Annotated in this window: 53 protein-coding genes and 1 riboswitch (1 of these 54 running past the window's edge); of the genes, 28 read left to right on the top strand and 25 right to left on the bottom strand. The window is 56.7% G+C overall.

Annotation, left to right across the window (positions count from 1 at the left end; genetic code table 11):
• The first annotated feature begins 151 nt into the window (after window positions 1-151).
• From AC13E3_RS06490 to AC13E3_RS06515, 6 genes are all read left to right on the top strand, one after another.
• On the top strand, window positions 152-916 hold the full coding sequence (locus AC13E3_RS06490) for a GmrSD restriction endonuclease domain-containing protein (RefSeq protein WP_482901834.1): 765 nt from the start codon (window positions 152-154) through the stop codon (window positions 914-916).
• A 115-nt stretch (window positions 917-1,031) separates the two neighbouring features.
• The gene (locus AC13E3_RS06495; RefSeq protein ID WP_482901835.1) at window positions 1,032-1,652 is read left to right on the top strand and encodes a hypothetical protein; all 621 of its coding nucleotides are present in this window, start codon (window positions 1,032-1,034) and stop codon (window positions 1,650-1,652) included.
• Window positions 1,653-1,779: 127 nt separating this feature from the next.
• Entirely contained in the window at window positions 1,780-2,175 is a 396-nt protein-coding gene (locus AC13E3_RS06500; RefSeq protein WP_482901836.1) for an HIT family protein, read from the top strand.
• Window positions 2,172-3,479: a protein NO VEIN domain-containing protein gene (locus tag AC13E3_RS06505; protein WP_482901837.1), complete on the top strand. Its 1,308-nt coding sequence runs from the start codon at window positions 2,172-2,174 to the stop codon at window positions 3,477-3,479. The genes AC13E3_RS06500 and AC13E3_RS06505 overlap by 4 nt, the downstream gene beginning before the upstream one ends.
• 181 nt (window positions 3,480-3,660) lie before the next feature.
• Window positions 3,661-4,740 carry a flavin monoamine oxidase family protein gene (locus tag AC13E3_RS06510; RefSeq protein WP_482901838.1) on the top strand — a complete coding sequence of 360 codons (1,080 nt, stop codon included), beginning with the start codon at window positions 3,661-3,663 and terminating at the stop codon, window positions 4,738-4,740.
• A 4-nt stretch (window positions 4,741-4,744) separates the two neighbouring features.
• Complete coding sequence (locus tag AC13E3_RS06515) at window positions 4,745-6,067, top strand: NADH:flavin oxidoreductase/NADH oxidase family protein (RefSeq protein WP_482901839.1); 1,323 nt, start codon at window positions 4,745-4,747, stop codon at window positions 6,065-6,067.
• Here AC13E3_RS06515 and AC13E3_RS06520 read toward each other — a convergent pair.
• From AC13E3_RS06520 to AC13E3_RS06540, 5 genes are all read right to left on the bottom strand, one after another.
• Window positions 6,060-6,878: an SDR family NAD(P)-dependent oxidoreductase gene (locus tag AC13E3_RS06520; RefSeq protein ID WP_008171225.1), complete on the bottom strand. Its 819-nt coding sequence runs from the start codon at window positions 6,876-6,878 to the stop codon at window positions 6,060-6,062. The genes AC13E3_RS06515 and AC13E3_RS06520 overlap by 8 nt on opposite strands.
• Window positions 6,875-7,411 (bottom strand): CIA30 family protein, encoded by a 537-nt coding sequence (locus AC13E3_RS06525; RefSeq protein WP_008171223.1) that lies wholly within the window; start codon window positions 7,409-7,411, stop codon window positions 6,875-6,877. Before AC13E3_RS06525 ends, AC13E3_RS06520 begins: the two co-directional genes overlap by 4 nt.
• 79 nt (window positions 7,412-7,490) lie before the next feature.
• Complete coding sequence (locus AC13E3_RS06530; protein WP_199185513.1) at window positions 7,491-7,751, bottom strand: ZIP family metal transporter; 261 nt, start codon at window positions 7,749-7,751, stop codon at window positions 7,491-7,493.
• A gap of 85 nt (window positions 7,752-7,836) precedes the next feature.
• A complete protein-coding gene (locus AC13E3_RS06535; RefSeq protein WP_482901840.1) occupies window positions 7,837-8,127 on the bottom strand; it encodes a type II toxin-antitoxin system RelE/ParE family toxin in 291 nt (96 codons plus the stop codon).
• Complete coding sequence (locus tag AC13E3_RS06540) at window positions 8,127-8,351, bottom strand: addiction module protein (protein WP_008171217.1); 225 nt, start codon at window positions 8,349-8,351, stop codon at window positions 8,127-8,129. The genes AC13E3_RS06535 and AC13E3_RS06540 overlap by 1 nt, the downstream gene beginning before the upstream one ends.
• 112 nt (window positions 8,352-8,463) lie before the next feature.
• Here AC13E3_RS06540 and AC13E3_RS06545 point away from each other — a divergent pair, with 112 nt between their 5' ends.
• From AC13E3_RS06545 to AC13E3_RS06560, 4 genes are read left to right on the top strand one after another with little or no spacing between them, the layout of a single operon-like run.
• Entirely contained in the window at window positions 8,464-9,246 is a 783-nt protein-coding gene (locus AC13E3_RS06545) for a hypothetical protein (RefSeq protein WP_482901841.1), read from the top strand.
• A complete protein-coding gene (locus AC13E3_RS06550; RefSeq protein ID WP_482901842.1) occupies window positions 9,239-12,178 on the top strand; it encodes a hypothetical protein in 2,940 nt (979 codons plus the stop codon). The genes AC13E3_RS06545 and AC13E3_RS06550 overlap by 8 nt, the downstream gene beginning before the upstream one ends.
• A complete protein-coding gene (locus AC13E3_RS06555) occupies window positions 12,171-13,571 on the top strand; it encodes a hypothetical protein (RefSeq protein ID WP_008171211.1) in 1,401 nt (466 codons plus the stop codon). Before AC13E3_RS06550 ends, AC13E3_RS06555 begins: the two co-directional genes overlap by 8 nt.
• On the top strand, window positions 13,564-14,133 hold the full coding sequence (locus tag AC13E3_RS06560; RefSeq protein WP_273082263.1) for a condensin complex protein MksE: 570 nt from the start codon (window positions 13,564-13,566) through the stop codon (window positions 14,131-14,133). Before AC13E3_RS06555 ends, AC13E3_RS06560 begins: the two co-directional genes overlap by 8 nt.
• 11 nt (window positions 14,134-14,144) lie before the next feature.
• On the opposite strand, the gene AC13E3_RS06565 is transcribed toward AC13E3_RS06560, so the two are convergent.
• Window positions 14,145-15,851, bottom strand: a complete 1,707-nt coding sequence (locus AC13E3_RS06565) for a putative bifunctional diguanylate cyclase/phosphodiesterase (protein ID WP_482901843.1) — start codon at window positions 15,849-15,851, stop codon at window positions 14,145-14,147.
• Window positions 15,852-15,975: 124 nt separating this feature from the next.
• Window positions 15,976-17,067: a DUF3336 domain-containing protein gene (locus AC13E3_RS06570; protein WP_288367339.1), complete on the bottom strand. Its 1,092-nt coding sequence runs from the start codon at window positions 17,065-17,067 to the stop codon at window positions 15,976-15,978.
• 105 nt (window positions 17,068-17,172) lie between these two features.
• Window positions 17,173-17,265: riboswitch (glycine riboswitch) on the top strand.
• Window positions 17,266-17,428: 163 nt separating this feature from the next.
• On the opposite strand from AC13E3_RS06570, the gene AC13E3_RS06575 reads away from it, so the two are divergent.
• A complete protein-coding gene (locus AC13E3_RS06575) occupies window positions 17,429-18,649 on the top strand; it encodes a D-amino acid dehydrogenase (protein ID WP_482901844.1) in 1,221 nt (406 codons plus the stop codon).
• Here AC13E3_RS06575 and AC13E3_RS06580 read toward each other — a convergent pair.
• The 5 genes from AC13E3_RS06580 to AC13E3_RS06600 all read right to left on the bottom strand — a co-directional run bounded on the left by AC13E3_RS06580 (window position 18,630) and on the right by AC13E3_RS06600 (window position 24,853).
• Window positions 18,630-20,189, bottom strand: a complete 1,560-nt coding sequence (locus tag AC13E3_RS06580; protein WP_008171202.1) for an FGGY-family carbohydrate kinase — start codon at window positions 20,187-20,189, stop codon at window positions 18,630-18,632. The two genes, AC13E3_RS06575 and AC13E3_RS06580, sit on opposite strands and share 20 nt — an antisense overlap.
• Window positions 20,179-21,777 (bottom strand): glycerol-3-phosphate dehydrogenase/oxidase, encoded by a 1,599-nt coding sequence (locus tag AC13E3_RS06585; protein ID WP_482901845.1) that lies wholly within the window; start codon window positions 21,775-21,777, stop codon window positions 20,179-20,181. Before AC13E3_RS06585 ends, AC13E3_RS06580 begins: the two co-directional genes overlap by 11 nt.
• Before the next feature lie 26 nt (window positions 21,778-21,803).
• Complete coding sequence (locus AC13E3_RS06590; RefSeq protein WP_104271026.1) at window positions 21,804-23,408, bottom strand: FAD-binding oxidoreductase; 1,605 nt, start codon at window positions 23,406-23,408, stop codon at window positions 21,804-21,806.
• Between the two features lie 123 nt (window positions 23,409-23,531).
• Window positions 23,532-24,194, bottom strand: coding sequence for a transglutaminase-like cysteine peptidase (locus tag AC13E3_RS06595; protein WP_008171198.1), 663 nt, complete (start codon window positions 24,192-24,194; stop codon window positions 23,532-23,534).
• 8 nt (window positions 24,195-24,202) lie between these two features.
• A complete protein-coding gene (locus AC13E3_RS06600; protein WP_104271025.1) occupies window positions 24,203-24,853 on the bottom strand; it encodes a type II secretion system protein N in 651 nt (216 codons plus the stop codon).
• Window positions 24,854-25,019: 166 nt separating this feature from the next.
• Here AC13E3_RS06600 and gspE point away from each other — a divergent pair, with 166 nt between their 5' ends.
• The 11 genes from gspE (at window position 25,020) to gorA (ending at window position 34,915) form a co-directional block, all read left to right on the top strand.
• Window positions 25,020-26,528, top strand: coding sequence for a type II secretion system ATPase GspE (gene gspE, locus AC13E3_RS06605; protein ID WP_053115298.1), 1,509 nt, complete (start codon window positions 25,020-25,022; stop codon window positions 26,526-26,528).
• 3 nt (window positions 26,529-26,531) lie between these two features.
• Entirely contained in the window at window positions 26,532-27,743 is a 1,212-nt protein-coding gene (gene gspF, locus AC13E3_RS06610) for a type II secretion system inner membrane protein GspF (protein WP_008171191.1), read from the top strand.
• Window positions 27,744-27,810: 67 nt separating this feature from the next.
• Window positions 27,811-28,263, top strand: a complete 453-nt coding sequence (gene gspG, locus AC13E3_RS06615) for a type II secretion system major pseudopilin GspG (RefSeq protein ID WP_008171190.1) — start codon at window positions 27,811-27,813, stop codon at window positions 28,261-28,263.
• A 6-nt stretch (window positions 28,264-28,269) separates the two neighbouring features.
• Entirely contained in the window at window positions 28,270-28,800 is a 531-nt protein-coding gene (gene gspH / locus AC13E3_RS06620) for a type II secretion system minor pseudopilin GspH (RefSeq protein ID WP_482901846.1), read from the top strand.
• Window positions 28,797-29,171, top strand: a complete 375-nt coding sequence (gspI, locus tag AC13E3_RS06625) for a type II secretion system minor pseudopilin GspI (RefSeq protein WP_459420133.1) — start codon at window positions 28,797-28,799, stop codon at window positions 29,169-29,171. The genes gspH and gspI overlap by 4 nt, the downstream gene beginning before the upstream one ends.
• Window positions 29,168-29,947 carry a type II secretion system minor pseudopilin GspJ gene (gspJ, locus tag AC13E3_RS06630; protein WP_008171186.1) on the top strand — a complete coding sequence of 260 codons (780 nt, stop codon included), beginning with the start codon at window positions 29,168-29,170 and terminating at the stop codon, window positions 29,945-29,947. The genes gspI and gspJ overlap by 4 nt, the downstream gene beginning before the upstream one ends.
• A gap of 6 nt (window positions 29,948-29,953) precedes the next feature.
• A complete protein-coding gene (gene gspK, locus AC13E3_RS06635) occupies window positions 29,954-30,958 on the top strand; it encodes a type II secretion system minor pseudopilin GspK (protein WP_008171185.1) in 1,005 nt (334 codons plus the stop codon).
• Window positions 30,959-30,960: 2 nt separating this feature from the next.
• Entirely contained in the window at window positions 30,961-32,265 is a 1,305-nt protein-coding gene (gspL, locus tag AC13E3_RS06640) for a type II secretion system protein GspL (protein WP_008171184.1), read from the top strand.
• A gap of 3 nt (window positions 32,266-32,268) precedes the next feature.
• A complete protein-coding gene (gene gspM / locus AC13E3_RS06645) occupies window positions 32,269-32,799 on the top strand; it encodes a type II secretion system protein GspM (protein WP_008171183.1) in 531 nt (176 codons plus the stop codon).
• A 56-nt stretch (window positions 32,800-32,855) separates the two neighbouring features.
• Window positions 32,856-33,527, top strand: coding sequence for a GNAT family N-acetyltransferase (locus AC13E3_RS06650; protein WP_008171182.1), 672 nt, complete (start codon window positions 32,856-32,858; stop codon window positions 33,525-33,527).
• 26 nt (window positions 33,528-33,553) lie between these two features.
• Window positions 33,554-34,915, top strand: coding sequence for a glutathione-disulfide reductase (gorA, locus tag AC13E3_RS06655; RefSeq protein WP_008171181.1), 1,362 nt, complete (start codon window positions 33,554-33,556; stop codon window positions 34,913-34,915).
• A 38-nt stretch (window positions 34,916-34,953) separates the two neighbouring features.
• On the opposite strand, the gene AC13E3_RS06660 is transcribed toward gorA, so the two are convergent.
• The 3 genes from AC13E3_RS06660 to AC13E3_RS06670 all read right to left on the bottom strand — a co-directional run bounded on the left by AC13E3_RS06660 (window position 34,954) and on the right by AC13E3_RS06670 (window position 40,050).
• Window positions 34,954-36,897, bottom strand: coding sequence for a HAMP domain-containing hybrid sensor histidine kinase/response regulator (locus AC13E3_RS06660; RefSeq protein ID WP_008171178.1), 1,944 nt, complete (start codon window positions 36,895-36,897; stop codon window positions 34,954-34,956).
• Window positions 36,890-37,807: an ABC transporter substrate-binding protein gene (locus tag AC13E3_RS06665; protein WP_273069383.1), complete on the bottom strand. Its 918-nt coding sequence runs from the start codon at window positions 37,805-37,807 to the stop codon at window positions 36,890-36,892. The genes AC13E3_RS06660 and AC13E3_RS06665 overlap by 8 nt, the downstream gene beginning before the upstream one ends.
• Window positions 37,808-37,899: 92 nt before the next feature.
• Window positions 37,900-40,050 (bottom strand): TonB-dependent receptor plug domain-containing protein, encoded by a 2,151-nt coding sequence (locus tag AC13E3_RS06670; protein WP_039881866.1) that lies wholly within the window; start codon window positions 40,048-40,050, stop codon window positions 37,900-37,902.
• A 131-nt stretch (window positions 40,051-40,181) separates the two neighbouring features.
• Between AC13E3_RS06670 and AC13E3_RS06675 the strand changes: the two genes are divergently transcribed.
• Window positions 40,182-40,826 carry a hypothetical protein gene (locus tag AC13E3_RS06675; protein WP_008171171.1) on the top strand — a complete coding sequence of 215 codons (645 nt, stop codon included), beginning with the start codon at window positions 40,182-40,184 and terminating at the stop codon, window positions 40,824-40,826.
• Window positions 40,827-40,840: 14 nt separating this feature from the next.
• On the opposite strand, the gene AC13E3_RS06680 is transcribed toward AC13E3_RS06675, so the two are convergent.
• From AC13E3_RS06680 to AC13E3_RS06695, 4 genes are all read right to left on the bottom strand, one after another.
• Window positions 40,841-41,836 (bottom strand): bile acid:sodium symporter family protein, encoded by a 996-nt coding sequence (locus AC13E3_RS06680; protein WP_053115301.1) that lies wholly within the window; start codon window positions 41,834-41,836, stop codon window positions 40,841-40,843.
• Window positions 41,837-41,839: 3 nt separating this feature from the next.
• Window positions 41,840-42,517: a FadR/GntR family transcriptional regulator gene (locus AC13E3_RS06685; protein WP_008171167.1), complete on the bottom strand. Its 678-nt coding sequence runs from the start codon at window positions 42,515-42,517 to the stop codon at window positions 41,840-41,842.
• 79 nt (window positions 42,518-42,596) lie between these two features.
• Window positions 42,597-44,093: a flavin-containing monooxygenase gene (locus AC13E3_RS06690; protein ID WP_008171165.1), complete on the bottom strand. Its 1,497-nt coding sequence runs from the start codon at window positions 44,091-44,093 to the stop codon at window positions 42,597-42,599.
• Between the two features lie 84 nt (window positions 44,094-44,177).
• Entirely contained in the window at window positions 44,178-45,089 is a 912-nt protein-coding gene (locus tag AC13E3_RS06695) for a LysR family transcriptional regulator (protein WP_014577006.1), read from the bottom strand.
• 100 nt (window positions 45,090-45,189) lie between these two features.
• Here AC13E3_RS06695 and AC13E3_RS06700 point away from each other — a divergent pair, with 100 nt between their 5' ends.
• Together AC13E3_RS06700 and AC13E3_RS06705 are read left to right on the top strand one after the other, a co-directional pair.
• Window positions 45,190-46,809, top strand: a complete 1,620-nt coding sequence (locus tag AC13E3_RS06700; protein ID WP_092032698.1) for an NADH-quinone oxidoreductase subunit L — start codon at window positions 45,190-45,192, stop codon at window positions 46,807-46,809.
• Window positions 46,806-49,262: a YbcC family protein gene (locus AC13E3_RS06705; protein WP_008171160.1), complete on the top strand. Its 2,457-nt coding sequence runs from the start codon at window positions 46,806-46,808 to the stop codon at window positions 49,260-49,262. Before AC13E3_RS06700 ends, AC13E3_RS06705 begins: the two co-directional genes overlap by 4 nt.
• 30 nt (window positions 49,263-49,292) lie before the next feature.
• Here the strand turns inward: AC13E3_RS06705 and AC13E3_RS06710 are convergent, their stop codons facing one another.
• Both AC13E3_RS06710 and AC13E3_RS06715 read right to left on the bottom strand, forming a co-directional pair.
• On the bottom strand, window positions 49,293-49,565 hold the full coding sequence (locus AC13E3_RS06710; RefSeq protein WP_008171158.1) for a YebG family protein: 273 nt from the start codon (window positions 49,563-49,565) through the stop codon (window positions 49,293-49,295).
• Window positions 49,566-49,712: 147 nt separating this feature from the next.
• The gene (locus AC13E3_RS06715; RefSeq protein ID WP_008171155.1) at window positions 49,713-50,681 is read right to left on the bottom strand and encodes a beta-ketoacyl-ACP synthase III; all 969 of its coding nucleotides are present in this window, start codon (window positions 50,679-50,681) and stop codon (window positions 49,713-49,715) included.
• A 167-nt stretch (window positions 50,682-50,848) separates the two neighbouring features.
• On the opposite strand from AC13E3_RS06715, the gene AC13E3_RS06720 reads away from it, so the two are divergent.
• From AC13E3_RS06720 to AC13E3_RS06730, 3 genes are all read left to right on the top strand, one after another.
• Window positions 50,849-51,100 (top strand): HP1242/YdcH family protein, encoded by a 252-nt coding sequence (locus AC13E3_RS06720; protein ID WP_008171152.1) that lies wholly within the window; start codon window positions 50,849-50,851, stop codon window positions 51,098-51,100.
• 171 nt (window positions 51,101-51,271) lie between these two features.
• Entirely contained in the window at window positions 51,272-51,424 is a 153-nt protein-coding gene (locus AC13E3_RS06725) for a hypothetical protein (RefSeq protein ID WP_008171150.1), read from the top strand.
• Between the two features lie 234 nt (window positions 51,425-51,658).
• On the top strand, window positions 51,659-51,910 hold the full coding sequence (locus AC13E3_RS06730; protein WP_008171147.1) for a hypothetical protein: 252 nt from the start codon (window positions 51,659-51,661) through the stop codon (window positions 51,908-51,910).
• Window positions 51,911-51,913: 3 nt separating this feature from the next.
• Here the strand turns inward: AC13E3_RS06730 and AC13E3_RS06735 are convergent, their stop codons facing one another.
• The 4 genes from AC13E3_RS06735 to AC13E3_RS06750 form a co-directional block, all read right to left on the bottom strand.
• Complete coding sequence (locus tag AC13E3_RS06735) at window positions 51,914-52,738, bottom strand: peptidoglycan-binding protein (RefSeq protein ID WP_008171145.1); 825 nt, start codon at window positions 52,736-52,738, stop codon at window positions 51,914-51,916.
• A 170-nt stretch (window positions 52,739-52,908) separates the two neighbouring features.
• Entirely contained in the window at window positions 52,909-54,774 is a 1,866-nt protein-coding gene (locus AC13E3_RS06740) for a methyl-accepting chemotaxis protein (protein WP_227497756.1), read from the bottom strand.
• Window positions 54,775-55,030: 256 nt separating this feature from the next.
• Complete coding sequence (locus AC13E3_RS06745) at window positions 55,031-55,996, bottom strand: ABC transporter substrate-binding protein (protein WP_008171143.1); 966 nt, start codon at window positions 55,994-55,996, stop codon at window positions 55,031-55,033.
• 288 nt (window positions 55,997-56,284) lie between these two features.
• Window positions 56,285-57,269, bottom strand: partial view of a protein kinase domain-containing protein gene (locus tag AC13E3_RS06750; protein WP_008171141.1) — the 3' portion only. The gene runs 854 nt beyond the window's last position; 985 of the gene's 1,839 nt are visible here — the last part of the coding sequence; its start codon lies off the right edge, out of view; it ends in the stop codon at window positions 56,285-56,287.

Genomic DNA, 57,269 nt, shown 5'->3' on the forward strand with positions numbered 1-57,269 from the left:
GTGGCGAGAAGGTCAGTTTTTGAGGTATCATTTTGGATAGCGGCTTTTAGTGTGGGTTTTTGTGTAGGAACTTGAATTCTAACACTTTAAGCCGCTTCTTCCTTCCTCATGCTACCTTCTTCATGAGAAATCCGGGCTAGATGGCGCCCTAATGTTGATTTTGTCGTCTTGCAGCCTATGGGACGACGTTGAGAGTGAGAAGCTTAGCCTGATTCCGGCTGAGTTAGATCGGTTGTTTGCGCTGTTGCAGATTCAAGGTGCATACGATAGCAATGCCTTTCAGGAAATGCTCTTCCGGATTTCAGCGACCATTCGAGATAAGGGTTTGGATGAGATTCGCCCAGCTTTTGATCACGAATTGATTGCTACATTGGCAAAGAGACGACTGACAGAAGTTGAAGAGCCTTTCAAGTATGCATTCTTCAAGCAAACGGGAATCGGCCTGAATACTCGCTTTAAACGGTACTTTTTTGCCAGAATTGATGAGTTCCTCGCCAGGGAACTTAACCTCAATATGAAACACAGTATTTCCGATCTTGTCTCGAAGACCGGCGCGAAGACTGGCTTTCATATCGAGCATATCCTGGCGCACAACGAAGAAAACATGGCACTATTCGAGGGTGATGAAGAACGTTTCGACATGGAGAGGAATAGGCTAGGGGGCATCTTGTTGCTAAAAGGAAAGGACAATATATCGAGCAATAACGAAGCCTATTCCGACAAACTCAAGACCTACGCCAATACACTCTATTGGAATGAAACCCTTCGTGCTGATGCGTATAAATCAAAACTAGATATGACTCAGCTAAAGGAAAGGTTTGGCCTAGAGTTAGAGCCTATTGACCATTTTGGCCCTGATGCACTCGAAGCGCGCCAGAAATTGTTGTTCAAAATAGCCTCCATCATATGGAGATGATTCCGGCCAGTCTTCGAATCAAAAGGTTGGATTGGATTGTTTCTCTTCCGTGAAAGACCTTGGCGATTCACGCCTGTCGCGGCTGACCAAATCCTTTACAAGGAAGCTAGTATCAATGCCTTTGCAAAACAGAGTCCTCCCTCAGGGTTTCATTGAACGCCACATTGCCCGGGGCACGTTCATGGGGAATCGTGGGGTTCTTCATGACAGGAACAAAGAGCTCAAGCGCTTATTCAAAACCAAGGCCTGGATCATTTGTCTGCTAGAGTTCAAGGGTCGGAAAAGGGAGTTGATGTCCCCGAAATCCTATACAGAACTTTTCTTTCTCGATGAGGTTACGGCGCTTGCGGCAGGCCACCGACCCTGTGCAGAGTGCCGGCGGAGCCGTTATAACGAGTTTCGTAATGCATGGATGGAAGGGAATAAGTTGGATGGGGGGGCAGCAATCCGTGCCCGGGAAATGGATGAAGTTTTGCACCGGGAGCGAATTGAGGATGAAAACAAAGTGACGTGGAGAGGCCGGCTCTTGGATCTGCCTCATGGGACGATGTTTGAGCTTGATGAGAAGAGCTACGCTGTTTGCGACGGCAAAATGCTGGAATGGAGCTTTGACGGGTATAGCTCCGCAGAGCAGGAAACATTCCCTGATTGTGTTGATGTCCTGACCCCACGCTCAGTGGTGAATCTTTTGGCCACAGGCTTTCGTCCGGAGTTTCATTCCAGCGCAAAATCGTAAGCGGCGGGCTGAATCCAAGGGCACGTTTTGGAATATCAGGAGTTGGAGAAATTTACGGAAGTTAAGGGTTTAACTTTATTCGATTCGTTGGGTGCGCCTGATTGGGATCTATGTTTGGAAGCTTGCAATGAGACAGAATTGCCCATTTTGCTCCGTCAATAAAGCATCAGAACATGAACCATTGCCATCCAATAAGTTAGCTCATATCCGCCTGGATGGCTTTCCGGTTTCTAAAGGCCATTTGTTGATCGTGCCCAATCGTCATGCCGGAGACTGGTTTGATCTTACCGGTGCTGAACAACAAGCCGTCATGGAGCTGGTCGAGCAGGGCAAACGATGGCTTGAAGAACGTTATCAGCCTGATGGCTACAATATCGGTATGAACTGCGGTGCGGCTGCAGGGCAGACGATCTCGCACATGCATTGTCACTTGATCCCGAGGTATGCCGGTGATCAGCCAGACCCCCGGGGTGGGGTGCGATGGGTCATCCCGGAGAAAGCCGATTACTGGAGTGGCCGGTGAGCTTGCTTGATTACGAGAAGCGCTTTTCGACGCTTCGCCTGAACAGTGGTGGCGCTAATAAGAGCCCTCATAAAGTCGCCATGTTGCAGGCAGTCATGGATCTTATTGAGTCGGGTGAAACGAAGACCAACCAATTCAGATTTGATGAGAAGTTGAAGAGCCAATTCACCAAACGTTTTCAGCCACTGGCCACATCAAATGATCGCAATAATCCCCACCTACCGTTCTTTCATCTTCGCAGCGAGGGGTTTTGGCATCACAAAATCAAACCCGGTCAGCATGGGTCATATGAGCAGCTGACAAAGGCAACATCGCCTGGGGTCGTTAATAACCATATCGACCATGCGTATCTGGATGATGAGTTGTTCGAGTTGCTCGGCAATCAGATTGCCCGGGAGCTTCTGAGATCCGCGCTGTTGAAAAGCCTTGATGAGAAGTCAATTCGTGACCTCCTCAAACCTGAACGTGGCGGTTGGGACTGGTTGGAGTGTGAGTTTTTAGTCAATGATTACGTGACGATGCTAGAGAAACAATTGGTCGGAGCGCCATACAGCAAAGCAGCGCACAGGAGGGCACTGCTGCCGCGTTTGAATAATCGCTCTGAGGGATCGATTGAATACAAACACCAGAACGTAAGTGCTGTGTTATTAGAGTTGGGACTTCCATATATTCCCGGCTACAAACCCGCTTTCAACTATCAGCAACAGCTCAAACAGGTCGTACTGTCATACCTTGCTGGCCACCAGCAGATCGTTGATGAAGTAAATCTCGTCGCCGATAAGGTCGCTGATGAGGCGGAATATTATGATCTTGGTTGGGATTCGGTGTTTGATCCGGAACCGCCAGAGCGTATTCCTCATGTCGCCGAGGGCAGACCCAGCTACTTGGCGAAACGTATCGACTTCTCGGAAAGGGAGCGCCGAAATCAGCATTTGGGTGAGCGCGCAGAAGAATTTGTTCTTCGCATGGAGAAGCAGAGGCTTACCGCTCAAGGAAGACGCGACCTGGCGGCGGATGTGGAGTGGGCGAGTAAAGAGCGTGGCGACGGACTGGGTTTCGACATTCGCTCTTTTGATGCGGATGGCGATCAAGAGCGCTTTCTGGAAGTGAAGGCTACCAACTCCGGGAAGTACTTGCCGTTCTTCGTTAGTGAGAACGAGCGAGCATTTTCCAACGACTACTCCGACGCCTTTCGACTGTACCGGGTTTACGAATTTACCACTGCGCCAAGATTTTTCGTTTTGCCGGGTTCAATTGAACAGCATGTGCATTTGTTGCCTCAAAGCTACAAAGCTCGGTTTTAATGCGAGATTTTGCCCCTCGCTATGCTCCGAGATAGAAAAACCACTAGTCGGGCGTTGATTCTAATAGACAGGTTGCAGACACAGAGCTTATCAGGGCGCTCACGCCTGTTTACCTTTTCTTGAAAGTTCGGGTCAGAGCCTTTAATTCCGAGGCGACAGGTTTATAACTGGAAGTCTATTCATGCAAAACACACGCATCGCCATCATCGGCGCCGGCCTGGCGGGTTTATACGCTGCATATTCACTGGAGAAAAAGGGCATCAAAGACTATGTCCTCCTTGAGGCCAGGGAGGTTCTTGGTGGACGGATTGCAGGTAGTGAGGGCTTCGATCTCGGGCCTGCCTGGTTTTGGCCCGCGTTCCAGACCGATATGGCGCGACTGGTCGATGAACTCGAGCTGAAGACGTTCCGGCAGTTTGAAACCGGCAATATGCTTCTGGAACGTTCATCCAATCAGCCGCCTGAGAGAACGCGTGGGTACACCAATTCTCCGCCATCCATGCGAATTGCCGGCGGCATGTATTCGCTCATTGATGCGTTATACCGGCGGATTGATTCAGCGCGAGTTGTGACGGGCCAGGCGGTTCGCCATCTGCGCATTGCAGATCGACATGTGGAGCTGGTGAGCGAGAATGCGAACGGGGAAACCTTTAGCCACTTTGCAGAACATGTGCTGTTGGCAATGCCACCCCGATTAGTTGAGTCGCAGCTTACGTTTTCGCCGGCCTTGCCGAATGAGCTTGCAAGACAGTGGCGAGAGACAGATACCTGGATGGCCCCTCACGCAAAATATATTGCCGTGTTTGACCGGCCTTTTTGGCGAGATCAAGGGTTATCCGGGGAGGCTCGAAGTGCAGTTGGGCCGATGGTTGAGATCCACGATGCCTCTACTCAGGAAGGGAAGGCAGCCTTGTTTGGTTTCCTGGGTGTGCCTGCTGACGTGCGCCGTCGTGTTTCTGAGGAAGAGCTTATTACTGCTTCCCGAACACAGTTCGTGCGGCTCTTTGGTTCGCAAGCGGAGAATCCAGAGGCAGAATTTATCAAGGACTGGGCTAAAGAGTTTTACACCGCCACCCATACAGATGAAAGATCCTCTGGCAATCACCCTACGCCTGCCTTGTCGCCGAGCTCAGGTGCATGGGCTGACCGATTAACCGGCATTGGCAGTGAGTGGTCACGTGAGTTTACGGGCTATCTCGCCGGCGCTATAGATGCGGTAAATCGCGGTTTAGAACACAAAAAACTCAACCCATCAGGATGATGCCATGCCCGAATCACCGCTTGCCCAACCCTTGAAGCTCCCCTGCGGAGCCGTCCTGCCGAACCGACTTGCAAAGGCTGCCATGACCGAGGGGCTGGCAGACGATCAGCTACACGCCACCTGCCGCCATGAAACCCTTTATGGGCGCTGGTCCGATGGCGGAGCAGGGCTGTTGATTACTGGCAACGTGATGATTGATCACCGGGTGCTGGAGCGGCCGGGTAACGTCGCGATTGATCCGGCGCCGGCTGAAGGCGAGCCGGAGGGTATGGCGCAGTTGCGTGCCTGGGCCGAGGCGGGAACCCGCAACGGCAACCATTTGTGGATGCAGATTTCCCATGCCGGTCGGCAGTCGCCTCGATACGTGACCACACGCCCGATGGGGCCTTCGGCGGTGCAGCTATCGCTGATGGGCAACTACGCTCGCCCACGGGCACTCACGGAGCCGGAGATCCTGGACTTTATCCAGCGCTTTGCCAACGTGGCCCGGATTGCCAAAGAGGCGGGTTTCACCGGCGTTCAGGTGCATGGAGCCCATGGGTATCTGTTGTCGTCTTTTCTGTCGCCGGTCACCAACCAGCGCACCGATCGCTGGGGTGGGTCGCTGGAGAATCGCGCCCGTTTCCTGCTCGAGGTGGTGCGGGCGACGCGTGCCGCTGTGGGGCCGGAGTTTCCGGTGGCGGTAAAGCTGAATTCCGACGATTTCCGCAAGGGCGGGTTGACGCTTGATGAGTCTGTGAACGTGGTGCGCTGGCTCAATGAGGAGGGTATTGATCTGCTGGAGGTGTCCGGCGGCACTTATGAACAGCCGCGGCTGCTCGGGTACAGTGGTGATGCCGACACGGCGAGCGACGGGCCGGCCATGCGGGAAAGCACTCGCAAGCGGGAGGCTTACTTCCTGGATTATGCCCAGACGATTCGAGAGGTGTGCGATTGCCCGCTGATGGTCACCGGTGGATTCCGTACGCGCACGTTGATGGAAGAGGCGATTGCCAGTAGCGAAACCGACGTGATTGGCCTTGGCCGGCCTCTCTGCACGGATCCCGATACGCCCAAAGATCTGCTTGATGGCCGCATCGATAAGACGGTTTGCTACGAAGATTACGTCAAACTTGCTCAACGAGGGTTTTTCTCACCAGCGAGTCCGCTGATGCCAATCAAAGTCATTAACGTGTTGGGCGGCCAGGCGTGGTACTACCAGCAGATTTTCCGGCTGGCGGATGGCGAAGAGGCTGATCCGGACCTGGGTATCCTCAAGGCCGTCGGGGCTTTTGTTAAGGATGAATTGAGCCGGTCCCGGCGGGTGAAGAAGGCCCGCCTTACCTAAAGATGATTCTCTGGATCGACCGGGGAATAAACCGGGTGATAAATTCGGCAGCGTAGGTCTGGGGTGTAACCAGGTATCGAGGCTTGGGTCGTGTCGCCTCTGCTGCCCTGACAATCTTTTTCGCGACGTCCGACGCACTGGCTGTAAAGGGCTTGATTCTGGCGCCTGGCGCGAGCGCTGCTTCCATTGCCTTGTACTTTTCCCGGTGCACGGCGCTGGCCTGGCCAAGCACGGGCTGCAACGCGGCCAGGGCATGCTCTCTGAACCGGGTCACCACGGGGCCCGGGAGCACCAGCGAGATACTTTCCAGGCTGTTGCTGCCCTGTTCATCAAACCAGAAACTCTCATGGGCCGTGTTCATCGCGGATTTGGCGGCACAGTAGGCGCCTTTCATTTTCTGGGGCGCGATGGAGAGAACGGAGCTAACCGCGATGACCCGCAAGGGTTTACCGTGCTGTTCGCAGAGCCCCAGGCAGACAGCAGCCAGCTTGATGGGGCCGAATACGTGGGTACTGAACTGCTTTTGCCACATGGGTTCGGAGAGATCGCGAAGCGCGCCGAATTGCCCGTAACCGGAGTTGTTGACCAGAATCACCCGCTCGGCTGCTGCAATTTCCGTGTCCAGAGCGCCCGCAAGCCCTTCGATCTGGTCAAAGGACTCTAGATCCAGCGCCAGCTCCAGATCGGCAGACTCGACACCAGCTGGCTGTCGGGACAGGGCGATCACCCTGTAGCCTTTCCGGGCAAAGAGGGCGCAGGCTTCACGGCCAATGCCGGCGCTGGCACCGGTTATCAGAGCGAGTTTGGTCATCGGATCAACCTCCAATCCTGCATCCGCAGCTGAAATTCACCAGCCTGTCGTCCGGAAACAAAAAGGCTGACCGAAGCCAGGTGCGAAAGATTCAGTGCTGCCTCATCGGTCAATGTTTTGCCGCGCCAGGTAGGGATGAAATCACTGAAGGGGAGTCGGATGCGGCTCCATTCTTCTGTACCTGGTGTGAATGCATGCTGGTACACAATGCTGCGCCGGTTGGTGCTGTTGCGAAGGCCGATCTTGTAGGTTTTTCCGTCGCCCCGAGCAAGAAGCTCGATACCGGTGTAGTCAGCTGCATCGAAAGGTTCCGGCAGGTCAGCTTTCACAGACGAAAATCCGCCGCCGTTGTCCAGTCGCACAGTGCCGTGAAAGACGCCAACGCCGCCCTCTGCAAGATCAACGGTGCCGTTAGACTGCCCGCCCATCACGCGGTCACCGAGGGGCTGCCAGGTTAACTGGCTTGCCTCTGAATGGAACGAGACAAGTATCGGGTTTTGCGTGGCGTTCCCGGAAATATCCCGGTTCTGCATAGAGTTACCTTCGATAGTTCAAAAACGTATTAAGTGTCGTTCGCCGCAATAGCTTACTGGCTATCCAGTACTTCCGCGGTCAGTGGATGGCGAGCTGGAAAACCATCATGCCCAGAAAGGCCAGTACAATCACAACACCAACTGAAGCCGGCTCCAGCTTTTTATTAGCATCCGGCAGAAGCTCGGCAAACACCATCCAGATCATAGCACCCGCAGCCAAACCAAGGCCGAAGGGAAGCATGGGTTTGAAGGTACTTACGAACAGGTAAGCGGGAATGGCCATCAATGGTTGCGGCAAGCTGCTGAAAATACTCCAGCCGGCGGCCTTGGTGACGGACATGCCTCTTGGCACCAGGATAAGTGCAATGGGTGTGCAGCTGTTTCTGTGTTCCGGGAATTATCGGTAACTACCGAGGAATCCTCGGTTATTGCCTGTTTTCCCAATAATCTGGCTCGCGATGAAGATTCATAACAGCAAGAATGAAAATGCTGTTCTTCTTTTCAACGTAAAGAACGCCATAGGGAAATCGTTTGACGAGTGAGCGACGAACAGGCTTTCGAATGAAGCTCCAGGCCTGGGGGAATTTGACAGCTCTGGCTACTGCTTGCTCGACTTGCTCGGCGAGATCTACTCCGAGGCCAGTTTGAACTGATTCGTAGTAATCGATTGCATCATTCAATTCCGCTTCCGCTGCGGGGTGAAAGGAATAATCCATTATTTCTGCAGCCTGCTCCGAATCTTTCTAAAAACCTCATCGCCGGGCACAGGATTCACCCTGCCGGAATCCAGGTCGTCCAGGCGGCACTTGGCAACTTCTACCCATTTTTCGTCAATACTGGCTTCGTTTGGGTTTAGGCTTTTCAATAATGACTCTATAACCAGCGCTCGTTCGTCGACGGGAAGAGCGCTAGCCTCGTCAATTAAATCCTGAAGGCGCATATTTTTTGCTCCAAGAGTGGTGAGGGGCCAAGTACGGTATCCATATTAACGCTTTATGAGTTATTTTGCTTCCCAGCCCATACGCAAATCCAAGAATAACCGTGGTACGCCCTTGAACGACTATCTCGACAAAATCCTGCGTGGCCAACCGATTAATTATGAAGCCTTCCTGAAAAAGCTTCCGGAGCAGTTTCGCCGGCGCCATCGGGACATGTTTGCCACAGAAAAGGTCCAGTCCAACCGATGGCTGGTCACGGTCCGGGATGAAATCGCTTTCGCGGAGCTGCAGAACGTCGCGGAGGCTCCCTTAAACAGAGTAGACGCCGCTAGAAAAGGTGACTCTCATCGCCATGGTACTGAGGTAAGTTTTCTTCTGGTTTACCATGGGGTATTGGCATCCAGCCGTCCGGATGTGGTTGTTATCAAGAGCGATTCTGTTGACATCGGTTTTCAGCGCGCCGGCTCCGTGCTGGTAATAGAAAACGAGCGTAACTTCTACCAATATCAGCAGATGCTGAAGTTTACCGGTGAGGCTCTTGGCTGGGCCTTGCATCTGGCGGACTGCGATGTGGTATTGGGCAGTGGTAACCGGGTGACCCGGCGCGCGATTCTCGACTGGTTGCAGGGCTATGAAGAAGTATTCTGCGCATTCGATTATGATGCGGGTGGTCTGCAAATGTTCTCGACGATCGCAGCCTCGCTCGGTGACAAAGCCACCTTTGTTCAGCCGCCCGACTGGCAGCCATGGCTGGGCCGGTTCCGCAAACTACCGGACACCACCGAACGATTCACAAGGGCGATTTCGTTGGCAGAGGGGCTTGGTTTTGTACCCCTGGCAGAGGCGTTTCGAGCTACCGGCAAATTTATGGAACAGGAGATGATTCTGGATGAGTGACTCCCAGGGGAGCCCAGGCAATTTCAATTTTGGTATTCGCCGTCTGGTGTTGGTGGATTCCGCCGGCTTCTGTTACGTGGAAATTCCGGTGGATAACCACGGCCTGATCCTGGGCCCGGGCAATCTGGGCAAGTCCAGTCTGCTGAATTCCCTGCGTCTGTTTCTGCTGCCGGAAAACAACTTCAAGAACAGTCGCAAGAAATTCGCGTTCCGCAATGCCAGTGCCGGCAGCTTCTACTCTAACGAGGAAAGCTACCAGCATTATTTCCCCAGTCAGTTCAGCTTCCTGATCATGGAAGCGGAGAACCCGGCGGGGGTGCATTGCCAGATTTTGTACAGGGACAGCGCCAGCCAGCTCAGTTATGCCCGCGCTTTCGTGCCGGTTGGTTACGACCAGCTGCGGCCGCTGTTCTGGAATGGCGATGGTGAGGACGGAATCGGCCAGGCGGTGCCGGAGCTGTCGTTCAGCCGTTTGTCCGAGGCGCTGAAAAAGTTCTCCAAAGATACCCGACTGGTAAATGAACCGGCCAAGCTTAAACAGATGTTGTACAGCAGCGAGCTAATGAACGCCGATGCGGTGCGTTATTCCGTGCTGCCCCTGGGTGAGTCCGACGAGCGCCGGGTGCAGTCGCTGCGCACGCTGATCCTGTTGCTGTTTGAAATGAAGGCAGACGATCAGGCCATGTCCAACGCGGTGGCCAGCATTATCGAGGCGGACAAGAAGTTTGCCGACGATGCCTTCGATTTCAATATCGATGAGTTTCTCAACCGGCACGATCAACTGAAGCAACAGCAAATCCAGCTTAATCAGATTGAAAAAGAGCGTTCACGGTTCGAGAAGCTGCAAAGGGATTATCAGGCCTACCAAACCCTGCTTCGCAGCCAGCACGATTTTGCGGCTTTCCGGGATGGCGTCACCCATGCCTTGCAGGATATTGGCGCCAGGCGTAAAGCCGCAGTAGAGGCGTTCAATGAACAGAACGAGACCCTGCGCCATGTGCTGCAGGCTCTGAAAAAGCTGGAGCAGGACGCCAGCGGCTTGAAAGGCGAAATTCGTTCCGCCGATCGGCGTATCAAGCAGGCGGAGCAGAACCAGAAAGATGGCGAACTGCTGCTCTCTCAATATGGAGATAATACGCTTCAGGAAATCGAAGACATCCAGAAAGAGGAACTCGATGGCAAGAAAGGGCACCTGGCCGCGCTGAAAAGTGCCGCCCAGGCCGAGATCCGGCTGGAACAGATCCAGAAAAAGAAGCAGGAGCTTGAGCGCAAGCTGGAATCCCTGAAGGAACGGGAAAGCAAGCAACATTGGCAGCTTCAGAACCAGCTGGACGAGGCCACTGCCGCACCTCTGCGGGCGGTGGACCCCCGATTGGTGATGGCGAGCCCCGGCCAGGATCTGGATGCCGACAGCAAGGCGGCCATCGAGGCATTTGCCCGGCTATTTGTACCCACTGATAAAGGCTTTGACTGGTTCGATGCCGAATTTCAGGCCCAGCCAGCGCGGCAGACCGACTTTGCAGAGCAGCGCCGGCATATTGAGGGTGAGCTTCATGGCCTGGAAAAGGAGCGGGCCGAGCTGGCGGACACCGCAAATCAGGAACACGATCGGCCACGGTTGATCGAGCGCACGGAAAAAGAGATCCGTGCCATCGAAAAGGATCTGGATACCCTGAGCCGTTACCCGGCAGCGGCCACCACTCTGCGGGACGCTACTGACGAGAAACAGGCGGCGGAGGAACAGCTGGCCAAGCTGGAAGAACAAGCCCGCTTGGAGCAGGAGAAGCAGGATGCGGTGCAGCAGAAGGCCGCCAAAGCCAGGGCTGAAAAAGAGCGGATCGAGGAGCGGGAACGGGAGCTGGCAGGCCTCAGCCGAAGCGTTGGCACGGTAGAGCACCGGTTCCCGCATCTGAAAGCCGTGGAAGCGGAACAGCCGTTGGACATTGAGCAGGTGTCTGTCGCGTCGTTTGACGACCTGCAAACCCAGCTGGACGACCTGGAAGAGCGCCGTCGCAGTATCCTCGACCACCTCCGTCAGTTCGTGTATCTCGGCATCCACGAAGACACCGAAGGCGAATTGCAGAAAGACAGCCCCGCGTCATCGGCTATCCGGGAAACGTTCAAAGGCCTCTCAGATCTGTTTGCCGGCATGGCAGAGCGCTGGAATGTGCTGGAGCAGCAGGTGGGTATCCACAATGAAACCGTGGCCAGCTACCGGCAGGCCCTGAAATCCAACCACGAGCACATTGCCCGTTTCGAGGCGCAACTGAACCGTGAGCTCGAAGGGGTGCGCATCAACGATCTGGTGGAAATCCGCGTGGATATTCATACCGATCCGAAATTCCGCAATCTGGTGGAAGAAGCGAACAACATCGACCCCTATGGCAACCAGCTGCAGTCGGACGCGTTTTATGACCGTTTGCGGGTGTTCGTGGCGGACTTTTTCGGGGAGGGCGGCAGCAAGCGCCTGACCATGGACAAGGTGATCACCGGCATTTCCTACAGAACCCGGAAGGAAAACGCCACAAGCCTCGACAAGAAGGGCCAGTCCACCTCCACCACGGCCCTGATCAATCTGGAACTGGTGTACCGGCTGCTGAAACGGGTGTTGTACCCGGGCGTTCAATTGTCGTTCCCCATGGTGCTGGATGAGCTGGCCAGCGTGGACATCAGCCAGATGCCCTCGCTGCTGGAGCGGTTACGCAAGCAGGGCTTCAACCTGTTCTCTGCCGCCACTCATAGCGCCAGCGCGGAAGTGATTTACCTGATCGGCCGACACCTGGAAGTAGGGCAGATGCGCACCGCGAAGCCTTACAGCCCGCAACGTACCCTGGTGTTCTGGGGTGGAGCGGAGGGCTTTACCAACGGCGAGGCCATGAGCCACTGGGCTGATCAGACCCAGGCTAGCCTGATGGAGCAGGTGGATGAGTAAACGGTTCAGCACCCTGGATACCACCCGGCTGCTGTTCGAGCACCCGAAGATCCTGTTCCGGATGATCGAACGGATGGACCGGAACGAAGCCCGGTATATCCGTGAGAGCGATCTGGTGGCCGAGGTGATGGACTATACCCGCACCCTTGGCAACGCCGACCGGGATCGGGTGCGTTTTGCGCTGAATACCGACAATCTGTTCCGCAGCGGCCTGGTGATCGACATCATCAAGGCCGAAGGTGAGCGGCGCCTGGTGTTTCAGGATGCCCTGATCAACCTGATGCGTGCCTGCAACGCGTCGCTGTACCAGGAACTGACGGATGCTCGGCTTCGCGGCCATCTTGTAACCCTTCGGGACGTGCGCAATCGGCTCGAGACCAGCTCTTTCAGCGACGCCGATCCGGACTACACCGAACTGAGGGATGATCTGAACGAGCGGGTGAGCCAGCTCATCGGTTTGCTGCGCCAGAATGTCCTGCGCATGCAGACCATCAGTGCGCAGCTTGCGGATCTCTCCGGCGACGCCAGCCGGGCGCCCCAGAAATTCCTTGAGTTCCGCCAGAACCTGTTTGAGCAGATCGTTACCCTGTACGAGCGCCACATCAAGCCGACCCTGGTGTTTTTGAACCCGGATACGCGGCTGCCGGATGGCAGCAACCTGTTCGAAACCCTGGAAGCGATGGTGCGGTTGCTGGAAAATCACGGCGATCACAGCCTGGCAGATCAGTTGTTCCGTTCCTCCATTAGTTTGAACGCCCTGTACAAACCCATTCAGGCGGTGGCCCAGGAGGTGGAGCACTTCCTGCGCAAGACGCGCCAGGGCATGGTCCAGTACAACGCCATGGAGCATTTCTACGGCAAGCTGCAGGAACTCAAGGGGGAAACCGAGACCCTCAGCCTGAAACGAAAATGGCTGGAAGGTGGAGACTTTGCCCGCAGCACCGGTTTTCTGATCGGCCTTCGGGCCCAGCAACGACCGAAACACTACGCCTTCGGTGAATCGTCCAGCTACTACCAGCTGTTGTTCAGCGAACTGGAGCTGCGCCTGAACGACCTCCGACGCAAGGCTGAAGTGCCGGTTCTGCAGCAAGTGGATGGCAGTGGTCGCCATACCCGGATTGATGTCCAGCGTATCAACCAGCTCTATCAATGGCTGGAAACCCTGGAACTTCGGCCTACGACCGACCTGGTGCGTGAGCTGCACGGCCGCCTGGACGGCTTTATCCCCGGCTATCGCTTTCCGGACCTGCTGGCGGCGTTAAACCGGCTGGTAAACTCGCCCCCCGAGGGCTTGCAGGTGGTGACTACCAATCGCTTCCGAATCCTCGATCAGTCATCCGACAGTGAACAGTTTGTCTACCGAAAGCGTCGCCTGGAGCAACAGAATGTCTGAATTTGAAGAAATCCTCCCGGCCCACAGCGCCGCGATCTACCGGGAATTCCAGGCCGGCCGGGTGATTGTGCGTGATGTGTGGGACAGCAACCGCTCGGAGTTGCGTGCCAATCCGCTCTACAATCTGCTGTATAACCATCTGTCCCACTTCCGGACCTTATACGAGCACCTGGGCAGCGAGCTGGTGTTCAACGAAACCGGCGCGTTTTTCTTCCTCAAGGAAAGCAGTGACGACGAGAATGAAGAGCACGACGAGAACGCCTTCCGCGTGCAGGTGATCCTGCTGCTGATAGGGCGTTATTTCGCACGCAGCGGTCGGGATCTTGAATACCTTGGCCGGCCCGACGCCGGGCTGAACGAGCAAGACCTATTGGCCCTGGCGAGCGATGAGGAATACCAGGAAATCCTGAGGGCCGCACGGTTTGAGAAAGGCCTGCCGGAAGCCCTGGACTACCTCGATAAACGCCACCTCCTGTTTCGAGCCGGTGCAGGCCGCTGTTTCCTGAGTTCCGCCGGGCTGTATTTTCTGCAGGAGCTGGTTCGGGAGTTTGAACAAGGGTAGTGTTTTCCTGATCAGAAGCTGGTCAGGAATTCTTCAACTTTGTTTGCCGGCATGGGCTTGGCATAGAGAAAACCCTGAGCGAGATCACAACCCAGTTCGGTGACCAATTGGGCCTGTTCATCCGTCTCAACACCTTCGACCAGCACGCTTAGGCCCAGGCTGTGGCCAACGGTAACCATTGCCTCCATGATGGCCATGTCGGCGCTATCCTGCATCGCATGTTGCAGAAAGCTCCTGTCGATTTTGATTCCACAAACCGGGAGTTTTCTGAGATAGACGAGAGAGGAGTGCCCGGTACCGAAGTCATCGATCGAAATGTGCACGCCTGCCTGTTTCAGTTTTTCTAACTGTTTGGTTTGGTTTTCATCGCTGCCGAAAACCTCGTTTTCAGTCAGCTCCACCCCAAGCTGGTGAGGCTGAAGATTGTAACGTTCCACCGTTTCGAGAATATGGCTCGCAAGGTGTGGATTGGTGAGCTGTCGTCCCGAGAGATTGATATCAACCCGCAGGTTTTCCAAAGGGGTTTTCTTCCATGCGCTGAGCTGTTTGCAGGCTGCTTCGATTACCCATTCGCCTATCCGGTTGATGAGGCCAGACTTTTCAGCCACGGGAATGAAAATGGCTGGTGAAACTGCCCGGGATTGACCGTGAAAACAACGAAGAAGCGCCTCGCAGGAGTCGCATGTGCGATCCGCGAGGCTGATCTGGGGCTGGAAAAACAATTCGAGGCCATCGTTATTCAAGGCGTCTCTGAGCAGGTTGGTGATTTCCTGATAACTGACCAGCCTGTCATTGATATCCGGGGTGTAGAAGCACACGCCGTTCTTGCCGGTTTCTTTGGCCTGATACATGGCGGCGTCTGCATTGCCCATCAGCTCAGCCACGGTGGTTCCGTTGTGCGGAAAAAGGCTCACGCCAAAGCTGGCGGTAACCTGGTAGCAGTCGCCTTCCAGATGAACTCTGTGTTCCAGAGCGTCTATCAACCGACAAACAAGTTCATGAATACCTTCAGGGCCTTCGAAATCGAAGATCAGCAAGACAAACTCGTCTCCGCCAAAGCGGCTCAACAGGTCTCCGCCTCGAAGTTCGGCCCTCAAGGTTTCGGCCACCGCTTTCAGGAGGCTGTCACCATGATGATGGCCAAGCGTATCGTTGATAATCTTGAAATTGTCCAGATCGATAAAGACGACCGCCAATTCCTGATGCAGGCGATCAGCCTCATCCAGTCGGCTCGACAACTCGGCTTCCATGAAATGCCGGTTGGGTAATCCGGTCAGGTCGTCAAAACTCGCGCGCCGATAAAGCTCGTCTCTGGCTTGTTTCTGCTCTTCGAGGCTTATGTCGATGCAGAACATCTCACAGGCCCCGCTGTCCTGTTTGATCATCACATGACTTGAGTAAACAGGAACCAGGTGTCCTTCTTTGTGTTTCAGTTCAAGTTCGTCGGCGGGAATGCTGATGTTTTTCTCAAGCCAATTGCGGTGCGCGTCGATCACAGCGTTGCGCATGTGATCGGGGATGATGAGGTCTTCCAAAAGCTGCCCAAGTGCTTCGTCGCGGGAATAGCCGTATAGGCGGGCGCTTGCTTCATTCCAATAAATTACCCTACGGTGTCTGTCGTATCCCTGCACAGCCACCATGGGCAGACTTTCGATCAGCTCGTAAAACCTGTTTTCACTGTCCTCGGTAGCCGATCGACTTCCTTGTCCAATATCCATTGCTTGTCAGCATCCTCATGATTAGCGATAAACGTTTCGCGAAGCGATGATGCAATAGAATGAGAATAGTTCGGGATCCCAGGGTTATCTAGTTGGTTTACTGATCGGTAGGGCGGTGCTGTCTTTAGAGCGGCGTTGCAGTCTGCTCTGCGGTTTCCTGCTCCAGCTCTTGCTCCAGCCTGGCGATACAGCGATCGAATGCCCGGCTGATCCTGGTCTGGTCCTTGATCATGGCCAGCCGTGGCCATGTGGCCTGTTCACCGAGATTGATATACATCTCGAGATCTTCAGGGCTCGGGTTGGAGAGGACCTTTCGGTAAAGGGACGCCTTGGGCGGGAAATGGATGTTGATGTCCCCGAGGTATTGCTGACTGGTCATGGCGTAGGCCTGCTCGATGAGTGGCCGTGGCTTCTGCTGGGTGCGGGTGGGGGAGACGGAGATATTCAGTGTTCGGCCACTGTGCTCATAGGCTTCCTTGAAACTGACGCTGCCCAGATTGTGCTGGAGATGCTCCTGAAGTTGGCGTGGATCCATGGCATGGCCGGCCCTCAAGCCTTCCGTGACGCCGAGCCAGCGGAAGGCATTCAGGTGAATCCGTTCCGGATGGTTAAAGAACTCTGCCAGTTCCTTGTCGTTCCGTGTGCAGATGGCACCCGCCACGATGGCACCCATGCTGGAACCGGCCATGACATCCGGCAGCAGATCCTGTCGCCAGAGCGCCCGGGTGACACCGATGTGGTAAATACCAAAGGCCGCACCACCGCTGAGCATCAGGGCCGGCCGGCCATAGACCCGCTCGGCGTCCTGAAACATTTTCAGTTTTCGGGCGGTTGTCACTTCCGGAATAGGGTGGTCGCAAATGAATTCCATGGACGTCTCGACGGCATCCAGGAATTCACCCACCAACCGATTGGTGCCGCTGCGCGCCACGGTGTAAAGATCGGGATAGGATAATTCGCCCAGGTGACGGTAGAGGCTCTCCTGAAGGATCCGGATCAGTCGCCGCGTGTCGCCATTCTGCCGGCAATGGTCCATGAGGCCCATGTGCTTGCGCATCAGGCTTTCATGCAGCATCCCGGTCTCTTCCTGCTCGCGCCAGTCCAGCAGCCCGTCCATGTCATCGAGCGCGGTAGCGGCCTCGCACCAGTGCTCGTAGTCGTGGGCCTGTTCCAGTTGCTGCTGGAGCTGTTTTCGGGTCTTCAAGGCGTGTTTCATGCTTTTTACCTTAACCCATACGGCCCAAGCTGTGCAGAGGCTGGTTTCCTGGCTCCGGGTTATTTGCTATGTTTAGGCCCGTGGGTTGGGTTTTATTACCAATCAGACATGTCTGCGGGAGAGACTGAATCCCTTGCGATCAGCGCCGAAGGAGCAACTGCCCCGGAAACTCTCAGGCAAAAGGACCGCTGGCATGAATACTTTCCGAAGAGCTGTCGACAATCGCGTCAGTCGGCACACCGAAGGAGCAAACGACCGTTTTCGTTAAAACGGCTCGTGAATCTCTCAGGTCCCGTGACGGAAGGGGTGCTTTCTGCCATTTCGAGCAGGGAGGAAACCCTTGGCGCTCACGGAGATTGGAATGAAGCGAATCGCAGTAATTGGCGGTGGTATCACTGGTATTACCACGGCCTACACCCTTGCCAAGCGCGGGCTTGACGTTACGGTTTACGAGAAGCATCGCTATGCGGCGATGGAAACCTCCTTCGCCAACGGTGGACAGCTCTCTGCTTCCAACGCAGAGGTCTGGAACAACTGGCAGACCGTGATGAAGGGCATCAAGTGGATGTCCCGCCGGGATGCGCCACTGCTGGTCAATCCCAAGCCGTCCTGGCACAAGCTGAGCTGGTTCGCCGAGTTCATTGCCGCCATTCCCCAGTATGAAAAGAACACCACGGAAACTGCACGCCTGGCCATTGCTGCCCGTGACCACCTGTTTGCCTGGGCGCAGGAAGAAGGCATCGATTTCGACCTGAAGAAGCAGGGTATCCTGCACATCTACCGGGACAAGGCCGGGTTTGATCACGCTGAAAAAGTATCGCGCCTGCTGGCGGCTGGTGGCCTTGAGCGCCGGTCGTTGACCCCGGAGGAAATGAAATCCATCGAGCCGACCCTGGCCGGCAACTATTACGGCGGGTTTTTCACAGAGAGTGACTCCACCGGTGATATTCACAAGTTCACCAATGGACTGGCGGATGCCATCAAGCGGCTGGGCGTTAAAACCTGTTATGGCCACACGGTGACCGAGCTGAGCGCCGATGAGCGTAATGCCTGGGTGACCGCCCACGATGGCACCGAACAGTCCCGGGACACATTTGACGGCGTGGTGATCTGTGCCGGCGTCGGCAGCCGCGGGCTCGCGAAAAAGCTGGGTGACCGGGTGAATATCTATCCGGTTAAGGGGTACTCAATTACCGTGGAGCTGGACGACGAAGCCTCGCAAAAGGCGGCACCAACCGTCAGCTTGCTGGACGATGCTACCAAGATCGTCACCAGTCGCCTGGGCGATGGTCGTTTCCGGGTTGCCGGTACCGCCGAGTTCAGCGGTTACAACCGCGATATCAAGGACGACCGCATCCGCCCGCTCACCCGTTGGGTTGAGCAGTGCTTCCCAGGTGTCTGTACTCGCAAGGTAGTGCCCTGGGCAGGCTTGCGGCCAATGCTGCCGAACATGATGCCAAGGGTTGGGCCAGGTCGCCTGCCGACCGTGTTCTACAACACCGGTCACGGTCACCTGGGCTGGACGCTCTCTGCGATTACCGCTGAGTTGGTCGCTGAGAGCGTTACCGGGGATAGCCGGTAATCTCGCGGATTTTCCGGTACAGGGGTTGAAGCTGAGGGTACATCTTCAGATAAACCTCGGAATACAGCCGCTGGTAAAGAGCCCGGGTTTCTTCGTTGGGATGAAAAACGTCGCCAACCCGGGTCATCTTCGCCACGGCGGTGTCGAAATCCGGATGCAGCCCTAGCCCGACAGCGGCATCAATGGCGGCGCCGAGCCCGGAGGTCTCATAGGTGTGAGGCCTCTCGGCCGGCAGCCCGAGCACATCGGCGGTGAGTTGCATCGCCGCATCGCTCTGTGAGCCACCGCCGGCCACTCGCAATTTCCTGATCTTCACGCCGCTTCGCTTCTCGATTTTTTCCTTTCCTTCCCTGAGCGCGTAGGCCAGACCTTCGAGGATGGCGCGATAAATGTGGGAACGGGTGTGAACGTCCCCGAACCCGATGATCGAGCCTTTCGCTTCCGGCCCCGGCTGGCGCACGCCGGGTGACCAGTAGGGCTGAAGCATCAGGCCCATGGATCCTGGTGGCACTGCCTTGACCAGTTCATCGAACAGCGCTTCCGGCTCGATACCTCGTTCCTCGGCCAGTTTCTGTTCTCTCAGCCCGAACTCCCGCTTGAACCAGCTCACCATCCAGAAACCCCGGTAGATCATGACCTCCGTCGAGTAATGGCCGGGCAACGCAGACGGATAGGGCGGCATCAGCCGGATCGGTTCGACGTAACGCTGGCTGGTGGTGTTGATGGTGGCAGTGGTGCCATAGCTCATACAGCCGATATCGGGTGTCAGCCCGCCGGAGCCGAGAATTTCGCAGGCCTTGTCGGAAGCTGCGGCGATTACTGGGAGGCTTTTTGCCAGGCCCAGGTGCTTGCAGGCTTCGTCGGTCAAATGGCCCAGTGTTTCGCCGGGTGCAACCAGCTCAGGCAGCATGGAAGGCTCGACTGGCATCGTCTGCCATTTGAAATCCCGCCGGCCGGCCCAGCGATGCTTTTTATAGTCGAATGGCAGGTATCCCACCTGGCTGCCGGTCGAGTCCCGGAATTCTCCAGTGAGTCGGTAGTTGAGATAGCCGGACAGCAACAGGAAATGCCGGGTTTTGGCCCAGATCTCGGGTTCATTCTGAGCGATCCAGTTGGCCTGGGTTTTTTCCCGGAACCGGTTGATAGTGTCTGCCAGACGTGCAACTTTGAACAGCCATCCCCAGGGCCCTTTGACGGGGCCTTCTACCCTTGCATGGCGCTGGTCGAGCCAGATGATTGCCGGACGTAGAGGCTGTCCATTTTCATCCAGATTTATGACGGTGCCGCGCTGGGTGGTCACGGTAACGCCGGCAACCTGATCCGGTGTCGCGTCTGTGGAGCTCCAGAGCAATTGGCAGGCTTCCGCGAGCTGCTCCCAGAAGTAGTCCGGGTGCTGCTCGGCCCAGCCGGGCTCTCTCGAAAAATAGGGCTCTATTTCCTGCTTGCCTTTGCCCACCAGATTGCCACTGGTATCGAAGAGCAGCGCCCGAACGCTCTGGGTGCCATTGTCGATGGCCAGGATGAGCGGCTCAGCTGGCATCGGAGGCCTCCTGCGGTGGCAGCGAATAGGCGTTGTGATAGATCGACAGATAGCGGGCCTGTTCCTCCTCCCAACGCTGGTCAGCCCAACCAAGCAGCGGCTGGCAGTGGTTACGAATCTGCGGGAGAAGGGCTTCGCCGGCATTCGGTAGTACCATGCCTAACCGCGTTCGTCGCAGAAGCAGGTCATCCAGATGCTGCACATCTTCTCTCCGGCACGCCCAGCAAAGCTCCGCCCAGAGCAGGTTGGAAGCCCGATTTGGAGTGACAGGCTCCAGTGGGCCCGAAGCAAGCAGTTGATCAAGCTCGGGGCCATAGAACCCCTGCAGTCGCTGCCAGCACTGGTGGCTAATGGTGGCTGGCCTTGAGGGGTGATCTGTGCCCTGAAACACCGGTTTGGATGCGGGCCGCAGAACCTTGCTGGCGTCTTCTCCAAGCCCCTGGACGAGTGCCTCGCGGGCGATGACCCGGAAGGTGGTGAGCTTGCCGCCGGCAATGCTGACCAGCCCCCGATTCACCCGAAGTGCGTGTTCCCGGTTTTCATTGGACGGCGCCTTACCCGTACCATCGGTTACCACCGGCCTTACACCGGCCCAGGTTGAAAGGATGTCGCTTCGGGTAATGGGGCTGCCCGGAAACAATCGTGAGGCGATTTCAAGCAGGTAGGCGGTCTCGGATTCAGAAATCACCGGCTCCTGATCCAGGTTTCCCTCATGGTCGATATCGGTGGTGCCGAGAACTGTAGTGCCCAGCCATGGGAAGGCAAACACCGGGCGGCCATCTTCCGGATGAAACAGGGAAACCGAACAGGACACCGGCAGACTGGACCAGGGCAGCACCAGGTGGCTGCCACGCAGGGGCCGGATGTGCATGGTGTCTTCAGAGGTCTCGCTGGACTGCAGCCGATCTGCCCAGGCACCGGTGGCGTTGATGACCAGGGGCGCGAAGACCTCAATGGGCGTATCGTTTTCCTCTGCTTGAATCAGCAAGCCGGATACATCGCCGTTGCTGCGCTTTATTTCACCGGCTCTTGTGTAATTCAGGCACATGGCTCCGTCCCGCCGGGCTTCGGCAATCAGGCGCAGGACCAGGCGCGAGTCGTCGGTGACTGCATCGGTAAAACCGCTGGCGCCGGCGAGTTTTTCGCCCGTCAGGCCCGGCACCCAGAGCATGGATTCGGCCGGGATCAGAAAGTGGCGGCTTCGGTTGCGGGCAATAAAGTCGTAAACCCGAAGCAGTGTCTGGAACAGGCGCGGTCCGGGGAACTGGCCTTTAAAGTGCGGCATGATGAAGCGCAGGGGCTCAATTAACCCCGGTGCTTCCGCCATTAACCGTTCCCGCTCGCGCACGGCGTCCCGGGTAAGACCGTAATGCCCGCTGCCCAGGTACCGAAGGCCACCATGCACCATCTTTGAGGACCGGCTGGAGGTACCCCAGGAAAAGTCCTTCTGTTCCACCAGAAGCGTGCGCAGCCCGCTGCCTGCTGCTTCCCGGGCCACGCCAGCGCCGGTAATTCCGCCGCCGACCACCACCACATCAAATTTGTTGGTCCCTGAGCGCAGCGCATTGAGAATGTCAGTCCGGTTCATATTGGGGCTCCCTTTGGGCGTTGCGCTCATTTGACCAGTGTTTCCGGGTTCAGGATCGCGTCCGGGTCAAAGGTGCTGCACAGGGAGCGTATCGCCAACATGCCCAGTTCGCCTTTTTCCACCGGCAGGTAAGGGGCGTGATCCTTACCGACACCGTGTTGATGGCTGATGGTGCCGCGGTTGTTCACGATCAGTTCGGAGGTGCTGGTTTTGAGCGTTTGCCAGCGCGCGAGTGTTTCCTCGTAGCTGTCGCCCACCCGGAACACATAGGTGGTGTAAATGCTGCAGCCCTGGCTATAGAAATGGGAGAGGTGGGTGAACACATGGGTGTTCTCGTTCTGGTCTTTCAGCCCGTCACGCAGGCTGGTCTCGATCAGACCCAGCAGATTGTCGACGTTGTCCCAGTCAGTGGCCGTTTCCAGAGTGTCGACCGCATAGCCCATCTGCCAGAGGGCCTCTCTCAGATAGGGCATGGTAAAACGCTTGGCCGCCCATTTGTCGCCGAGCCGCGTGCCGGTATAGACGCCATTTTGGGCCTTGCAGATGCTTCGGGCCTCTTTCAGGGCGTTTCGGGTCTGCAGTCGGGAGCCGGTGATCCCGAAGGTCATCATGCATTTGCCCTCACCAGCGCCCCTCAGCGAAAGGAAACGCTCGAGCATGCCGATAAGCCGGGGGTGGCCGGCCAGCGCGAGCTGGGTCTCGGTCTCTAAGGCATTGCTGAGCCTGAGCATGGATAACTGGGTTCGGTTCTGCACCAGCAGGCGGCTGGCCGTGCGGGCGCTCTCCCAATCCGGAAAAAAGACCACATGAAAGCTCTCGTGTTCGGGCAGCGGAGTAACCCGCACCTTCACCTCGGTAATCAGCCCGATACGGCCTTCCGAACCCAGAATCATTTCCCGGATATCCGGACCGGCGCTGGAGGCCGGTATGGTGGGCAGGTTAAGGGTGCCTTTCAGGGTTTCGACCCGGCCCCCGGCAAAGAGTTGTTCAATGCGGCCATAGCGCAGGGATTGCTGGCCACTGGATCGGGAGGCCACCCAGCCGCCGACGGTGGAAAGCTCGAAAGACTGAGGGAAATGCCCCAGTGTGTAGCCATGGGCCCGGAGTTGGGACTCAACGAGTGGCCCGGGTGTTCCCGCACCAAACGTCGCGATCTGGCTGTCCGTGTCCAGGTCGATCAGGCGATTCATCCGGCTCATGTCCACAGTCAGTACTGGCTGGCCTTTATCCACCGGATTTATGTGCCCGGCCACACTGGTGCCGCCACCGTAGGGAATCAGGTGAATGTGTTGTTCCGCGGCCCAGGAGAGCAGGGTTTGAACCTCTTCGCTGGTGGTAGGGTAGGCCACGCCATCGGGGAACACACCAAACTCGCCGCTGCGCATGGCCAGCCAGTCCGCAAGACTCTGGCCGCGGGCATGGCGCACTCGCGCTTCCGGGCCTGTATCGATCAGTGATTCCAGATCTGCCGGCCGGGTAAGGCGGGTTTCCGGTACTTTGGCGCAAACGGAATCCAGGGTCGCGTCCGCCAGAGGCCGGCCACTACCGATGCGTGATGCCAGAAAGTCCTGGCCCTGTTCCGGCATTGCCAGATTGAATCCCTCGTCGCCCCAGCCGTTCCAGCGTCGCATGTGCTTTATTCTCCAGATTAAAAACGAATGTGGCGCATTCTATAGGCTCTGCGTCGTTCGCCGCTGTCGCTTGGCGCCATGGTTCCTGTCATTTGCCGCCAGTGGCTGGCTTTGGCAACCCGCTCAGGGTCGGAGCGATTCCGTCAGCCGGCTGTTGAGGTCCTGCCACCGTGAGAGTTTGCCCGCTTCGCCGATCCGGGTGCGCGCTCCGCCGGACTGGTTCAGCCAGAGGCCTTCACCGTTGAAGCTGTAAACGGGTTCAAGATCAGTACGTTGAGATGCAGGTTTAATGTCATTTATCAGGTTGTCCAGAATCAACGGATCGGCGTCTGGCTCCGGGTACCACGCCAGCACCATGTGGGCCTGGTTCAATTCCAGCGCTTTGACATACACGATTCGGAGCTGATCATCGGGCACGCCCATGGACTTGAGGGTCAGGTATTTGGCAATCGAGAAATCCTCACAGTCGCCTCCGTTGGTGGTCAGCAGTTCTACCGGGGTTGCCCAGTAGTCTTCCTCGCCCCAGTGGCGGATATCGCTGACAAACGTGACTCGATTGAAGAAGGAGTTCACAAGCCGGAGCTGTCGGTCGATGGGGGCGTTTGCGGCAAGAGCATGCAGGCGCTGCCAGTTTTCAAGGCGCTGGTGGGCTTCGGTTCCGAATTCTTCCTGAACATAGTTCATCAGACGGGAGCCGAGCTCGAAGGCACTCACAAGAGAGACCACGAGCAATAACGCAGGCAGAAGCGTGGAACGGCGGCGTATCTGAAGGGCGGCCGTTTCCATAGCGCGCCTCAGTTATTGTTCCGTAGGCGTTCCCTGAGCTGCTCAAGGCGCCGGCGGATTTCCTCCCGGCGCTGCTCATCGCTGGTGGCGGAAGCGGGCGCTCTCGAGGGTGAGGGGGATGCAGCCTGCTGGACAGCGGGCGAAGGCTCTGCCTGCTGGTCGGCCGTGAAGGATATGCCGCTGCGGTCTTCGGATTCCGGGAAGTATAGGTTTTCGAGTTTGCCGGAACGTTCAATGATCACCCGGTTCGGATGTACCGAGCGCAGTGTGGCATTGCCGGGCAGTTCGTCACCCACGAGGTAGGCTTCGGTTTTACTTTTGTCATCTTCGATCAGCGCGCTGCCCGGGAAATCACCATCCGCGGCCAGTACGCCCCGAAGGAACAGTCGGAGGTTGGTTTCAGGGAGATTCTCGGTATCCATTTCTACCGGCTCGCTTTCGCCGGATGCAGCTCCGAACAGATCCAGGGAGGAAAGGTCCACGCTGGGTGGCTCACGACCGGCGGTCGGGTCGGAGACCAGTGGCTGCACGTTATCGTACTGTCCCTGCTGGCCTTCCATTTGCCAGAAACGGTAACCCTGCCAGGCTGTCAGAGCGACCATGGCCGCCCCTGCCACGAGCGCGAGAATCAGGGGAAACCGTTCATTGTTTAGGAGCATTGATCATCCTGAATGCAAGTTTGTGGGCCGGGAAAAAGCTCACAGGTTATCAGACTGCAACGTTTTATTGGGAGTATAGTGTATAGAGTTATTCAGCGGGTCCATATCCTGTGGTAGCCTTTCTGAATTAGTTGAATCGAAAAGGGTTTCACGAACGAGGACGACCTTGACCACAGACACTGAACTTCAGCCGCAGGATGCTCCGCTGGGCCGTCTTCCGTTTACTTTTGCCAAGCGCAACGGAGTAATCCTGACCCGTTCGGACGCCGGCGAGCCGGTTATTCTGGTGCGTCCCGGTGCGTCCCATTCTGCGCTGGCGGAAGCGAACCGTATCAGTGGCGGTCGTGCCCGTTTTGCCACCATCGATCCGGACCGGTTCGACCAGGCTCTGAATTCCGCCTATCAGAACGATTCTGCGGAAGCGATGCAGATGGTGGAAGGCATCGGCGATGACATGGACCTGGCCTCGCTCGCTGACTCCGTGCCGGAAACCGAGGATCTTCTGGAGCAGGAAGACGATGCTCCAATCATCCGTCTGATCAATGCCATTCTCACTGAAGCAGTGAAAACCAGCGCCTCGGACGTTCACATTGAAACCTATGAAAAGCGCCTTGTGGTTCGCTTCCGGGTGGATGGTGTGTTGCGTGAAGTGGTAGAGCCCAAGCGCGCACTGGCCCCGCTGCTGGTGTCCCGGATCAAGGTTATGGCGAAGCTGGATATCGCTGAGAAACGGGTGCCCCAGGATGGCCGTATTGCGCTGAGGGTCGCTGGTAGGGAAGTGGATATTCGTGTGTCGACCATGCCGTCTTCTAGCGGTGAACGCGTGGTTCTGCGTTTGCTCGACAAACAGGCAGGTGCCATACGGCTGGAATCCCTTGGCATGGCGGGGCAGGACCTGAAGGTTCTGCGCAAGCTGATTTACCGGCCTTATGGCATTTTGCTGGTCACTGGCCCGACGGGTTCCGGTAAGTCCACCACACTCTATGCTTCGCTCCAGGAAATCAACGATCGTAGCCGCAACATCCTGACTGTTGAGGACCCCATCGAGTATAACCTGCCGGGCATCGGCCAGACCCAGGTGAATACCAAGGTGGACATGACCTTTGCCCGGGGTCTTCGTGCCATTCTGCGTCAGGATCCCGACGTGGTTATGATCGGTGAGATTCGGGATCTGGAAACGGCAGAAATTGCCGTACAGGCGAGTCTGACGGGCCACCTGGTCCTCTCCACGTTGCACACCAATACCGCCGTTGGCGCGATTACCCGGCTTATGGATATGGGTATCGAGCCCTTCCTGATTTCATCAAGCCTGGTGGGCATTGTTGCCCAACGGCTGGTTCGGGTTCTGTGCAAGGAATGCCGGGAGCCGTATACACCTACAGAAGAGCACTGCGAGTTTCTGCAGCAGGATCCCGCCAACCCGCCCACCATTTACCGGGCAACCGGCTGTAGCCATTGCAACCAGCTCGGTTACCGTGGGCGTATTGGTATCTATGAGGTGGTGGAGATCTCCGAGGAAATCAGTTCTCTGATCCACAAACGTGCCGGGGAGCTGGACCTGGAAAAGGTGGCTCGCCAGCATGGCCCGAGTATTCACGCAGACGGCGTGCAGAAAATCCTGGATGGTGTGACCACGGTGGAAGAAGTACTCCGCGTTACGCACCGGGGTCAGTAAACCATGCCAGCATACGAATACAAGGCGCTCGATTCCCGAGGCAAGCAGAAACAAGGTGTCGTGGAAGCCGATGCGCCGAGAGCCGTTCGCCAGCAACTTCGGGAGCGAGGCCTCACGCCGCTGGCCGTCGAACCGGCCGCCGAGAAACAGGCCAGGAGCAATCCCCTGGGCAGCCGGGGTTCGCTGGCCGCGGCCGATCTTGCACTGGTTACACGCCAACTGGCAACCCTGATCCAGTCCGGCATTCCCATCGAGCAGGCGCTCTCGGCGGCCGCTCAGCAGTCACCGAAACCCAGAATACGCAGCATGCTGATCGCCATTCGCGCGAAAGTCATGGAAGGCTACACCCTGGCGGACAGCCTGGGTGAGTTTCCCCGGGCGTTCCCGAGGCTGTACCGGTCTACCGTTGCTGCGGGTGAGCACGCCGGCCATCTCGATCTGGTTCTGAACCGGCTGGCGGATTACACCGAAAACCGTCAGGAGGCTCGCCAGAAAATTCAGCTGGCGGCCATCTACCCCATCATTCTCAGTATCGTCGCCATTGCCATCGTCGTGTTCCTGCTGACCTACGTGGTGCCGGATATCATTGATGTGTTTCTGAAGCAGGGGCAGGAGCTGCCAACGCTGACTATGGCCATGCTTGCGGTGTCGGAATTTCTGGCGGATTACGGTGTCTATCTATTTATACTGCTGGTCGCCGCATTGATGGTGTTCCGCTTTTTCCTGACCAAGCCCGGGTTTAGACTGCGGTTTCACAAACGTCTGTTACATCTCCCCTTGTTTTCAGGGATGGTTCGTGGCGTTAACACTGCCCGCTATGCCAGCACCCTCAGCATACTGACGACCAGTGGCGTGCCGCTGGTAGAGGCAATGCGCATTGCCGGTGAGGTGTTATCCAACGATTTTCTGCGGCAGGAACTGCGGGACGCAGCCAGAAAGGTCAGCGAAGGCGGCTCATTGCACCGTTCCCTCGATCAGACCGGGTATTTTCCGCCGATGATGCTGCACATGATCGCCAGCGGGGAGGCCAGTGGTGAGCTGGACAGCATGCTGGAACGAACCGCGCGCATGCAGGAAAACACCCTCCAATCAAAGATCGCTGCGATTGTGGGGCTGTTCGAGCCGATGATGCTGTTGGTGATGGGCGTGGTGGTGCTGATCATCGTGCTGGCCATCATGCTGCCGATTCTGAATATGAGTAATCTCGTGGGATGAAACCCGCGCCGGAGCGTCAGTTGACGAGCCCGGACCAAAGCAATCCATGCCAATAACGAGTGAGACAATGACGACCAAGAACCTCAATTCACGCAACCGTAACCGCGGCTTTACCCTGATTGAAATCATGGTGGTGATGGTGATCCTGGGCCTGCTGGTGGCCATCGTGGCTCCAAACATCATGGGTCGGAGTGACCAGGCCAAGGTCACCGTGGCGGAAACCCAGTTGAGCAACATTGCCAATGCGCTGGACCTTTATCGCCTGGATAACAGCCATTATCCCTCCACCCAGCAGGGTCTTGAGGCGCTGGTTTCCAAGCCAAGTGGCAGCCCGGAGCCCAAGAACTGGAATTCCGACGGTTACCTGAAGAGCGTGCCGGAGGATCCCTGGGGTTCTGAATACCAGTACGTAAGCCCGGGTACCGAAGGTCCCTACGATCTGTATTCCTATGGCTCTGACGGCCAGGAAGGTGGCGACGGCGACGCTGCGGATATCAGCGTCTGGGACACCGAGGGCTAAATCACTGTGCAGGTCAGATCCCGACAGACCGGTTTCACCCTGATTGAAATACTGGTGGTCCTGGTGGTTGTGGGTCTGCTGGCTTCTCTTGCCGTGTTTACCATGGGGGGAAGCTCCCAGCAGCGCGAACTGGAAAATGAGGTCCGGGAGCTGTACCTGCTTATGCAGACGGCCTCGGAGCAGGCGGTTCTGAATAACCTGGAGCTGGGCCTGAAGCTGGAGGAAGACGGCTACCAGTTCGTGGCTTACCAGGATCAGACTGGCGACTGGAAGGCCTCCGGTGAGCGTATGTTCCGGGCCCGGAGCCTGCCGGAATGGCTCACTGTCACCGAGTTCATCGAAAGCGACGCGCCCAGGCTGGCATCATCCGAAGCTACCCTGTTGCCGGACGTCGTTTTTTTCTCCAGTGGCGAGACAACGCCGTTCGAGCTTGAGTTCACTATCGGAAACGGGTCAGACACCATGCACGTTCTGGCCTCGGATGGGGTGTCGCCCATGGAGTGGCGCAAACCGGGCGATGAGGGGAGCAGCGGGTGAGGACGCAGAAAGGGTTTACCCTGATCGAAGTACTCATTGCCCTGCTTGTATTCGGCCTGATTGCAACGGCTGCGGCTGAAGTTGGAAGCCAGTACATTTCCAGTTACGAACGGGTTCGGGACAAAACCCTGGCGAGCTGGTTGGCAGATAACCGAATTAACGAAATTCGACTGCAGGAAAACATCCCGGGCATCTCCGAGAACTCCAAGGATACCGACTTCGGGTCGTATCGCTGGCGGGTGACCACGGCGATTCTTGCAACCGCCGAGGCGAAGATGCGTCGTGTGGAGGTCACGGTTGCCCGTTATCGCGAGGAAGGCGCGGCGCCGGAGCCGATCCATACCCTGTCGGCGTTCGTGGGGGCACAATGAGGTTCCCGTCCGCACACAGCTGCCATCCGCAACAACGTGGTTTTACCCTGCTGGAGGTTTTGATCGCGGTTACCATCACCGCCGTTATCGGGCTTGGCGTTTGGCAGGTTATCAACGGAGTGGTCAATTCCCGCGATCGGGTGAACGAACTGGCGGAACAGTTCGACGGTTTGCAGCGGTCCATGCTCCTGCTTGAGCGGGATATCATGCAGGTGGTCAACCGGCCGGCCAGGGACATTTACGGGGATTTCCAGCCAGCGCTCTCCAGCCGTGCGGACGACTTTTCCCTGTTGCTGACCCGGCAGGGCTGGCGTAACCCCCTGGGCATTCGCCGCAGTGGCCTGCAGCGTGTCGGTTGGGAATATACTGGCAGCGAACTGCGGCGCCGGTACTGGCCCATGGTGGATCAGGGCCAGGAAGATGACAGCCGCGACGTGCTGCTGCTGGAAGGCGTAAAGCGCCTGGAAATAAGGTTTCTGGATGCCAACCGGAGCTGGCAACCGCAATGGCCAACCGATGAGGTGATGGCCGGACTGACCCCGGGTAGCCGCCCTGATATTCCACTGCCGCTGGGCATGGAAGTGACTCTGGAACATGAGCGTTTTGGAACGCTGGTGCGGACGTTTGCATTACCGGATTTTGATCCGGCCGTTGCCCAGGGTGCAGTAAACCAGGCCAACCAGGCTGCCAGCGAAGCGGAAGAAGAAAGCACAGAAGAAGAGGCTACCGGAGAACAAACCGGAGAGAATACCGGTGCAACGGGGCAGGGAGGCTAGGTAGCGATGGGCCAGACCCCGAGGTTATCGAATCGTCAGCGCGGCGTTGCTCTGATCATGGTGCTGCTGGCCATGGCTCTGGTGGTCATGCTTGCTTCGGGGATGACCCAGCAGCAGAGCTTGCGAGTGTTCAAGGCGGGACATTATCTGGCTCAACAGCAGGGCCAGAGTATCGCACTTGGCGCCGAGGCGTTCGCCCGCCAGATCCTGCGCAGGGATTATGACGAGGACAAGGAAGAAAACCTGATGGTCGATAGCCTTGACGAGTTCTGGGCCGCCAATGCAGCCGTTCTGCCGCTGGATGACAATGGTGTGGCTGAGGTCCAGATTGACGACCTTGGAGGCCGGCTTAATCTGAACGACCTGGTCGGCGCCAATGGCCAGGTGGATCCCATCGTCAGAGATCGTTTCGTTCAGCTGTTTGCCGCACTGGGGATTACTGCAGTTTCCGTGGATTCGCTGGTGGACTGGATCGACCCCAACGACCAGACCGTCACGGCGTACGGCGCAGAGGATGGCCAGTATCTGATGGCTGAGCAGGGTTACCGGGCTGCCAACCAGCCGTTTACCACGGTGACCGAATTGCGCCTGATCGAAGGCATGACCGAAGAGATTTATCGGGCCCTGCGGCCCCACGTGGCGGCACTTCCTGTAAATGGTGCGGGGATCAACGTGAACACCGCGACGGCCATGGTGATCCGCTCTCTCCATGAAGAGCTGACGGACGCCCAGGCTGCGTCTATTCTTGAGAAGCGGGAAGAGGAACGGTTCGAGAACCTCCAGGACTTTCTGGCGTTACCAGAGTTCGCCGGGCTCGGGCTCAAGTCGGTTGGACTGGGGTTGCAGACCCGGTTTTTTGAAGTTGCCTCGCGGATTACCTACGATAACCGTGTCGTGAATATGGTCAGTACCGTGTTCCGGACTCCGGAAGGCGAAGTCCAGACGGTTAACAGGGATATCGGGCAGAAAAACCGAATCACCAAAGAGCCTTTCACAATTTCAGAAGGATAATCATGTCTTATCGCCTTTACGTCCGCCCAATACCGCCGTTTGCGGACGCTGACCAGGACCCCGGTGCCCAGATGTTCAACTGGGTCCTGCACGATGCCAGTGGCGATGCGCAGGCTCGCGGCGCAGGCGACAGTCGGGAAACCATCGAGCATACCCTCGGCCAGAATGCACTGGATAATGTTCTGTTGATCGGCCTTATCCCCGGCGAAGAAGCGATTTATTGTCTGGCTGATATTCCCGCGAAGCAAAGCCGCTTTATCAATCAGGCGTTGCCCTACGCTGTCGAGGAGCAGATTGCCCAGGACATTGATTCTGTTCATCTGGCGCTGGGCGCCCATACCGATCACGGCTACCGCGTAGCGGCCATTGATCGCGAACGGATGGGGCAGTGGGTGAATCTGTTCAGCGGCTGGGAGCATGTTCGCCTGGAAGCGATTTTTCCGGATGCCTCATTGTTGCCGCGCACCGAAGGCGGCTGGTCGGTCTGCCTGGATGGCGAAACGGCAATGATGGTGAGCGAACGCGGCGAGTGGCTGAGTATGCAGTCTGCGAACCTGGGAATGTTTGCTCACACGCTGGCTGCACCGTCTGCGGAGGAAGTGGTGGCTGAAATTCCGGTCACGCTTTACGGCACCGCTGAAGAATTTGATCTCCAGCAATCGGCCATCTCGGAGTTGAACGGTTCTGGTCGGCTTGCGGTTCGCAAGGAAGTTCTTGAACTCATGCCTCTGGAACTGCTGGCCTACGCCCATCACCATCATCTGTGCGAACCGGTAAACCTGTGCCAGGGCATGTTCTCGTCCAAATCGGGCAAGGCGAGTCCGCTCAAACCATGGAAACCCCTCATCGCAGTTGCCGCCGTCTGGTTCGTGGTTCAGGTGGCGTTGAATGCCGGAATGGGATTCTACTATCAGAATCAGGCAGAAAAACTGCGAAACGAGGCCATGGCAATCTATCGCGATGCGTTTCCGAATGACCGGCGTACCCATGCCGGCAACGTCCGGCGCGTGATCGAAGGCCAGTTGCGGGTTGCCGGCGCAAGTGGGCCGGAAGTGGACTTTATTACCCTGATGAAATACACCGGACAACAGTATTCCCGTTTGCCGGGCAGCCAGGGAGTGAATTTCAATTCAGTGAATTACAGCCGCTCACGGGGTGAGCTGGTCGTAGACGTGAGAGCCGATAGTTATGACCGTTTGAGCGCTCTGCGCAACGGCCTCGCGAACCAGGGGCTGGAGGCGCAGATTGGTTCGGTGGTGAACGAAGCGAGCGGCGCCCGCGGCCGCCTGACGGTCTCAGGAGGTTAAGGTATGTTTTCCCGAATCAAGGATCAGCCGGCGGTCGGCAAACTCATTGCGCAATACGACCAGTTGCCCCGTCGCGACCAGCAGGCTTTGGTGGTGCTGGCCATCGCTGTGTTTCTTGGCCTTCTGTATTTTGCCGTTTGGCGACCGGCGGCCGGGTTCTACGACCAGGCGGAAGCTGCCAGAGACAATGCCGGCGAATTGCTGGCCTGGATGCAGGCAAACCAGCGGACAATTCAGCGTCTTGGCAATACAGGCGGTGCCAGCACCACGGCGTCGGCAGACAAACCTGCGGATGGCCGTGCCCTGATGGCGCTGGTGACCCGTTCCGCCGGGGAGGCGGGTCTGTCACTTCAGCGCTTTGAGCCCAGCGGTGAAGACGCCATCCGAGTCTGGCTTGAGAATGTGCCTTTTGCAGAGGTTGCCGCTTGGTTAGAGCGATTGAATGGCAACCATGGTGTCGTCATTGACCAGGCGGCCATGGACAGGGCCAGTGAGCCAGGGCGGGTTTCCGTTCGTCTCACACTGGCCATCTGATTCTGAAAACCAGATTCCGGGCCTTTTGTCCGGAACTGACGCAGGAGAGGGAAGCGATGAGTAACGGCAGCGACAACAAGAACAAATCCGAGCCAGCCATTGTTCGCCTGGACGAAACGGCGCGGAATGAAGCCAGATCCATTCTGTTTCACGCCTACCGGAACGAACCGACGTTCCAGTACCTGTTTGATCACCGGCGCCCCGGCTACGATCAGAGGGTGAGGGCGACCATAAGGGAGCTGATAGACCTTTATTTTGAGCTCGAACAGGATGCCATTGGCGTGATGGTTGACGACACGCTTGTGGCCGTTGCGTTCATCGGGGATCCCGAATTAAGGATGAACCTGGCTGATCAGATCAGCTGGCGGATTCGTATGGTGCTGACGACGGGGTTTGCCTCTACACGTCGGTATCTGGACTACCACGAGAAAATTCGCGACATGTTGCCACAACCATTGGCGCATCAGTTGCCCATGATGGGGGTTAATCCCAAATACCAGAATCGCGGCTACGGCCGTTTGCTGCTGAAAACCGTTGAAAAACTCTGTGCCGAGAACCCGCGTGGCAGCGGGCTGGTGCTCGATACAGGAAACAACCGTTATCTGCCGTTTTACGAATCCGAGGGTTTCCGGAGCCTTGGCAAGATTCAGCTCGGCGACTTCGAAGATCACGTGTTGTTCAGGGAAGTGCATCCGGAAACCAAAACGGCCACCTCCGGCCAAACCTGATTTTAAAATGTGTAACGGGAGAAGCTGTGTCTGACCAGCAGGATTTTGATCTGATCGTTATCGGAGCCGGCTCCGGCGGCGTTCGCCTCGCGCGGATGTCTGCCCAGCGGGGCGCCAGGGTGGCCGTGGTTGAATCCAGGTATCTTGGCGGAACCTGCGTAAACGTTGGCTGCGTGCCCAAGAAACTGTTTGTGTACGGCGCTCACGTTCACGATGAGCTGGAAGATGCAGCCGGCTACGGTTGGCAGGTTCCACTCGACGATGTCAGTTTCGACTGGCCGAAGCTGGTTGCCAACAAGAATGCCGAGATCGAGCGTCTGAATGGCATTTATGGTCGGTTGCTGGAAAACGCCGGTGTGACCATCATCGAAGGAACGGCGTCCTTGTCAGACGCCAATACCGTGGTGGTCGGGGATACCTCCTATCGGGCCAAACACATCACGATAGCCACCGGCAGCTGGCCGGTGATTCCGGATGTGCCCGGCAAGGAATGCATTCTTACGTCCAACGAGATGTTCTACCTGCCGCAGCTGCCGAAGCAGGCCGTGGTCTGGGGCGGTGGCTACATCGCTGTAGAGTTTGCCGGCATCCTGGCCGGGTTGGGTGTTGATACAACCTTGCTGTATCGCGGTGATCTGTTCCTGCGCGGGTTTGATGGCGACATCCGACGGTTTACCGAACAGGAAATGCGGAAAAAAGGCGTAAACCTGCAGTTCGGGGTGACCATCGAATCGGTTGAGGCCGAAAATGCCCATTACCGGGTTCAACTTAACAATGGCGAAACCCTGGAGACTGGCCTGGTGATGGCGGCAACCGGCCGTCGTGCCCTGGTTGACGGTCTTGGTCTGACTGATCTTGGCGTTCAGCTCAGCGCCTCGGGGCATGTTGTCGTGGATGATCACTTCCAGACTGCCGTGCCCTCAATTACTGCGCTGGGTGATGTGATTGGAACTCCTCAGCTTACGCCGGTTGCCCTGGCACAGGGCATGGTGCTATCCAGACGTTTATTCGGCGATGGCAAAGGCGAAATGGACTATTCGGCGATTCCAACGGCCGTATTCTGCCAGCCAAACATCGGAACGGTTGGGCTGACCGAGGAAGAGGCCCGGGAAGCGGGGCATCGACTGCGGATCTACCGTTCGGAGTTCCGCCCGATGAAATACACCCTCAGTGGTCGTGACGAACGGAGCTTGATGAAGCTGGTGGTAGACGACGAGACTGATCGAGTATTGGGTGCCCACATGGTGGGTCCGGACGCTGGTGAGATTACCCAGGGGCTGGCGGTTGCCATCAAGGCTGGTGCGACCAAGGCCCAGTTTGATTCTACCCTGGGCATTCATCCGACATCTGCCGAAGAGTTTGTCACCATGCGCGAACCGGTGGCGTGATTTAGTGCCGGCGTCCGGTTCTGGGCGCCGGAACCTTTCTAGAGCTTGATCCAGCGGCTGAGCACTTCGCGGAGCATTTCCTTGCGAACAGGCTTGGCCAGATAGTCGTTCATGCCACAATCGAGACAACTCTTTTCCGTGCCGGGCAGAACGTCTGCCGTTAGTGCAATGATCGGTGTCCCAATCTGCGCGTTGCTCTGCTCCCATTCCCGGATATAGCGGGTGGCCTCGTATCCGTCCATCACGGGCATCTGACAGTCCATCAATATGATGTCGTAGCCTGTGTGGTTAGTGGTCACCCTGTCCAGTGCTTCCTTGCCGTTGTTGGCGGAATCGGTATGGAAACCCAATCGCTTGAGCATAGCCGTGGCAACGCGCTGGTTTACCGGGTTATCTTCCACCACCAGGGCGTGGCTGGTGCCATTAATCGTTTCCCTTGGCGGTGTCCCGGTCGGCTCGGGATCGATGGGTCGATCCGCCAACTCGAAGGGCAGCTCAAACCGGAACGAGGAACCCTTACCCAGATCCGTTTCCACCTGAATGTGCCCGCCCATGAGTTCAACCAGCCGCTGGACCAGGGACAGGCCAAGCCCGGTGCCCCCGTATAGCCGGCTGTTTCCGCCGTCGACCTGTTCGAAGGAGTTGAAAATGTCGTGAAGGCGCTCGGTCGGAATGCCGGACCCGGAGTCGCTGACCGAGCAATTCAGAATGATGCAGTTGTCTTCCAGGGCGAAAAAGCCCGCCTGGATATTGATAAAGCCATCGCCGGTAAACTTGATGGCGTTGTCAGCCAGCCCCGCCAGAATTTGCCGCAGACGTGCGGGGTCACCGATGACAACGGGGTTGTCCGGCCAGTCGCCAAAGAACTTGAGGTTGAGGGCTAGGCCCTGTTGCTCGGCGAGGTGTCGGTAGGTGGCGGTGCAGTTGGAAATCAGTTCCCGAAGGTTAAACTCCTGGCTGTCGAGCTTCAGGGTGCCGCTGTCCATCTTCGAGTAATCGAGGATGTCCCCGATGACGGTCAACAGATCCTCGGTGGACTGGCGGGCAGTGTTGAGGTATTCGCGCTGGCGTTGGGTAAGCGGTTCTTCCTGGATCAGATCGACCATCCCAAGCACCCCGTTCAGGGGCGTACGCAACTCATGGCTCATGGTTGCCAGAAATTCGGATTTTGCCTGATTTGCCATCTCGGCCTTTTCCCGGGCACCTTCGGAGGCGGCGAGGGTCTGGTCCCGTGCTGTTTTCAGGCCGGCCAGGTGATGAGCCAGCTGGTTGAGTTGCTCTTCAATGGCAACGATCTCCTTCGAACTCTGGTGAGTATTCAGGGGACGTTCCTGGTAGTCACCATCGGTGAGTTGACCGATTCGCCCGGCGAGGTCCCGTATCGGTGCCAGAATTGCTCCAAGGAAATGATTGATGATCAGAATGCTGAACAGCAGCAGGGCCACGCCAACGGCGATCGATGTCCAGAGAATATCCTGCCGCCTTTCGGCAAGAACATCCTGACTTACGCCAACCTGAACAGTGCCAACCCTCAGAGAACCGGAACCAAAGCCATAGTCTGGCTCAAACCACTCCGCAGTGCGCTCCGAACCAAATTCCAGGGGCTGCTGGAGAATCTCGGCTTCGTAGATCTGGTAGCGCTCGGGTGTTTCACCCGGGTTGATCGGTTCGTGGGAAACGAAGCCGAGTTGGTCTCCCATAACGTCAGAAACCCGGATCCAGTCGGCTTTGCTGCGACGCAGCGACTGGGAAAGGATCTGGTCCAGTGCCAGAGTGTTGCCAGAGACAACGGCGTATTCCAGGGCAGGGGCGAGGCTGTCGGCAAGCATCTGGCTGCTGTCGGAGAGATCCCGGCGCGCATCCTCAAGGCGCACAGACGTGAAGAACACCATCAGCACGATAAACATGACTATGGCTGGCAGAGCTCCGAGGAGCAGCAGCTTTCGGGACATGGGGCGCTGTTGTCTGTGGCTGTTATTCATCAGACGCCTCCCCATTAATCGCTAATTGTCGATCCACCCGTGTGGCAATATCCTCACGGCTCGGCAAGGGAATGTTCAGAGAACGTGCAACCTGGGCATTGACCTCGACCCGAAACTCTTCCGGATACGAGGGTTCCGGATATGCACCAGTTTCGAAAAAGGTCGATAAAAAGCTGCCAGCCATCTCAACCATTTCAGGGAACGGAGCGTAACTGGAGGCCAGGGAGCCTGCCTTGACATAAGCCTGAGTGGGGCCGATGACGATCTGGTTACGGCGGTAGGCGGTCAGCAGAATATGTTTGATGGTTCTGGGGTTGTATATGGCACTGTCTGGGGCGGCCAACAGAAAATCTCCATAACCCAGGGCCCGGACAAGTGTTGAGATCAGGTTGTCGTTGCTTTCTACCAGAAATATTCTGGCCGACATGCCATAGGCCGGTAGCTCATCAATCAGCGGTTCGTAAAGTTCCACCGAGTCTGCGGTTGCCAGCAGGGCTATCTTGGTCGCTTGTGGCAGGATGGCCTTTCCCGTCAGAGCTTGGCGGATCAGCGGCACGTCGTATAAAACCGCCGAGATCTGGCCCGGCGACCGCTCGGCAAAGGCGGAGATAAAGGACCGGTCGACCAGCATGGCCAGGATCGCTGCGGAGCGGTTGGCTTGGCGTGCCCGGGAGAAAGCGGCAGGGCCGACCGTAATGATCGGGCTGTTCTCCAGTGTGGCTAGTTGGTCGTCGGAGACCTCGTTCAAGGAGGTCGCTGGCCCCAGCTGCCGTTTCAGGAGAGCAGTCAGATGTTGATCTAAAGGTGCGTTGCCTGAGCCGACAAAATAAACGACCCGTGCCGGTGCCTCCTGGGCATTGGCAACCATGGCGGAAACAGAGAGATATAGAATCCACATGACCTTGATCAAAAGGCCCGGAGTTCCGTTTCTATGCCGTTTTCGGTGAATCGTGTCTGTCCTTCGCTCCATACCGTCCAGGGCTCACGCTTTCCTTGTTAAATTCAGAAACGAATCCCAGCTTCAACAAAAAACTGGTTCTGATCCTCAATCCGGTTGTCAGGGCTGATCCATGGCTTGGGGTTAAGGTAATGCTGGATCGTCAGTGCCAGCATATAACTGTAGTTGGTTCTGTCCACCCGACGTGCGAGCCTGAAATCGGCCCGCTCGAACCGGGTATTGCGCACTTCATTGGTCCAGTACATGGCCGCTGAGGTCATGAAGCCCATTGGCAGATCCTGGATCCAGGCAAAACTACCGGAGTCACGGGCGGAGAGACGGCCCATAAGATCTACGGCACGTTCCTGCTTGTCGACCGGAAGCGCGGCCGGGTCGCCAGTGTATCTGCCTTCCTGCTCAAGATACGCGTAGGTAGCCCGGAGCTTGGTTCCGGAAAACTCCAGCGAGGTTTCCAGCTCGACGCCTTCCTGCTCAAGATCAACGTTGTTGGCGATATACCATTCTTCTTCGTTGATGACGCCACTGATCATGTCATGGAAATCGTCGTTGAAGTAGCGCACTTCCACCGAGAGCAGGGCACTTTCCAGATGGAACTGGCCAAAGTAGCTGATCTCCCGGGAGGTGATCCACTCCTCTTCCAACTCCTGCCCGTAAGTGGACGTAGTCGGGTCCAGGATGTCTTCCACTTTGATTCTCTGGCCATCCAGTGCTTCAAAGGGTGGCTGAACGTTGGTCGGTGTATAGGACCAGTCCGGATTCTGCTCGAAGGCATCCGGTGTGCGGACCGCCCGGGAAAAGACAAACCGCAGCGCGTGGTTGTTGTTCAGGATAAAATTTGCCGCGGCTCTGGGGGAAAAATAGTCTTCATCGGTGGTCGTGGTCCGCTCCCAGTTGCCGCCTGCGTTGAAGGTCAGCCACCGAAAGGGCGAGTACTCAGCGTTGGCGAATACCCGGGATTGGTAATTGTCCCCTTTACCGTTAAAGAAGGTTTCGGAATTGAACGAGTCCTTGCGATAGCCCACACCGGAGACCAGCTTGAACTGGTCACTGAAAATAATGGTGTCCTGGAATTCAATTTCCTGCCGGGTTTCTTCCAGGTCTTCGTTCAGGTCAGCGATGAACGGACCCTGATCCTCGGGGAAGGGTGGGAACCCTGTCGGCAGCAGGGCATTGATCTCCGCTGCAGGCGCGGAAACGGTCCACCGCTGCCTCTGTCGCTGATTCTGATAGCTCGCCTGGATATGGTAGAAGTGGTCGGGCGAGGTCGCTCCGTCGAACCGGACATGGAGGTAGTAGTCATCCATGATAATGTCCGGGTTTGTGGTGGCGCCCAGCTTTCCGGACTTCTCGAGATCTTCTTCATTTACGCCATCCAGAACGCCTGCTCGCACGTCAACCGAATGCTGGCGGTCAATTCGGAATACGCTGTCGAAATTGAAGTTGTTGATGTCGTGGCCATCGTGAAAGGGGATCTCCTGGCCGCCATCAATCTGACTATCAAAGCCGTTGGATTTGCGCTTCTCGTACGACAACCGCCAACTTTTGTCGGCATCGGTATCGCCCACGGAGGTAAACGTGCGAAGGTGACCACGGGACCCAACCGAGGTGTAGGCTTCCACCCCCGCCGTGTCTTGCGGTGAGCGGGTAATGATATTGATGCTTCCAAGAAACGCGTTGATGCCATAGGCGGCGGAATTTGGGCCCCGGCTCACTTCAATACGTTCGATATTTTCCAGTGCCACCGGCATGCCCAGCCAATCTACGTCTGCGAGGCTGATTCTGTAGGCGGTTCGCCCGTCAATCTGAACCTGCAGGCGGCGTTGCTCGTATTGGGAAGTACCGCGATAGGTTGCCACCGGGTTGGTACTTCCCCAGTGGCCAACCACCATGCCCGGAACCAGCCGGAATGCCTCTACGAGGTTCATGATGCCGAGGTCACGGATCATGTCGCCGGTGATGATCGTGGTGGTGCCGGGAACCCTGAGTTTTGACTGGCGCAATCGTGTCGTAGTCAGTACTTCGGGGATTTCGCTTTGTTCGCCTTCGAGGGCAAGCAAGCCGGGCATGAAATCAGGTGTGTCAGTTTGGCCGAGCGCGGTAGCCGGAAGCAGGGCGGACAGGGCAAGGCTGATGCCGAAGCAGGTTGCCAGAGGGCGGCGGTCACCCATTCCTGCCGTTTTTGTCGATTGATGCATGGTTGACGTTCTATAATCTGCCGAGAAAAAAGGATAAAGCGGTTTTATTATGATTAGGTCCTATCGTAAGGGACTACAGACAGTTTGTCTCTCTGAAATGTAATAAATCTAGGCCCGGGAGTTGCAGCTTTATGAATTGTTGGGAAATCCTTGGAATTGAGCCGACCGGCGATCGCCGGAAGATCCAGGATGCGTATGAGCAACAGCTCAAGTTTGCTTCGGAAGACGAGGCAAAGAGCCTGGAAGCGGCTTTCCGGGAGGCAGTCGGGGACGATCCGGGCCCGGTAAAGCAGGCTTCTGACACGGTTCAGACTGAACCGCATCGCGAGGTGCAGGACGAGGAGCCTGATCGTCCGCTGGATGCCAACGAGGGCCAGGTGGTTCGTGAGGTGGTTATCCAGATCAAGGCCTTGCTCAATGACTCCTCAAGAAGCAAGGACCCGGGCATCTGGAAAGCCATTCTGGACGAGCCGCCCGCCGATCAGCCCCGGTTGCGACGCGAGATTGGTCGCCAGTTGGAGCCCCAGATACGGCCGATGGCGGAAAACGGTACCTTTCCGGCGCCGGTGGCCCAGTTTCTCGGTGAGTGGTTCGACTGGTTCACTGTGGAGCAGGCGCCTGAGGCGGCCGACGATCGGAATTACCCGGAACCCGATATGGCTGAAGAGCAGGGCGAACAGCCACCGCAAATGGTCAATTTCTGGCCGGCGGTGATTGGCTGGATTGTAGGGCTGGCGATTCTTGCCACACTCTTTGGCGGAATGGGTGGCGGTTGATTTCGCCGCCCAGATCAACCCGTTTTCTCTGCATTCGCCCTTTCAATTTTATCCCGGTACTTCTGGGCCAGGAAGGCTCCGACGATAACCTGTATCTGGTTGTAGCACATGATCGGTAACACGATCATGCCGAAGCCCGGGTGCCCTGAGAACAGGACCTTGGCCATGGGCAGACCAGACGCCAGGCTCTTTTTGGAGCCGCAGAACACCACCGCGGCTTCATCCTCCAGGCTGAACCCGAATCGCCGTACCAGGAACCTGGCAAACACCATGAATAGCAGCAGCAAGCCCAGGCACAGCGCAATGGCGAAAAGGATGGCCTGCAGGGGCAGATTCTCCCAGAGTCCGCTCTCTACCGAATGTGAAAAAGCGGAGTAGACGATCAGCCAGATCACGCACTGATCGTATCGGGCCATCAGTGTTTCGTTTCTGCCAAGAAATCCGCCGAGCCATGGTCGGAGCGCATGCCCAACCGCAAAAGGCAGCAGCAGTTGCAGAACGATGTCTTTCAGGGCTTCCGCTACGGAGAAATCCCCACCGCCGGACGTGCTTACCAACAGCAACAGCAGGAATGGCGTCAGCATCATGCCAAAGACATTGGAGGCGGCTGCGCTGCAGATTGCCGCCGGAACATTGCCCCGCGCCATCGCGGTATAGGCGATGGAAGAGGACACCGCCGACGGCAGGACGCCCAGGTAAAGAAACCCCAAACCAAGATCTTTCGGCATCCAGGATGGTGCGATATTGCTGAGGCCGTTAATCGGCAGCACCGCAAGTGGAAAAAATACGAAGGTGAGCGAAGTGATCAGAATGTGCAGCCGCCAGTGGGTGGCACCGGCAATAATCTGGTCCCGGGACAGCGCTGCGCCATGGAAAAAGAAGAGCAGGGCGACGGCGACCGTTCCGGCGGTGGCCAGTGCCTCGCCTGCCTGGCCAGTTGCAGGCAGAAAGGTGGCTAATACGATGGCGCCCAGGAGCAGCAGGGTAAAGGTGTCGATCCGGAACTTCATGAATCAGGACTCCCGACGCTTCAAGGCCTGGAGGCTGGGTTTCAAAAGCGCCCTTGCCAGGGATTCTGCCTTGCCCTCATCCTGACGCCGGACCGCCGCGAGCAGGAGTTCATGGTCTTCCTGGGAGGGTTCCGGCAGGTCTGCGTCGGTTTCGGTCTGCTCGATGGTCTGGCTGACAGCGTGGGAAAAGTAGTCGTAGAGCTCGATCAGCGCTGAGTTATGAGAAGCGGCAACCAGGGCATGATGGAAGGCTTCGTCGTGCCGGATGCGAGCCTGCAGGTCATCTCCCGCTTTGGCGCGAGCATCGAGGGCTGTGGTCATGTGCCGGAGATCCTGTTCTGTCCGCCGGTGCCCTGCCAGCTTGGCGGCCTCCGTTTCCAGCATGATCCTGACCTCCAGCTGCTCCGCCAGCTGGGTGCGGGCAATTCTCCGCAGTGTCTCCCCGGCGTCCCGTGTCGCTCGTACGTATGTGCCATCCCCCTGGCGGGTTTCCAGCATCCCCACGTGTACCAGCACCCGAACCGCCTCACGAACCGTGTTGCGGCTTACTCCGAGGGATTCGGAAAGTTCTGATTCGACGGGCAGGCGATCGCCAACCGACCAGTCACCTTTTTCGATGGCGTTTCTGAGACTTTCGATAGCAGTCTCGACCAGCGAGCCTTTGCGAATACGTTCCAGCATGTGTATGTCATCCTTCTAACCTATAACCCAATCATCCTATGAATATGGCCGAGGTTCAAGGGCAAAGGCTTTCACCCGATTACCCCGCGGTCTGGCCGGGGTAAAGAAATTGGTAATCAGCGGTGTCTACCCGGCGGGTCGCGAACCGGTAGGTGAAGGTGAATCCCGGCCAGTTGATGGTATTGCGCCCATGCTCATCGAGGTACCAGGAGGTGCAGCCGGAGCTCCAGACCGTGTCTTCCAGGCCCTGTTGAACCACATGGGTGAAACGGTCCTGCCGGTCTTGCCGGACGTCCATGGCGGAGTGAGGGTACTTTTCGAGCGCCTCCAGACATTCCAGAACGTAGCGAAACTGGGACTCAAGCATGTACAGAATCGAGTTGTGGGCCAGGTTGGTGTTGGGCCCATAGAGCATGAACATGTTGGGAAAGCCACTGACGGTGATGCCTTTGAACGCCACAGCGCCGTTCTGCCAGGCCTCGTTCAGGGTCTTTCCGCCCCGGCCTGTTATCCGGATGGGTGACAGGAACTCCGAGGCCCGAAAACCAGTGCCGCAGATAATTGCGTCCACTTCATGGTGGTGTCCTTCGTGCGTAATGACGCCGGACTCGTCAATGTGGTCAATAGGGTCGGTAATAAGATTCACGTTCGGCCGGTTGATGGCCGGATACCAGTCGTTGGAAATCAGAATCCGTTTGCAGCCGATCTTGTAGTCTGGAATGATCTTTTTCAGCTTGGCGGGATCTGTGACCTGTTTTCTGGCCTCCCGCTTTGCCATGTTCGCGTAATACTCGAGAAGGCCACTGAATTTGGTGAAAGCGAGGGCGCGACTCTCGTTTTTCCAATAAATGAGGTATCGATAAAGGCGATCCCAGGCCGGCACTTTCTGGAACAGCGTCTGCTCCCAGCGCTTGAAAGGCCGATCCGGCTTGGGCAGGACCCAGGCCGCCGAGCGCTGAAACAGGTCCAACTGCTTTACCTTCGATGCAATCTCCGGAACAAACTGAATGGCACTCGCGCCAGTTCCAATGACCGCCACTCGTTTATCGGAGAGGTCGTAATCATGATCCCAGCGGGCTGAATGGAACATCTTGCCCTGGAAAAGGTCCAGGCCCTTCAGGTTTGGCCAGGCAGGTTGATTGAGCTGTCCGGTGGCGGTGATGAGTACGTTGGCGGTCAGCTGCTCACCGTTTGCGAGAGTCACCGACCATTGATTTGTTTCGTCGTCAAACGCGGCTTCCTGCACCTCGGAGTTAAACCGGATGTGACTGCCCAGGCGATATTTCTGAACGCAGTGCTCCATATACCCGAGTATTTCGGGCTGCAATCCGAATTTCCGCGACCAGTTGTGCTTGGGTTCGAAGGAGTATGAATAAAAGTGGGATTGCACATCGCAGGCGGCACCGGGGTAGGTATTATCACGCCAGGTACCTCCAACCCGGTCGGCTTTTTCCAGCAGGGTCAGGTTATTGAATCCGGCCAGTTTCAGTTTGATGGCCATGCCCAGACCACCAAAACCGCTACCGATAATCAGAATGGACGGGTGTTCTCGCAGGCTGGCTTGGCTCATGATCATATGTCCGGCGTTATTATTGTGGTCTTTCCGCTTCAGTATACGGATGTAAGTCAGCCTTATGGATGACATTTTTCGCCACTCGGGCTAGTCAGAATGACCAATCGGCGTCCGGGTCAGGTAATTGTCCTGAGTCTGGGATAGCAGTTCCCTGAGTGCCGGCGTCTCGAACTGGCGCCGGATACTGATGGCGTAGAACTCCTCGAAGACGCCTGGCAGGGCGCCGTAGTCTGCAAGGGTTCCGCTCTTCATTTCGTCGCGCACGACCACCGGAGGCATGATGGCGAAATGACCGGTATCCCGGGTGAGAAGTCGCATCATCGCCATATCATCCACCTCGGCGGCGATGTTGGGACGCAGCCTGTGATACTCGCACAACTGGTCGAAGGCCTGGCGTATGTTGTTGTCCGGGCCCGGCACAATCAGGCTCCGGCCACGCAGTACGTCGACAAAATCGCCCTGAACGTCTATTCCCCGCGGCCCGATGATGCTGACCGGCTGCTTGGCAATCAGCCGTGACCGCCAGGGATTCTGTTCATCTCCCTGTACCGCCTGGTTTGCGAGGATCAAGTCCAGTCGATGCGCCGAGAGCCGTCTTAGCAGCTCATCCATGTGGCTACTTTGCAGGCTCAACTCAAGGTCTTCGCGGTTCAGCAGCGGCTGAAGAAAGCCTTCCTGGAAGTTACGGGAGAGGGTGGCCACCGCCCCGATCCGGAGTATCTCGCGGTTTGGTTGAGCGCCGGAGGCGAACAATGCCGTCAGTTCCTCACCCTGGCGGAAGATCTCCTCGGCGTAGGAGAATGCCATTCTCCCGGCTTCAGACAGCTTGAGGCGCCGCCCCTCGCGAATGAAGAGGTCGTGTCCCAGGCTGTCTTCCAGCTTGCGTATCTGACCCGACAGCGCCGACTGGGAAATATGCAGCGAGTCAGCTGCCCGCGTCAGGTGACCGGTTCGCGCGACCTTCCAGAAGTAGTAAAGGTGATGGTAATTCAGCTTCATGTGATTTCGTTCTCTAAAAACGAATGATCTGATAAGTATAAACCATTTTTTATATGTGACGAGGATCGGCAAAGTACTTGCAATCAGGAGGTTTGCAAGTATGAATCCAATCGCCGAATTTTCATTGCTCTCGATCCTCGCACTCTGGCTGCTGCTGCCGGTCGGTCTCTTCCTGCTTGCCGGTTTGACTGGCTGGCTGAAGAATCCACTGAAAGTGAACCACTGTTGGCGACTTGCCGGGTGGGCATTGTTGGCTTCCATGGCTGTTTCGGTCGTGATGGGAATCCTCCTCCTGATTCAGCCCTATACAGGAGGCGACAGCAATCGTTTAGCCACCCTGGGTGGGCGCTTCGGCCTGTATCCAGACGGGATAGCGGTCTGGATGGCCACGATGGTGGCGTTTATTGGCTGGGTTATTCTTCGGTTTGCAGACAACTACCTCAGCCAGGACCCTGGCCGTGACCGTTTTCTTCCATGGTTTCTGGTGACGGTTGCCTCTGTTCTGGTATTGGTGTTTACCAACCATCTGCTGATTCTGGCAGGCGCCTGGATTGGTGTCAGTCTGGCCCTGCATCATTTGCTCACCCTCTATCAGGACCGGCCCCAGGCGCGAATGGCGGCGGTTCAGAAGTTCATCGTCAGCCGGGTGGGGGATGCGCTGGTGGTCTTTGGTGTGGTGGCGCTCTACCTGCATTACGGCACCTTTTACCTGCCAGACATCATCCAGAATGAGGGCGCCCGAGCCGGTGGCTCAACAGCGCTGACAGTTGCCTCGGTGGTTCTGGCTCTGGCGGCGGTTCTCAAGTGCGCCCAGATTCCCTTTCATGGCTGGCTCATCCGCGTTATGGAGGCTCCCACGCCCGTGTCTGCGCTGCTCCATGCCGGGGTTATCAATCTTGGCGGTTTCCTCTGGCTCCGTTTATTCCCGGTGTTCGATGGCTTTACGGCCGGCCACATGATTCTGCTCGTGATCGGCGGCATGACGGCGGTCGTTGCGGTTCTCACCATGATGACCCAGTACTCGGTCAAACATGCTCTTGCCTGGTCAACCTGTGCGCAGATGGGCTTTATGCTGTTCGAAATCGGCATGGGGGCCTACACACTGGCACTGCTGCATCTACTGGCCCATTCGCTGTACAAGGCGCATTCGTTCCTGGCTTCTGGTCGCACGGTGGCGGTATCGGCAGCAACGCGTTTTCCCGAATCTCCCTCTGCTAACCGGCTCTCCTGGGCCGGGCTTACCGGCCTGTTGGCGGCGGCGATCCTGGTTCAGTTCCCGTGGATCGTGGAAAACAATCCGGTTTTCGGAGCATTGCTGGTGCTGGCGGTATCGGCGGCCGCCATGGGCATCCCGGCCGGAGCAACCAAAGCGGTGAAGCTGAAGCTTGCGGGACTGGCAGTGCTCCTGGTTCCGCTGTACTCATTGTTGCACTTTCTCATCGGCCCGGCCGTTCCCGAGCAGGAAGGGTTTGCTGTCCCCGGCATTGCTCTGGGAACGGGCGCCACTCTGGTAACGCTGCTCGCCGTGTGCTCTTTGATGATTGTATTCGGTGCTCGCTTCCCGGCCACCCGCGCTCTGGGCGTTCATTTTCTTCAGGGGCTTTACCTGGAATTGCCCTTTGATCGGTTGACCCGCTTCCTGGCGGCGGAGGCTTTGAAGGTGCCGGCCATGTTCCGCAGGGTTCCGCATCATCCGTTCAGACTGGAGGAGAGATCATGAGCGATGTAAGCGCCCCGTTACCGGAACTGCAGTGGCTGAGCGATGACTGGCGTAAACCGGTTAAACAGGCCTGCGACCTGATCGCCCCTGTTTGGCCTCTCGATCAGTGGATAGCGGTGAATCCGTTCTGGGGGCTGAGACATTTTCCGGCCCCGCGGGTTGATCAGGTGCTCAACGAGCGCGCGGGTTTCAGTATGCTTATGCCAACCGAGTTTTATCGAGAAGCCTGGGAAGGTGGCCGGATTCGGGAAGACGATCTGAGGGCAAGTATTGCGGAGCGCGGCGATGAGCGGAATACCGCCTGGTACCTTGATTGGCTGGGTCGAAAGGGGGCGATAACTGCGCCAATGCGCGGTTCCATTCTGGATACCGTTGCGGTTGCGAATGCCCACGAGGAGGCCGGTGTTCTGACTGACATCGTTTGCGACCAGGTTTCTCGCGTTTGCGGCGCCTTTTTCGATCAGCGCCAGAGCCGATGGTCCGTTTCGGGCAACCAGGCCAATGGGGGGTTGTTCGGTTTTTGGCTTGAATCAGTCAGGCAGGATCTGGCGCTTGATTTTACGACCGGGTTGAAAGGGGGCCGTGCGTTCTTCAAGACGGTTCCGGACGGCAGGGATCAGGCAGTACAGGAGGCGCTGAATCGGATCGGCGCTCGTGGAGATGAGTTGGAAGCGCTGTGCCATAGCCTGTTGTTGAGAGTGAACGGCTGGGCCTCCTGGTGTCGCGGAGAAGACTGGCGGGCAGGCCTTGAGGGGCGTTCATCCGATCGGTGTGAGGACATTCTGGCGATCATGCTGGTCTGGGAGTCCGCAGGGGTAGCCTTCGCCTCGACGGCACAGAAAGCAGAGTGGCAGAGGCAGAGAGCCCGCGCGAGTCGCAGGGGCGCCTACGATGACCGCAGCAGGCTGTGGGTGTGGCAGCGTGCCTTCGAGATTGGTTACCAGCGCACCTTGTGGCAGGCACTTGAATCTGCGCCGCTCAAGCAGGCGTTGCCAGACTCCGGGCGTGGCATTCCTGCAGTCCAGGCGGTTTTCTGTATCGATGTTCGCTCCGAAGTGATGCGACGCCACCTTGAAGCAGTGTGCCCCGACGTGCAGACGCTCGGATTCGCCGGTTTTTTCGGAATGCCAATCGATCATCAGCAACACGGACCGCTTGCCCCGGCCCGCCGACTGCCGGGCCTGTTGCCCGCGTCTTTCCGGTTGATTGATACCAAGGGCAGCCTGCGAGAGGATCTGGCAGTGAATCGCTCTCTCGATCAGAGAGAGATCGCCCGTGAATCAGTCAGAAAGGCGAAATACACCAGCTTGTCGACGTTCACGCTGGTTGAGACCACCGGTTTGGCCTGGGCCTGGAAACTGGTGAAAGACACTCTGAAAAAGGGCCACAAAACCCGCCCTGACCAAAGTGTAGAGGGGCGTCTGGTCCATAGCCACGGAGGCGACCCGCTCTCTGATGCCGAGAGGGTTGCGCTGGCGGCCAATATGCTCCGCGGGATGTCTCTGACCAGTGGTTTCGCGCCTTTGCTGGTACTTGTTGGCCATGGCTGTCATACCGATAACAACCCGAACCAGGCTGGTCTCGACTGTGGTGCATGTGGCGGCCAGAGCGGCGGCGTGAACGCCCGGCTTGCAGCAAGCCTGGTCAATGATCCACAGGTCAGGGCGGGGCTTGCCGACGAAGGTATCAGAATTCCGGACTTCACCTGGGCGGTCGCTGCCGAGCACTGCACCGCGACGGACAAGGTAACGATTGCTGATCGCCATCTTATCCCGGATTCGCACATGCAGCACCTGGCAGATCTGGAAGCCGGATTCGAAACAGCCGGCATCCGGGCTCGAAAAGAGCGGGCAACGCCGCTGAAATTGAACGGGTTGGACGACGATAACCTCAAGCAGGCCATGGAAACCCGGACCCGGGACTGGTCAGAGGTTCGTCCGGAGTGGGGGCTGGCCAATAACGCGGCAATCATCTTCGCGAAGCGCAGCAGGACCCGGGGCTGCAACCTGTCCGGCCGCGTATTCCTGCACGATTACGATCCGACTCTGGACGAAGATGGCGGTCTTCTGGAGGCTTTGCTGGCGGCACCAATGATCGTCGCCAACTGGATCAACCTTCAGTACTTTGCTTCGGTAACGGTTCCCGAAGTGTATGGCTCGGGTAACAAGCTCCTGCACTCCGTGGTTGGCGGGAATGTCGGCGTTGTCGAAGGTAATAACGCACGGTTGAGAATTGGCCTGCCGCTGCAGTCGGTTCACGATGGTACTCATTGGCGCCATGAACCGGTTCGTCTTACTGTTCTGATTGATGCGCCGGAAGATCGGATCGAATCTGTGTTGCGTCGCCAGCCAGATGTGGCGGCTCTGGTGGAAAACCAGTGGGTCAGTCTGCACCGGATGTCTGGCCGGGGCGTAGCGCGTTACGACAATGGCAACTGGGTAGCCGTGGCATGAGAGAAGGGCGGCGGCGCCGCCCCTGTCCTGCTATTCCTGTTCTGCGTTCAGCAGCTCTGGCTTTTTGAGAGCTTTCTGGAACAGGTCTTTGTCCTCCGCTATGGCCATGGCACAGCGTTCGGCCAGATCGTCGCCCAGGCCTTCAACCTTGCGGCCAAGGAATACCTGAATTTCCTCCGCCAGTTCGAGCACTTTGTCCCGGGCGTCGGCTTCGGCTTTTGAAGTGAACAGCATCGTCTCAGGATTTTTCAGTGCCATATCCAGGCCGTCCCTATCAGAAAAGTAGACTGCTTGTACTGCCATGGTTATTCCTCGCAGTGAGCGTTATTGGTACTGTATAAAAATACAGTCTATCTGACAGGGTGCGGTAAACACAATGAAAAACGGGCTTCAACAAAAGCTGAAGCCCGCCTCTGGTTCAAAACGAGTGGCGATCAGAAAGCTGGCCGATCAGTAACGGAGCAGTGCAGAGCCCCAGGTAAATCCGCCGCCAAAAGCCTCAAGGAGAAGCACCTCGTTGCGCTTAATCCGCCCATCTCGCACAGCCACATCAAGGGCGAGGGGGATAGATGCAGCGGACGTGTTGCCGTGCTCATTCACCGTCACGACAACCTGATCCATGGACATGTTCAGTTTCTTTGCCGTGGCCGAGATGATTCTCAGGTTGGCCTGGTGCGGAACCAGCCAGTCGATCTCGGATTTCTGCATCTGGTTGGCTGCCAGGGTTTCATCAACGATCTTGCCCAAGGTGTTGACCGCCACCTTGAACACTTCGTTACCTTTCATCTCGACGAAGGCCCGCCCCGCCTTTACCTGATCGTAATTATCTGAGATGCCGCAAGGCACGTGGAGCAGATCTTCGTATTGACCGTCGGCGTGGATATGGGTGGAAAGAATTCCGGTTTCCTCGTCGGCTTCCAGAATCACGGCACCGGCCCCGTCTCCGAAGAGAACACAGGTACCGCGGTCTTCCCAGTTAATGATGCGGGAAAAGACCTCAGCGCCGATAACCAGGGCTTTCTTGCTGCTTCCGGTCTTGATGAACTTTTCGGCTGTTGCGAGGGCGTATACAAATCCGCTGCATACCGCCTGTATGTCGAACGCGGGGCAGCCATGGATGCCAAGACGCGCCTGCAGGATGCATGCGGAACTCGGAAAAATCTTGTCCGGGGTGGAGGTGGCAAACACGATCAGATCGATGTCCTGTGCATTGGTGCCCGCGGCATCAATGGCATTCCTGGCAGCCTGCTCCGCAAGATCCACTGTGGTCTGGCCTTCAACGGCAATGTGACGTCTTTCGATTCCCGTGCGCTCGCGAATCCACTGGTCGGTGGTGTCGACCATTTTTTCGAGGTCTTTGTTGGTAACAATGTTTTCAGGCAGGTAGGAACCGGTGCCGGTAATTCGTGCAAAGGTCATTCGCAAGTGTCCCGAGGCGTAACTGGATAACGTACTACCATGCTATACCCATGCAACGTCGTGCGTAATTAGCGATTTGTCAAAGACGCCCAGAAACTGGCACGCTCGTCTATGCTGAAGGTGATCAGCTTTGATCAACACTCTGCAAAGAAGAGGAGAGGAATACGATGGGCATTTCCAGCCATGAGCTTCACGTAGAATTCCCGCAGTACCGAGAACTGATTCAGGAACTCAAGAACAATGATCTCAAGTTCAACGAAAAGCTTCAGGAGTACACGCATCTCGACCACGAAATTGAAGGGCTGGAAAAGAGGGATTCTCCCATCGGTGATGACAAACTCCACCGCATGAAGCAGAAACGCGCACAGCTGAAAGATGACCTTTACCAAGTGTTACTTTCAAACGCCAAGGCGTCATAAGACTGCCATCAAAAGTACACAATTCTGACACCCAATAATGCTTGGAGCCCCTGTTTATAGGGGTTTCCAAGTATTCAGAAAGCTCCTCGTCAAGCTTAGAATAGGACCCTAATTAAACAAGGTCCCGGTTTTCGGAGACCAATATTCTGGGGTTGACCAAGGAGTAATGAAATGAAAAGAGCTGCTTCGCTTTACAAAGGCTGGCGGATGAAGCGCAACTTTATCCATCTGGTGATGACTATGGATCGTCGGTTGCTGAACGATGTGGGATTTTCCCCTGAACTGGTTGAACAGAAACTGAGCACTCCGTTCTGGAAATTCTGATCCTCGTGACTGATCGACTCTGCTTTCGGTAACCTTCTGAACTGGTTGAAAAATAATCAGCCCAGAAGGTTACAGACTGTCACAAGAATGAAATATCCCATTGTTCTTAAAGCCCTTTTATCTCGAAAAAATCTAAGAAAATTGATCTGAATCTGTATTCTCTTCTAGCGGATCGTCCTATAGTTACGCTACCTCCAGAACCACACCGGTTCACCCTGAAAGGAGAGCTTGACGATGATCCAGGAATTCCTTCAAAGCAATTTGCCCTTAGACTCCTCAGTAAGCCTCAAGCGTTCAGATACCGAGCCTGATAAAGACATTGCCAATGCCCGCAGCGAAGCCTTTGAGATCGTCTCAGACTCCGGTGAAACCGTAGGCTTTGTGAAGGCCTGGGAAGATGATCCGAGTTTCCGCGGCTACGTCCACTTCGATTCCGACGGCAACGTGATTGACTGGAAAGTCTTTAAAGACCGGTTGCAGAGCTGACGCTCACACCAGCCAGCCAAAAAAGAAATCGAACAAGACGCTGAAAAACCCGCCGCCGGTGCTCTGAGAATTATCGGCAACCGCGGAATTTTTCGATGCTGTGTTTTCTCCTTCGATTGGCTGGGCTTTCTTCATTTCCGTTGCTTTCGGTTCGGTAGGGCCCGCACTGGTGGGCTCTGAAGGGAGCTGGGCCAGCACCGGGTCTGGTTCTTTGGTGGCTTCCGGTATTGTTTCCTCGGCGACCGCAGGTTCCGGCGCGGGAGCTGGAGCTGAAATGGGAGCAGGGGGCTCTGAAGCTACCGGCTCGGGTGTTGTCGGGGCTGCTTCCGCCACTTTTTCTTGTGCCTTCACTTCAGGTTTTTTCGAAGTTCCCTCAGTATCTATCTGGTTTTCATCAGGTTCGGCATCGAGCGAAGTTGTTGGCTCGCCCTGTTCGGAAGATTTTTGAATGGGGGCCGGGGTAGGTTCTGGCGAAGGCTTTGGTTCAGCCCTGGCAATGGTCGGGGTATTGGGCGCGGGCTCGGGGAGGGACAAACCGAGCTGTGCCAATGACGCCTTTCGACTGCCGACTGAATTTGCAGTGATGGGTGCGCTGGATGTTTTGGTCACGCCGAGCGCTTTCAGTGTTGCCGTATCCAGGTTGCCGTTGGTTTGCAGCCCATTTTGAGCTTGATAGGCGCGTATAGCAGCTCGGAGTTGCTCATCAATCCAGCCATCCGCCCGTCCGATATCATGACCGGCACCGTAAAGTGCATTTTCGGCGGCGAAAATGACTTTCTCGGGTTCGGCGGCTTGAGCAGTGCCGAGGCAGGCAGCCGCTGTCAGCATGGCAATGACAGGGCCGCGAGCGCCTTGCTTCCTGGGTGATTGAGAGCGCGTCATGGCGGGATACCTCCGGGCAGTCCGTTTCCGGTTACATTGTGTAACTTGAAACCCAAAGGTATCAGGTAATCATCTGCGCTCTCGTGAATTGGTTAACATCTGCAACCATTGTGTGTTCAGGATTCACTGGCCCTGAAGCGTCGCACGAGCGTATTCAATTCATCAGCCATGTTCGCCAGAGAGCGGCTTGACTGATTCACCTGTGAAATGTCTCCGGCCAGTTCCTCAATTGCGCCACTGCTTATTTCCACATTCTGGGTCATCTCCGCGGCGGTCGCTCTCTGCTGCTCGGTCGCGCTTGCAATCTGGGTGGTCATTTCAACGATGCTGTTAACCGCCGCGAGAATGTCCGTCAAAGCTTCGCCCGACTTGCTTGCCTCCTCGCTGGCCTCTTCGGCCATCTGCTTGGCTTTGCTCATGTCCACTACTGCGCCGGCCGCGCCCCTCTGGAGCTGGGACACAATTCGCTCGATATCGACGGTTGATTCCTGAACGCGCTTGGCCAGTCCTCGAACTTCATCGGCAACCACGGCAAATCCCCGCCCGGCGTCACCGGCTCGAGCCGCCTCAATGGCGGCATTGAGCGCAAGGAGATTCGTTTGCTCAGCAATGCTCTGGATGACAGCCAGCACATTGCCGATTTCGGCCGATTCGTTCTCCAGTTGTTGGATCCGGTTAGACCCCTTCTCAACCTGATTGGCCAGGTTCGTAACAGCCCTGATGGCTGAGCCAACGGTTTCTTGTCCGGAATCCGCAAGCGATGAGGCCTTACGGGCCGATTCGTCAGTTTCGCTGGTGTTCGAGGCGATCTCTTCGGAGGTGGACACCATTTCCTGCATGGCGGCAGACACCTGCGTGATCTGGTCGCGCTGTTGCTCCGAATTGGCCGTTGTACGCTCTGTGATACCGGAAAGTGATTCGGACTCGCCGGTCAGTTGGCGAGACGCCGTTACAATTCGGGAAATCGTTTCCTCGAGCGTTTGCAGGAAGGTGTTGACTGCGTCGATGAAGTCACCGATTTCGTCTGGGCGACCCGGGGTCAGCCTGGTGGACAAGTCGCCGTTATTGTTGGCGATGTCGTCGAGGTAGCCCAGAATTTCTGTTTTCGCACGCTTCACGCTTGAGCCCATCAAGCGACTCATCAATACCGCAACGATCAATCCGAGAACCGCAGAAGCCACAAATGCGATGAGCGTGAATTTGAGTGCAAGATCAGTGGCAGCCGTTGCCTCATCCGCTTCCATCTCGAGAGACGCGAAAATACTGGCCTCCAACTCGCGCGCCATGCGGGCGATTTCGGGCCCGAGTACATCGAGTCGGTCTGCCTTGACGCTGACGACGATATTCTGCTGTTCCACCATTCTCTGAACTGCAGCCTGATAGTTTGCCAGCTCTTCGACAACGGTTTGCATGTACACCTGCACAAAGTCCGGGCCATTTTCAGGTTGCAGCAGCTCCAGTGCATCGGTCAGGTCTTCGATGGCCCAACCGAGAGCCTTGCGGGAATCCTCATCGCCGTTGGTCAGGTAGCGTTGGGCGGTCAATTGCATGACCATGGCATCGTTTAGCAGTTGCTCGAGGCCGGCCCTCAAATCGCTTTCGGGTTCCCTGTTGGCAACCCCGTTAAGGGCCATCCGCAATGCCTTGGTGGCATTTGGACCGTATACGTCCAGCTCATCCTTGATAATTTTCAGGACCTGGCGTTTGGCCGGAACCAGCTCGTTCCGGAATGCCTTGATGTATTCATCGGTGGTGGTCTTGATCCGATCCACCAGTTTGGCCGCACCAGGGTCCTGGATGTTCTCCTGCGCTCTCGCCATCACCTCATTGAACTCGGCTTCTAGCTCGCCGAAGTGGGCAAGGGTTTCTTCATCGCCAGTGGTGAAATAGTCGAAAACACGCAGGCGCATCCGATAGACGCTGATGACCGATTCGGTCCCAATAGAGGTGTCCGGTGCCAAGTCCCTGGCGACGGTGTTCATTCGACGGTCTAGTTCCTGGAATTCATAAACACTGAAAAAAGTTACCGAGGCAAAGAGCAAAAGAATGAATACCGGCGCAATCAACAGTTTCCCTGGGACACCCAATTTACGCTCTATAGATGAGAGGACAGAGGAAGCCAAAACGTCATCCTTCAGTAAGTTGTTTTAGTGATTATCGGCAGCGCTACTGAAACCTGAAGCCTTAAGGCCGGTGTTTCATTTGGGCGCAGCCGTCTCTGGTTGAGCGGCGCCCCGGTTACTCGACAAAGTTGGCCTGGCTCGCAATCATGGGGGAGAGATCAAGATTCCAGTGTTCAAGGCCGCTCGCACTGTACACGTAATGCCCACTTAGGGATTTAAGCTGCGGTATCTGATCGGGTCTCATGCCATTGAGGATCAACGAGGCCAGCCTGGCTGCGGTGAGCCCCTCTTGTTTGGCCGAGATAGTGAATCCGCCGATGCTTTGTTCTTCGCCAACAAAGATATCCCAGAATGAAAACAGTGGGAGCTGAGCCCGATAAAATGCTTCCTTCAGCAGATCGTAGGGTATGACGTACTCGCCATCTTTGTCACGGATGGTGTGGTGGGTGCCCAACACAACAGCATCATAACGTTCGTGGGCATTTACGACCGTGTCCAACCAGGTGTCCCTGTCGTTGGTCAGAACGATGTCCAGTTCGGAACCGTAGATCGTGGCCTGGCGCTTGTCACCAAAGTATTCGTTCACCGCATTACGCATGGTAGGTGAGTCATCCATCAGAACCAGGAAACGCTCTTTCTGCCGGAGTATCTTTCTCAGGTGACGGATACTCTCGGAGAAGAACGGGCGTTCGAGGATCCCAGTGACCAGCGGGTGTTCAAGGGTAGGGTGCTGAACGGGGCCACCATTCACACCAAGAAAGACCACGGGAATCTTTTGGGCGACCAGGTGGTCAGCCATCAACGTAAAGGCGTTGTCATCACCCAGAATGGCAACGTCGGGATTAACGTTTGCAATTTTGCTCTGGATTTCAGCCACTTTCTGTGGCCATTCCGGTTTCGACAGGCGCTTGGTGTCGAGTTCGAACACGTGAAGGTCGTGATCCTGCCCGAGCACGGACCGGACCGCGTCGATATAGTCCGCGTCCCATTTGTACTCGAGGTGGTAACTCTGGATGACGACGACGGTTTTGCCAAAACACAGGGGACTGACCAGCAAAAGAGCCAGGAAGAGTAAACGCATAGTTGTTCCTTATTATTGTCCGAGCAAGGTTGAAAAACCGAATACTTAACGATTTGTTCTTCAGGCAGTTTTTATAATTGTGACCGGCTTGAATACAGAAACCGTGCCAGTTAGCCAACTCACTGAAAATAAGAGTTTTTTAATGATATGGAGGGTTTGCTTTCCCGTTTTTAGCGTGAAGTGTCCGGTGTACTGGACAGTTGGCGGCGTGCTGGGCTGAATGTGTTTGATTTGCCGGACAATTGCGTCCGAAAAATCGGACATGGAAAAGCGAGTCTGGGCCGAGGTTTACGCGATCTCGGTCCTTGGATTGCGTGGGTAATACCGCTCAGGGAGGCGTTCGATGTGAGGGAAGAAGCGGGTGTCCTTGTAGGGCATCTTCATGAACCCGGAAACGCCCAGGCCGGTAATCTGCTCCACCGATGACAGGATTACGTCCAACAATCGGCGGAACTCCTGTTCCCGGTCCGGATCAAGTAGCCGATAGTGGCTGTGGATTTTAAGATGGCGGGGCAGGGCTTCGAAGATGATCATGCCAGTGTGGTGAATAGCGTTGAGTTCTTCGAGGGCGTGAATAATGGTGTCGGGTAACACCAGGAATTCCTCCGGGTCCGGGCCGTCCTCGAAGTAAGAGTGGACCCGGCTTTCGTCTTCAACCTCAGGCGCGGGGCTTACCTCGTAGTGCAATTTCATATCGGGTGATACAACAAAGGGGTGGGTTGGTTCATCGCGATCAACGTGCAAGGTATTGCGGGCGTTGAACAGACAGCTTTTGAAAATCCCCTTGCGGTAAATGGCCTGGGCCAGGAAAACCATATTGTTGACGGCCTGCACAAACGCCGACTTCAAGGCAGGATCGTGCAGATTCAGGGAAGTGTCGATGTAGATGCCATCGGTTTCCCAGCGCACGGCCAGTCCACCTTCCACCGGGTAGCGCCCGAGCCGGCTCACGGCTGCCAGAAACGCCTTTTCGGTTTCGCCCATGCCCTGCATGAAATTCTTGTAGTAGCGGTCCAGCTGTACGTCATTGACGTCGTTGAGGGTTTCCGGTGCGCCTTCCTCCCTGAGAAAGGATTTACGCGAGCTGTAAACCACGGTGTCAATTTCCTGGTCAGAGGCACGCACCCACACGGGTACCTGGGCCGCGACCGGGGTTTCCGGCAGATCGATCATCACCGTGCGGGCCATACGCGGCATCTCTGTCAGATAGTAATCGCCGGCCTTACGGCGAGTTTCCGGATCCGGTGACAGCATGCCATCCAGCATGCGCGCG

This window comes from Marinobacter sp. L-80, assembly GCF_056859395.1.

Coding starts and splice junctions, on each gene's coding strand:
- AC13E3_RS06520 (WP_008171225.1), bottom strand. CDS start 6,878: ATGACCAAACTCGCTCTGATAACCGGTGCCAGCGCCGGCATTGGCCGT.
- AC13E3_RS06535 (WP_482901840.1), bottom strand. CDS start 8,127: ATGGATTATTCCTTTCACCCCGCAGCGGAAGCGGAATTGAATGATGCA.
- AC13E3_RS06490 (WP_482901834.1), top strand. CDS start 152: ATGTTGATTTTGTCGTCTTGCAGCCTATGGGACGACGTTGAGAGTGAG.
- AC13E3_RS06530 (WP_199185513.1), bottom strand. CDS start 7,751: ATGTCCGTCACCAAGGCCGCCGGCTGGAGTATTTTCAGCAGCTTGCCG.
- AC13E3_RS06700 (WP_092032698.1), top strand. CDS start 45,190: ATGAATCCAATCGCCGAATTTTCATTGCTCTCGATCCTCGCACTCTGG.
- AC13E3_RS06660 (WP_008171178.1), bottom strand. CDS start 36,897: ATGAATAACAGCCACAGACAACAGCGCCCCATGTCCCGAAAGCTGCTG.
- AC13E3_RS06745 (WP_008171143.1), bottom strand. CDS start 55,996: ATGCGTTTACTCTTCCTGGCTCTTTTGCTGGTCAGTCCCCTGTGTTTT.
- gspG (WP_008171190.1), top strand. CDS start 27,811: ATGACGACCAAGAACCTCAATTCACGCAACCGTAACCGCGGCTTTACC.
- AC13E3_RS06595 (WP_008171198.1), bottom strand. CDS start 24,194: ATGGAAACGGCCGCCCTTCAGATACGCCGCCGTTCCACGCTTCTGCCT.
- AC13E3_RS06590 (WP_104271026.1), bottom strand. CDS start 23,408: ATGCGACGCTGGAACGGCTGGGGCGACGAGGGATTCAATCTGGCAATG.
- AC13E3_RS06680 (WP_053115301.1), bottom strand. CDS start 41,836: ATGAAGTTCCGGATCGACACCTTTACCCTGCTGCTCCTGGGCGCCATC.
- AC13E3_RS06715 (WP_008171155.1), bottom strand. CDS start 50,681: ATGACCTTTGCACGAATTACCGGCACCGGTTCCTACCTGCCTGAAAAC.
- gspF (WP_008171191.1), top strand. CDS start 26,532: ATGCCAGCATACGAATACAAGGCGCTCGATTCCCGAGGCAAGCAGAAA.
- AC13E3_RS06600 (WP_104271025.1), bottom strand. CDS start 24,853: ATGCTCCTAAACAATGAACGGTTTCCCCTGATTCTCGCGCTCGTGGCA.
- AC13E3_RS06550 (WP_482901842.1), top strand. CDS start 9,239: ATGAGTGACTCCCAGGGGAGCCCAGGCAATTTCAATTTTGGTATTCGC.
- AC13E3_RS06500 (WP_482901836.1), top strand. CDS start 1,780: ATGAGACAGAATTGCCCATTTTGCTCCGTCAATAAAGCATCAGAACAT.
- AC13E3_RS06580 (WP_008171202.1), bottom strand. CDS start 20,189: ATGCCAGCTGAGCCGCTCATCCTGGCCATCGACAATGGCACCCAGAGC.
- AC13E3_RS06705 (WP_008171160.1), top strand. CDS start 46,806: ATGAGCGATGTAAGCGCCCCGTTACCGGAACTGCAGTGGCTGAGCGAT.
- AC13E3_RS06735 (WP_008171145.1), bottom strand. CDS start 52,738: ATGCTGACAGCGGCTGCCTGCCTCGGCACTGCTCAAGCCGCCGAACCC.
- AC13E3_RS06585 (WP_482901845.1), bottom strand. CDS start 21,777: ATGAACCGGACTGACATTCTCAATGCGCTGCGCTCAGGGACCAACAAA.
- AC13E3_RS06675 (WP_008171171.1), top strand. CDS start 40,182: ATGAATTGTTGGGAAATCCTTGGAATTGAGCCGACCGGCGATCGCCGG.
- AC13E3_RS06560 (WP_273082263.1), top strand. CDS start 13,564: ATGTCTGAATTTGAAGAAATCCTCCCGGCCCACAGCGCCGCGATCTAC.
- AC13E3_RS06740 (WP_227497756.1), bottom strand. CDS start 54,774: ATGAACACCGTCGCCAGGGACTTGGCACCGGACACCTCTATTGGGACC.
- AC13E3_RS06710 (WP_008171158.1), bottom strand. CDS start 49,565: ATGGCAGTACAAGCAGTCTACTTTTCTGATAGGGACGGCCTGGATATG.
- AC13E3_RS06570 (WP_288367339.1), bottom strand. CDS start 17,067: ATGAAACACGCCTTGAAGACCCGAAAACAGCTCCAGCAGCAACTGGAA.
- gspJ (WP_008171186.1), top strand. CDS start 29,168: ATGAGGTTCCCGTCCGCACACAGCTGCCATCCGCAACAACGTGGTTTT.
- AC13E3_RS06565 (WP_482901843.1), bottom strand. CDS start 15,851: ATGGATATTGGACAAGGAAGTCGATCGGCTACCGAGGACAGTGAAAAC.
- gspM (WP_008171183.1), top strand. CDS start 32,269: ATGTTTTCCCGAATCAAGGATCAGCCGGCGGTCGGCAAACTCATTGCG.
- AC13E3_RS06695 (WP_014577006.1), bottom strand. CDS start 45,089: ATGAAGCTGAATTACCATCACCTTTACTACTTCTGGAAGGTCGCGCGA.
- gspL (WP_008171184.1), top strand. CDS start 30,961: ATGTCTTATCGCCTTTACGTCCGCCCAATACCGCCGTTTGCGGACGCT.
- AC13E3_RS06555 (WP_008171211.1), top strand. CDS start 12,171: ATGAGTAAACGGTTCAGCACCCTGGATACCACCCGGCTGCTGTTCGAG.
- AC13E3_RS06690 (WP_008171165.1), bottom strand. CDS start 44,093: ATGATCATGAGCCAAGCCAGCCTGCGAGAACACCCGTCCATTCTGATT.
- AC13E3_RS06515 (WP_482901839.1), top strand. CDS start 4,745: ATGCCCGAATCACCGCTTGCCCAACCCTTGAAGCTCCCCTGCGGAGCC.
- AC13E3_RS06495 (WP_482901835.1), top strand. CDS start 1,032: ATGCCTTTGCAAAACAGAGTCCTCCCTCAGGGTTTCATTGAACGCCAC.
- AC13E3_RS06650 (WP_008171182.1), top strand. CDS start 32,856: ATGAGTAACGGCAGCGACAACAAGAACAAATCCGAGCCAGCCATTGTT.
- AC13E3_RS06540 (WP_008171217.1), bottom strand. CDS start 8,351: ATGCGCCTTCAGGATTTAATTGACGAGGCTAGCGCTCTTCCCGTCGAC.
- AC13E3_RS06525 (WP_008171223.1), bottom strand. CDS start 7,411: ATGCAGAACCGGGATATTTCCGGGAACGCCACGCAAAACCCGATACTT.
- AC13E3_RS06670 (WP_039881866.1), bottom strand. CDS start 40,050: ATGCATCAATCGACAAAAACGGCAGGAATGGGTGACCGCCGCCCTCTG.
- AC13E3_RS06725 (WP_008171150.1), top strand. CDS start 51,272: ATGAAAAGAGCTGCTTCGCTTTACAAAGGCTGGCGGATGAAGCGCAAC.
- gspK (WP_008171185.1), top strand. CDS start 29,954: ATGGGCCAGACCCCGAGGTTATCGAATCGTCAGCGCGGCGTTGCTCTG.
- AC13E3_RS06510 (WP_482901838.1), top strand. CDS start 3,661: ATGCAAAACACACGCATCGCCATCATCGGCGCCGGCCTGGCGGGTTTA.
- AC13E3_RS06730 (WP_008171147.1), top strand. CDS start 51,659: ATGATCCAGGAATTCCTTCAAAGCAATTTGCCCTTAGACTCCTCAGTA.
- AC13E3_RS06685 (WP_008171167.1), bottom strand. CDS start 42,517: ATGCTGGAACGTATTCGCAAAGGCTCGCTGGTCGAGACTGCTATCGAA.
- AC13E3_RS06720 (WP_008171152.1), top strand. CDS start 50,849: ATGGGCATTTCCAGCCATGAGCTTCACGTAGAATTCCCGCAGTACCGA.
- AC13E3_RS06575 (WP_482901844.1), top strand. CDS start 17,429: ATGAAGCGAATCGCAGTAATTGGCGGTGGTATCACTGGTATTACCACG.